Source organism: Thermosynechococcus sp. HY596, assembly GCF_030518715.1.
In the GTDB taxonomy this organism is placed as follows: domain Bacteria; phylum Cyanobacteriota; class Cyanobacteriia; order Thermosynechococcales; family Thermosynechococcaceae; genus Thermosynechococcus.
On record NZ_CP130346.1, the window covers coordinates 2,450,312 to 2,507,982 of the forward strand.

A 57,671-nucleotide genomic window follows, 5' to 3' on the forward strand; every position below is an offset into this window, starting at 1 on the left:
AAGGGGAGAAACGCAAAATCCCCGGCCATGCTACAGATGTGAGCCTGCGAGAGGATGGGTGTCTGGCGGATATTGCGCCAACAATTCTGGAAATTTTGGGGCTGCCTCAACCCCCTGAGATGACGGGGCGATCGCTGATTGCCAGTGCCCCCTATGAAACGCGCCTCAATCGCACCCCAGTCTCTGTGAAGGTCTAAGGGCATTCTCAACCCAAGAGCGACGGCAGAAAATTTTAAGAAATCTTAAAATAGGAACAGTGCTTGTCCTGTTTTTATGGCCACGTTTCGCTCCATTCTGGGTTACTACCGCGCCTATCGGGGGATGGCGATCGCCAGTATTACCGCAGCTAGTCTCTGCGAACTGGTGGATTTGCTCGTGCCCTATGCCATTGGTCAAATTCTCAACCTGCTCTCGCAACAACCCCTCGATCCGCCAGTAGTGGCAATCGCCCATACGCTGCAAACATGGACGGGCTGGAACAATGCCTTTGGCGTCAATCTCACCGTTCTCGGCAGTATTGTCTTTTTGGCCACTGTGGTGCGTGCCCCAATTCAACCGTGGCTGGGAGTATGGTTCCACTGGTGGATTGCCTTGGCTGCCCGCCGTGATCACAGTCGCAAGGCCATCGAGAAAATCCTGACGCTGCCCCTAGAATTCTTTGAGGAAAACAACCCGGGTCGCATTGCCAATCGTGTTAGCAAAGGGATTTCCAACCATACGTGGAGCTATCCCGAAATTGCCGGTCAACTGATTCCCAAACTGGTACGGGTGCTGGGGATTGGTGTGATTGTCTGGTGGTTAGATTGGCCGATCGCCCTTGGGTTGTTGACCTCCTTTACAGTGATCTTGGTGCTGACCCTGCGCACCCTGCGACGGATCATTCAAAAGGAAGAAATTCTCGACAGCCACATCGAAAGCACAGAAAGCCGCACCTCAGAAATCATTACCAATATCAAAACCGTCAAGGCCTTTGCCACCGAGGCTCGGGAATTGGCTCGCCAAAGGCAGCGCCTTGATCGCGAGTTCAAGATGGTGATTGACCGCATCCATCGCGGCTACATGCACCTCATCACTTGGCAGGCCACGGTGGTGCAGTTCTGTCTTTTTAGTTTGTTGGGGTTTTCCCTAGCGGCCACGATCGCCGGCCGGGTCTCCATTGGTCACTTTATTACGATTTACACCCTTGCCAGTATGGCCTATGCCGAAATTACTCCCCTCTCGCAGGTGTCGGAGGTGTTTGCGCGCCGCTATGCCTCCATTTTGCGCTTCCATGAATTTATGGAATTGCCCCCCGGTCGCGATGCCATTGATCTGGAGCAACAGGAGATTCCTAGCCTGAAGTTTTCGGGCAAAGTGGATTTTCAGCACGTTTGGTTTAGCTACACGCCGGGGCGTCCCATTCTGCGGGATATTAACTTACTCATTGAACCCTGCCAAACGGTGGCCTTGGTGGGGCGATCGGGTTCCGGGAAATCCACCCTGATCAAGCTGCTCTTTCGCTACTTCCAGCCGGATCAGGGGCAGATTCTCATTGATGGCCAAGATATTCAAACCCTCGATGTCCGCGCCTATCGCCGTCGTTTGGCCATTGTCCACCAAGAGGTGGATGTCTTTAATGGCACCCTCTGGGATAACCTCACCTATGCCAACCCCGAGGTCAGTGCCGACGCTGTCTATGAGGCCTGTGCCATTGCGCGGGTGGATGAATTTGTGCAGCAGTTGCCTTTGGGCTATCGCACCATTGTCGGTGAACGGGGGTTGCGGCTTTCGGGGGGACAGCGGCAGCGCCTAGGGATTGCCCGTGCCCTCTTAGCAGATCCCGATGTCCTGATTTTTGATGAGGCCACCTCAAGTCTCGACTATGAATCGGAGCGGGAAATTCAACTGGCCCTGCGCTCCATTACGGGTACTCGCACAATGATTGTGATTGCCCACCGCCTCAGTACGGTTCGGGATGCCAATCAAATTGTGGTCTTGGATCAAGGGACAATCCGTGAGCAGGGAGACCATGAGACACTCCTCGCCCAAGGGGGATTGTATGCCCATCTCTACTCGATTCAGCGCGATCGCGCCCCTCGTGCCTAACTGAGATCCACACCAAGGAAGCGATCCAAGAGTCGATAGCGCCAAAAGCTGCGCAGGAAAATCACCCATAGCAAAACAATCAGTACAATCAATGCCCACAGCGACCACGAAAGGGGTTCCAACTCAGCCACTGCCCGTAGGGTCGGCGAAAAACTAATTGTCAAGAAGGCAGCCAGCAGGGCTAAAACCACAGCAACATAACGCCAGTTGCCCACTAAAGGCGCACCGCCAACCCATGTGGGATGGGGAGGTTTGAGAAACAGGACTAAACAAAGGGAGGCCAGCATCAGGGTCGTCACCAAGGCCGTGCGGGCGATCGCCACACTCTGCCCTAGTTCTAAGAGCACCTCGCGGCCATTCAACAGCGTTGGATCAAAGCGTCCTTGGAGCAATGCCACAAGGGGCGTCAGTTCCCGTGCCAACACCCCCAAGTACATGAAAATGGCCAACAGTGCGAGGCTTAGGGTGGCGGGGATGACAAAGTGCAGCAATGAACGAATCAGCGATCGATGGGGACGCGGCCCCGGCACTGCCCAAAAAGCCACCGCCAAGGTCGGCAGACCCACTCCCCACAGGGTTAGCAGGCTATTGTGCTTAATCAGCAGCGGAAAGGCGCGCCCTGCCATAACGGTGACTAGACAAAGCAAACTAAAGCTAAACACCCGCACCAAAAAAAGCTTCGTGACATCTTGAATGCCGTTGTAGATGCGCTGTCCCTCACGAAAGGCTGCTGGTAAGGCGGCAAAGGAATCCGCAAGCAATACAATATCAGCCACATTTCGGGTAATGGCACTGCCACTTTCCATGGCGATGCCCACATTGGCCTGCTTCAGGGACAGCACATCATTGACACCATCGCCAATCATGGCCACCTGATGCCCGAGGGCACGCAGTCGAGTCACGAGTTTCGCCTTTTGCTCGGGGGTAATGCGACCAAAAACCGTGGCTTTCTCGGCCATTTGATCAAAGCTAGGATCATCCATGGCGGCGAGTTCTGTGCCGGAGATGGCGATCGCCCCCGCATCGAGGCCGACTTGTTTACCGAGGGCAACCACCGTTTCCGCATGGTCACCGGAAATAATTTTGATTTGAATTCCAGCCTGTTGAAAGCGTTGCAAAACATCGCGGGATTGGGGTCGCAGGCGATCGCCCACCCAAATCACTGCTAAGGGTTCAAGATCTGGGGGCAAGAGGGGAGTCTCCTGCCGCTCATCCCATTGAGGATCACTGCAACTACGGGCAAAGAGAAGCACCCGCAATCCCTGCTGCCGTCCCCGCTGGAGTAATTCAGTCACCTCAGGGGAGAGGTCTTCAGCCTTGAAGAGGACATCCGGTGCCCCCAAAATAAATGCTTCTGAGTCATGCCACGCTGCGGCACTCCACTTATAGACCGAGGAAAAGGGAATTTCGAGGCGTAGGGGCTGGGGCCTGCCGTCAAAGGCCTCCGTGAGGGCAACAATGGTGCGGTTCGGAGCACTAACACTGGCGGTAAACGTGGCGAGAGCCGCTTTTGTCTTTTCCTCTGTATCAGTGAGGGCGTACCAGCTATGGAGTTCAAGGGCATTGGCCGTCAGTGTGCCCGTTTTATCAAGGCAGAGAATATCGACGCCACTGAGGGATTCAATGGCATTTACCTGCTGCACCAAGACATTGGCACGGGAGATACGCAGTGCCCCCAAGGCATAGGTGAGCGTAATTGTCAGATACAAGCCCACGGGGACAAGACCCGCCACCACTGCCGCCGTTTGCACACTCATTTGTAGGGTGGTCAGGCGTACCAATAGCGAGAGCAGCACCAATAGCCATAGGAAAACCGCCAGCGCCAGAATGACGCGGATAATCAGGTTAATTTCCCGTTGCAGGGGGGTCAGTTTGTGGTGGTGGGTTTTGGCGGCAGCAGTCAGTTGATGGGCGGTACTGGCTTCCCCCACCTGTTCGGCGACATAGGCAGCGGCACCGCGCACACAAAAGCTCCCGGAGTACAGGCGATCGCCCGCTTGCTTGGAGATGAGATCCGACTCCCCTGTGAGCAAGGACTCATCCACTTGGATCTGTCCATCACCAACGACAGTGCCATCGGCAACGATTTGATCCCCCGGCTCCAAAAGCAGAATATCCCCTTCTACGACTTCTGCAGGATCAATAATGGCCTCTTGGCGATCGCGCAGCACCTTGACACGGGGACGGGTGAGGAGGCTAATTTCATCCAACTGCCGTTTGGCGCGAATTTCCTGCAGGATGCTAATGATGGCATTGAGAAACACCACCACGATGATGGCGGCCACATCCCCCGGACGACCTAAAAAGAGCAAAATGACGCTAATAAAAGCAAAAACCCCATTGATAAACGTGAAGAGGTTTTCCCGCAAAATGTCGCCATAGGTGCGATTGCTTTCACTCGCTTGACGGTTAATGCGACCTCTGGCTTGCCGCTCCGCCACTTCCGCCGCTGTCAGACCCGTCAATGGTGCTGTCATACCCTAAGTTTCCGCTGACTTAACCACAAACACCGAACAGGGGGCATCCGCCACAACGGCGCCACTTACTGAGCCTTGCACAACCCGCTCAACCCCCGTGAGGCCGCGACTCCCCAGCACAATTAGGTCTGCCCCATAGATATTGGCCAAGCGTAAAATTTCCTCGACGGGGTCACCGGTAACAATTTCAATTTCCGAGTCACAGGGGAGGTGGCTTTGGAACTGTTGTAAATGCTGCTCAATACTACGGTAGGTGCCCATTTGCGGATGCAACGAGGGGCGATCGGCACTGACGCCAAAACCCGCCTCTGTCGGTGAGATCACATGACTGAGAATCACTTGGGCATCCGGGTCAAGATTTAACTGTGCCACCGCCGCCATCACCCGTGCCGATAGCTCACTGGTATCGAGGGCCACTAAAATTGTTTTGAACATGCCTGTGACTCTGTACTTGCAATCTCTTAGTCTGCCATAAGGGTGCTGGGATTGATGGCTCCTAAGGTCACTCAAGGCAGGGACAAAGAACAAACATAGTGTCAACATTTGTTACAACCCTCCCTGGGGATCATAAGACTTGTGGAGAATTCCCACAAAACGCTGACATTTGCGCCCATTTCCGAGGGGATCGCAGTAGCGTGAGGATCAGTACAGGACAGCAGGTGAATGTGTTGTGACGGTGTCGGGCGGTTATAAAAATGCCCGGATGAGTACACCAAGGAATTGTTCTGTCAAGACTACAAACCCTATCCAAGAGTGCCTATGAAAGTTGGGGTCGTTAAGGAACGCGAAGTGGGTGAACAACGGGTTGCCCTGATTCCCGAAGTCGTTGCCAAGCTGGTGCAGCAGGGGTATCACCTTTGTGTGGAGTCCGGTGCAGGAGATATGGCTCACTTCAGCGATGATGACTACCGTGCAGCGGGTGCGGAAATTGGTTACTCCATTGAAGAGGTCTGGGGCAATGTGGATGTGGTGCTCAAGGTGGCGCCGCTGCGCGATCGCGAGGTGGAGTGGATTCGACCCGGCACCACCTTAATTAGTTTTCTCAATCCCTTGGGCAATCCATGGCAGATGCAACACTTGGCAGAGCGGCATATTACTGCCTTTGCCCTCGAGTGCATTCCCCGCACCAGTCGTGCCCAGAGTATGGATGCCCTGTCTTCCCAAGCAGCGGTGGCAGGCTATGCGGCGGTGTTATTGGCCGCTGCTAATTTACCGCGCTTTTTCCCGATGTTGACGACGGCAGCGGGTACGATTCCCCCCGCTAAGGTGTTTGTGATTGGGGCAGGGGTGGCGGGCTTGCAGGCGATCGCCACCGCGCGGCGTTTGGGAGCTGTGGTTGAAGCCTTTGATATTCGCCCAGCGGTCAAGGAGGAAGTACAAAGCCTCGGTGCCAAATTTGTCGAAGTCAACCTTGAGGAGGAGACCGTTGCTGCCGGCGGCTATGCCAAAGAGGTTTCTGAGGCGGCGAAGCACAAAACCCAAGAGGCGATCGCTGCCCATGTCCACAGTGCCGATGTGGTCATTACCACTGCTCAAATTCCCGGCAAGCCTGCCCCTCTTTTGGTGACAGAACGGATGGTGGCCAGCATGAAACCGGGTTCGGTGATTGTGGATTTAGCCGCTGAGCAGGGGGGCAACTGTGCCTGCACAGAACCGGGGCGCTCTATTTGTCATCAGCGGGTCACTATTATTGGCCCGATTAATCTGCCCTCGACAATGGCTATTCATGCCAGTCAAATGTATGCCAAAAACATTTCAACGCTCCTGAAGTACCTTGCTCCCAAGGGGGAATTAGTGTTGAACTTTGGCGATGACATTGTTGATGCCGCCTGTATCACCCATGCAGGGCGGGTTCGCAACCCACGGGTACTGCAACTTTTACATCCTGACCAAACCTTGGCAACAACGGCTTAGAAATTTCCCTAGAGGGTTGGTTCTATGACAGATCCTATTCTTGTCGGTTTGATAATTTTTGTGCTGGCCAGTTTCATTGGCTTTGAGGTGATTAACAAAGTCCCGCCCACGCTGCATACTCCCCTCATGTCTGGTGCCAATGCCATTTCGGGGATTGCCGTAATTGGTGCCCTACTGATGGCGGGGAGTGGGCACACCACTTTAACGGTGGTCTTGGGATTCATTGCGACAGTGCTCGCCACGATTAATGTGGTGGGCGGTTTTTTGGTCACGGATCGCATGTTGCAGATGTTTAAGCGGTAGGAACCATGGATTGGCTAACACGCATTGAAGAATTGAGCTATCTGGGCGCTGCGGCGCTCTTTATCCTCGGTTTGAAAAAATTGGGGTCTCCGGCCACGGCCCGTCAAGGAAATCGCCTTGCCGCCTTGGGGATGTTGATTGCGATTGTGGTCACGCTCCTCGATCGCCAGATTATCAGCTACACGGGCATCCTAGCGGCCATGGGTCTCGGCAGTGTCATTGGCGCGATCGCTGCCTACAAAGTGGCAATGACGGCCATGCCCCAGATGGTGGGGTTACTCAATGGCTTAGGAGGGGCGGCCTCTGCCTTGGTGGGCATTGGTGAATTTTGCCGCATTGTGGCCGTGGGTGAACCGCTGACCCCCAGTACGCTGATCACGATTATTTTGGGGGTGCTGATTGGTGGCGTCACCCTTACTGGTAGCCTTGTTGCTTTTGGTAAACTTCAGGGATTGATTTCGGGAACCCCGATCATTTTCCCGATGCAGCAGGCGATTAACCTCGGCTTGCTGGTGGCTTTCTTGGTGGCCAGTGGCTGGGTGTGGTTGGATCCAAGTCAGATGCCGATTTTCTGGGGCTTGGTGGCGATCGCCAGCATTTTGGGGGTGCTCTTTGTTCTGCCCATTGGCGGTGCCGATATGCCGGTCGTGATTTCCCTTTTGAACTCCCTTTCGGGCTTGGCTGCCAGTGCTGCCGGTTTTATTGTGGGCAACAGTATGCTGATTATTGCTGGTGCCTTAGTGGGGGCTTCGGGGCTGATCCTGACGCAAATCATGTGCAAGGCCATGAATCGCTCCTTGGCCAATGTGCTCTTTAGTGGCTTTGGTAGCTCGACCACAGGCAGTGCTGAGGGTAGTGTTCATGCCACCGCGAAGTCAGTGCGCACCATTGACCCCGAAGAAAGTGCGATGATGCTAGGTTATGCCAAGTCGGTGGTCATTGTCCCCGGTTATGGAATGGCGGTGGCTCAAGCACAGCACAGTGTCAAAGAACTAGCGGATCAACTGGAGCGGCTGGGTGTCGATGTCAAATACGCGATCCACCCGGTGGCAGGTCGCATGCCCGGTCACATGAATGTGCTGCTTGCCGAAGCCAATGTCCCCTACCCCCAACTCAAGGACATGGAGGACATTAATCCAGAGTTTGAGCATGTGGATGTGGCACTGGTCATTGGTGCCAATGATGTCGTGAATCCAGCCGCTCGCACCAACCCCGGTAGCCCCGTCTATGGGATGCCCATTCTCGATGTGGATCGGGCACGACACACGATTGTGATCAAGCGCAGCCTCAATCCGGGCTTTGCCGGTATTGACAATGAGTTGTTCTACAAGGACAGAACTCTAATGCTGTTTGGCAATGCCAAGGAAGTGCTCAATCAACTCATTGCTGAGGTGAAACACCTCTAGGAGGGGGTGGCGGCCACGCTGCGATCAAACACCGGGGCAATTTCCTCAAGGTCAAACTGATCAAGGCGATCGAGCACCCAATGGCAGCGACGCTGGAGCATGTGGAAGGGATAGGTGTGCGCGACCCCCAAGACTTTGACACCGGCCTCGCGGGCGGATTGCACCCCCACCAAGGTGTCCTCGATCGCCAGACAATCAGCGGCTGTGAGATCGCCCCCTAGGGCTTGCAAGGCTGCAATGGCACGGAGATAGGGGTCGGGATAGGGTTTGCCGCGTTCCACACTTTCGGCACTGATAATGCAGTCCACAATGCCAGTCAAGTTTCCCCGCTCAAGAGCCAAGTCCACATCGGATTGCAGGGCACCGGTGACAATGGCAATTTTCAACTGCGCAGCATGGAGTTTCTCCAGCAGGGCGATCGCCCCCGCAAAGAAGGGAAAAGGCTCCATATTGGCCAAGCGTGCGCGGTAGGCGACTGCCTTTTGTGCCACCAGTTTATCCAGATAGGCGGGGGTCACTGCCCGGCCGCGGCGGCTGAGGAGATTATCCAAACAGGCGCGATCGCTGCGGCCTAGGCAAAATAGGTCGTACTCGCCCCGCTGGGGTCGCAGATTTTCTTGCAGCAGAATCTCCTCAATGAGGGCAGCATGGATCGCCTCATCGTCGAGGATGACACCATTGAAATCAAACAAAACTGCCTTCAGGGGCATACCTAGCGTGCTAACTCTGGGAATAACTGCTGAATCCGTGCTTGGAGTTGCTCCGCCTCGCTGCAGTGTGCCATCTCTACTGGGGGTCGCATGAGGGATTCTCCGACTAAAATGGCCTGGGCACCGGCTTGTGTCACCCGCTCAACATCGGCACGCTGATGAATGCCCGATTCACTGACCACAAGGATGTGGCGATCGCGCAGTTGCGCCCCATAGGTGGCCAAAAGCTGTTCAGTGGTGGCTAGATCAACACTAAAGTCCGTCAAGTTGCGATTGTTGATGCCCACCAACTGTACGTCCTCCAGCTCAAGTACCCGTTCCATCTCCTCGGCGGTGTGCACCTCCACTAATGCGGTTAGCCCCAAGCCATGGGCAATGCGCAGGAAATAACGCAGATCGCGATCCGAGAGAATGGCAGCGATTAAGAGAACCGCATCAGCGCCCCGCAACCGCGCCAAGAACATTTGGTAGGGGTAAATGATAAAGTCCTTGCACAGCAGTGGCACGTCCACCACTTGGCGAATTTGGGCGAGGTACTCAAAACTGCCTTGGAAAAACTCCCTGTCCGTCAGGACGGAAAGGCAAGTCGCGCCAGCGGCAACATAGGCTTGGGCGATCGCCACCGGATTAAAGTTGGGGCGAATAATGCCCTTACTGGGAGAGGCCTTCTTGACCTCAGCAATCAGTGCTGGCTGGGTGACGGGTTTTTGCAGTGCCCCTAAAAAGGAGCGCACCGGGGGTGCATCGAGCACCTGACGTTGCAAGTCCGGCAGGGGCAACACTTCCCGCAGTTGCTCCACCTCCTGTTCCTTGTGCCACACGATTTTCTCAAGGATATTGCGGGGAGCCTCATCGGCCACCGGTACTTGGTAGTGGAGGTTGCGAACGGTTACAGCAGGATTAGGGGGACGCCGGCGAATTTGCATGATGAGTGTCGTATGGAGTTGCAACAGTTGAACACTAAGATAAATCACATTGGTTGTACTAAACCATTCTCCTTTAGTCCTTATTCACAATATTCACAATCTGAGTTCAGATGGCCATTGGCGTTTGGGTTTTAGGCGATCAACTGTGGCAAGGGCAATCAGCCCTGCAAAGCTGTCCAACCCCTGTGCCCGTCATCCTCATTGAGTCCCGCCAATGGGTGAAACAACGCCGCTACCATGCTCAAAAACTCGTGCTGGTCTGGTCGGCCATGCGGCATTTTGCCCAAGAACTGGAAGCAGCCGGTTGGCCGGTGACCTATGCGATCGCCCCCAACTTTGCTACCCCACTGCGACAGTGGATTGCAGCCCACCATATCCACGAACTGCGGATCATGCAACCCAGCGATCGCCCCTTTCGGGATCTGATCGCTACCCTCGATCTCCCCTGTACCATTAAGTTCTTGCCCAACAATCACTTTCTCTGGTCAGAAGCAGAATTTCAGGACTGGGCGAAAGGTCGCAAAACGCTGGTCTTGGAGTATTTCTACCGCGCCGGTCGCCAACGGTTTCAAATTCTCATGGACGGTAAATCCCCCGTGGGTGGCAAGTGGAACTACGATGCCGAAAATCGCCAACCGCCGCCTACTCGCCTCAAACCGCCACCACCGCTGCGCTTTTCTCCCGATCAGATCAGCCAAGAAGTCATTGAGACAGTGCGCCAAGGGAACTTTGACACCTACGGCCACATCGAACCCTTTGACTGGGGAGTCACCCGCGCCCAAGCGCTGCAGGTCTTGGAAAACTTTATTGCATACCGCTTGCCCCAGTTTGGCCCCTACCAAGATGCCATGGTGGCAGGAGAAGAGAGCCTGTGGCACAGTTTGCTGTCCCCCTATTTGAACCTAGGGCTATTGCACCCCCAAGAAGTAATCGATGCTGTCTTAGCCGCCTACAGGGAACGGCCGCTGCCCCTCAACAGTGTGGAGGGCTTTATTCGCCAAATTCTCGGCTGGCGCGAGTATATGTATGGTCTCTATCACTACCTTGGTGCTGACTACTGCCAGCATAATTTCTTTCAGCACACTCATCCCTTACCGACGTTCTTTTGGCAGAGCGATCGCACCACTATGAACTGTCTGCGCTAGGTTCTGCAGCAAATTGAGCGCACAGGCTATGCCCACCACATTCAACGGCTGATGATCCTCGCCAACTTTGCCCTGATTACTGGCTTGTCTCCCCAACAAGTGGAAAACTGGTTCCACAGCGTGTTTATTGATGCCTACGACTGGGTGATGCAAACCAATGTCCTCGGCATGGGCTTATTTGCCGACGGCGGACGCTTGGCCTCCAAGCTCTATGCGGCGTCTGCTAACTACATTCAACGCATGAGTAATTATTGCCAAGGGTGCGCCTACGATCCCAAGCAACGGGTGGGCGATCGCGCCTGTCCCTTTAACTTTTTTTATTGGCACTTTCTAGCCCGACACCGCAAAATCTTGAGTCGCCAAGGACGCATGAGCGTGATTCTGAAAAATCTCGATAAATTTAGTCCCGCAGAAACAGCCGCAATTCAACAGCAGGTAGAACAGTGGTATGCCGAAAATTCATAAAATTCATCGATTAAGAAAATAAAAACTGTATCCCAGATTACTAGGATTTCTTAAATCTTAAAAGCTGGTAACTCTATACATTCCTTGGAAATTTCAAACCTTTTAGACCCTAGTGCGAATAAAACTTAACCAAAAGATAACCAAAAAATAAATTCCTCCTACTCTCAAGTCGAGATAATTTAACTGAGGTAAAGCAAAAGTACAGTTTTCACCCTAAAAAATTCAATACTCATTCCGGGGGACAATCAAATGAATGAGACAGTCAATATCCAACTGTCCGCAGCCGCTACGTTGGCTGACTTACCCTATTTTTCCTATCAGGTTTCCCCTGAAACCATCTCTGAAGAAGTGGCTGACGAATTTCAACGTTACCCTGAGCTACCGGGGGTCCTAGTGGTGGCAGGCAATCGCGTCATCGGCATGATCTCCAAGGTCAAGTTTTTTGAGCGCATGAGTAAGCAGTTTGGTCGCGATCTCTACTTGCCGCGCCCGATTAAATTGCTGCCAGAAATTGCCGCCCCCCAAGTACCGCCCCTTGTCTTGATGGCACGCACTCCCGTCGAAGAAGCCGTGGAACAGGCCTTGAGTCGCCCCCCCGCCTTTGTCTACGAACCCGTGGTCGTGCGTAAGGGCAAGCAACTGGTGTTGGTGGATATGCGGGTGATCCTGATTGCCCAAGCGCAAGTGCTGAGCAAGAAAAATCTCTTCATTCAGCAGCAGCACCTCCACACCCAGCAACTCCTTGAGAAGTTAAAGGTGGAAAAAGAGCGGAACCAAGACTATGCCAAGCGCCTTGAAAGCGAGCTAACCCGCACCCAACAAATGAACGAAGCCCTAGAGCAGCAGGAGCGCTCTGTGCGTGAGCAAGCGGAGCGGATTGCCCAACTCAATCAACGGTTCGTCTCCATTAGCCAAGTTCTTTCCCAGCGGGGGCGCAAAGCCTTTCAGCAAACATTCACCGGGGTTAACCAAATTAGCCGTCACACAGCGGAGGTTTATCGCCTCAGCGAACGGCTGAAACAGGACGTGGAAATTATCGACCAAGCCACCCATCAAATTGCTGAGATTACCCGTCAGGTGAAACACCTTGCGGTGCAGGCGGGGCTGATTGCCAGTCGCAGTGGCCAGCAGATGGCTGGTTTCGATTTTATCAGTGAGGCAATTAACAAATTGGCCAACCAAGTGGTCTTTGCCAACCAACAAGTAGAGGAAATGGCCAATCATTTTCGCCATCACATTCGCGAGGTTGTAGAGTCCACTGCCTCTGGGGAAAAAATCGCGCGATCGCTCCTCAGTCAAGTGGAAGATACGCAGCAAGCCATCCAAGAACTGCAAGCGCTCCTGAATGCTGAGGAAGTCTCTACGGACTATGAGGAGATGCCGACAGCTGCGGTTGCTTAGGGCAGTGGATTTCGGCGATCGCCACAGGGTATTTTGGAGCTAGAACACCCTATAATTTCTAGGATTGAGGATGCCCCAACCCACTGTTATTCTCCATGGCGGCGCCGGCAGCTCGCTCCAAGACAAAGGCGGTCTCATTCCCGTCCGCCAATCCCTGCATACCATTGTCAGCCAAGTGGTTCAGGCCCTAAAAGAAGGGGCAACGGCGATTGAGGCAGTGGTTTTGGGGTGTCGGCTCCTAGAGGATGAACCGCGCTTTAATGCAGGCACGGGGTCTGTGCTGCAATCGGACGGTCAAATTCGCATGAGTGCCTCGCTCATGGATGGGCAGCGGCAGAGCCTCAGCGGTGTCATTAATGTCTCACGGGTGAAAAATCCCATTGATCTTGCCCACTGGCTGCAACAGTGCCCTGACCGTATTCTGTCCGATGTGGGAGCAGCAGAACTGGCTCGTGAGCTAGGGATTCCTGTGTATCAACCCCTCACGGATCAGCGACTCTACGAGTGGCTCGAGGAACGCAAAGGCAATTTCCAAAAATCGATGGCCGGAGTCGTGGCCGAGGAGGCAAGGCGGGGCACGATTGGTGTTGTGGTTTTAGATCAGCAGGGACACTTGGCCGTGGGGACTTCCACTGGCGGCAAGGGCTTTGAGCGCATTGGGCGGGTGAGTGACTCCGCAACCCCAGCCGGCAACTATGCCAACAGCTTAGCAGCAGTCAGTTGTACTGGCATTGGTGAGGATATTCTTGATGAGGCGCTGGCCACGCGGATTGTGGTGCGGGTAACCGATGGCTTGTCCCTAGAGGCGGCCTTTGAAAAATCCTTCCGCGAAGCCGCTAGTCGGCAACGGGATTTTGGCGCCATTGGCCTCGACCATCAAGGGGCGATCGCTTGGGGCAAAACCTGTGATGTCCTGCTGGCGGCCTACTGGGATGGAACGACCATTGGCGATACCTTGGAATTACCACCGGGGCTACAGGTGGGCAGTCAAAAATAATTTATCCTTGGTGTCAAGTTTTTTTATTGCTCACTACATCGGATTGGGTGCATCTGTTGGGTCAAACGCCTATAATCTTAAGTGTTTTTACATTTGGCCGATGTCCCTTGAGGGAACCCTATGACCAATACGACCTCGCCTGCCATTCTCAATCCGATTGCTCGTCCTGAAGTTCCCCAAGAACTTGCTGAAAATATTATTTTGACTTCCCTCAATGATGTCTATGACTGGGCGCGGCTATCGAGCCTTTGGCCACTCATGTATGGCACTGCCTGCTGCTTCATTGAGTTTGCGGCCATGATTGGCTCGCGCTTCGATTTCGATCGCTTTGGCTTGGTGCCCCGCAATAGCCCCCGTCAGGCGGATTTGATCATCACCTCTGGCACCATCACGATGAAAATGGCACCCGCCTTGGTGCGCCTCTACGATCAAATGCCCAATCCCAAGTACGTGATTGCCATGGGCGCCTGCACGATCACAGGGGGAATGTTTAGCTCTGATTCTTATTCCGCCGTGCGTGGTGTGGACAAGCTGATTCCCGTGGATGTTTATTTGCCCGGCTGTCCGCCCCGTCCAGAGGCGATCATGGATGCGATCGTCAAGCTGCGTAAGAAAATTGCCAATGAGCATATCAACGAGCGTGGCAACCTTGCCCAAACCCATCGCCTCTTTACCGCCAAGCACAAGATGAAGCCGGTGCCCCCTATTTTGACAGGGCAATATCTCAATGCTCCCAGTCGCCAAGCTCCGCCCCCAGCCCTTGCGCAAGCCATGGGAATGGCCGTTCCTGCCCTTGGGGAAGCGGTGAGGGAAACCCGCACCGTTGCAGAATAGTTTGGTCATCGTTGGTGAAGAGGTAGCAATTATGGCAGTTTCAACAGAGCTTTTGGTACTCGGTGTCTATGGCGCCTTGGCAGGGCTATATCTGCTGGTGGTGCCGGCGATCGTCTATGCCTATTTGAATGCTCGCTGGTATGTGGCTGGCTCCTTTGAGCGGGCATTTATGTACTTTCTGGTGACGTTCTTCTTTCCGGGATTACTCCTGCTGGCACCCTTTATTAACTTTCGTCCCCAACCGCGCTCTCTCGATTCCTAGGTGCTATGCGCCGCATTGATGTTCTAGGGATTGGCATTGGTGTTTTCTTTACGGGCGGCTTGGTTTATCTCCTGTTGCGCATTGCGGGGATTGAGCCGCTTCAAGCCGGGATTTGGAGTCAAGCCATTTTTGTCTTGGTGGTTCTGGGTTGGCTCTCGACATATTTCCTGCGGGTCTTTACAGGACGGATGACCTACCATCAGCAACTCAAAGACTATGAAGAGGCCGTGATGAGCGATCGCCTTGCGCGGATGTCGCCAGAGGAGCTAGCCGCCCTTGAAGCAGAAATGCTAGCGGAATCCAGCGAGATTGCCGATCCAGAATTGGGCGATAATTAGCTCAAGTTTCCCCGTGGCTTAAATAATGCACTTTCCCCGCTCCTGTGGTTTACTGCTTCATCCCACGTCCCTGCCTGGTGGTCATGGCATTGGTGACTTGGGTGCGGCAGCTCGTGAGTTCCTTGAATTTTTGGTTGCCAGTGATCAGCAGTACTGGCAGGTCTTGCCCCTAGGGCCAACGGGCTTTGGCAATTCCCCCTATATGTGCTACTCCGCCATGGCCGGCAACCCACTGCTGATCAGCTTGGATGAACTGGTCAAGGAGGGCTGGTTAACGGAAGCAGATTTGGCAGGACTCACGCTTGAGAATAGCGATCGCGTCGATTTCGAGGCTGTCATTAGCCAAAAACTCCCCCTGCTCCGCCTTGCTGCTCAACGCTTTCAGAATCAAGCCACCCCAGAAGACTGGCAGGCCTTTCGCGACTTTCAAGCCCTTGCCCACTACTGGCTGCCCACCTATGCCCTCTTTATGGCGCTGAAGGATCACCACGAGGGACAGCCGTGGTATGAATGGCCCGCCCCTTTGCGCGATCGCGAACCCACTGCCCTTACTGCTCTGCAAGCCCTTCTCAAAGAGCGCATCTTTGAATACGAATTTCAGCAATTTCTCTTTTATCGGCAGTGGCAGGCTCTCAAGGAAGCCGCCAATCAACAGGGCATCCAGATTATCGGTGATATTCCCATCTACGTTGCCCACGACAGTGCCGATGTCTGGGCCTTTCCCCAATTTTTTGAACTCAATCCAGAAACGGGTGGGGCTGCCCTCATGGCCGGTGTGCCCCCAGATTACTTCAGTACCACAGGACAGCTCTGGGGCAACCCCATTTACAACTGGCAAGCCTTGGCTGCCGATGGCTACTCTTGGTGGATTGAGCGCTTCCGTGCCCTGCTCTCCTACATGGACATTATCCGTGTGGATCACTTTCGCGGCTTTCAGGGCTACTGGCAAGTGCCCGAAGGGGAGGAAACAGCGGTCAATGGCGAGTGGCAACCGGGTCCCGGTGCTGCCTTCTTTGAAACCTTGCAAGCTGCCTTGGGACGACTGCCTATTCTCGCCGAGGATTTAGGGGATATTACCCCCGATGTCATTGCCCTACGGGATCAGTTTCAGTTTCCGGGAATGAAAATTCTCCAATTTGCCTTCGGCGGTGGTTCAGATAATCCTTTTTTGCCCTTTAATCAAGAGCGCAACTGTGTGGTGTACACCGGCACCCATGACAATGACACAACTGTCGGCTGGTACCGCAACCTAAGTGACTGGGAACGGCAGCGCCTCATTGACTATTTGGGCTATACCCCCAGCGAACCCCACTGGGCTTTGATTCGCATGGCCCTAGGAACCGTTGCCAACCAAGCCATTCTTCCCGTTCAAGATTTGCTCGGCCTCGATAGTCATGCCCGCATGAATTTCCCCGGTACTGGCGAAGGCAACTGGGCGTGGCGGCTAACTGCGGGCCAACTCACCCTTGAACTTGCCGCTCATTTGAAGCACTTGGTGCACCTCTTTGGCCGTCAAGCGCCACCGAGACCCCAGTCTGTTGAAACCGAGACAGAATCCTTTGAAACTGAGGAGTAGCCCTAGGCTCGCCGCCGGCCGTCGGGCATAATTGTGCCCCGCAAATCCACTTCACTGAGGTTGGCACCACTCATATCCGCAGCGGTCAGGTTCACCCGCGTCAAATCCGCCCGCGACAGGTTAGAGCCGGAAAGGTTGGCATCCCCTAAATCTGCCCCACTCAAGTTAACACCGCTGAGATCGACGGTTCCCAGTAAGCTACCGCTAAACGTTGCCCGGCTGAGGGTGGCTCCACTGAGGGTGGCGCGGCTGAGATTCGCTTCTGAGAGGGTAGCACGACTCAGGTTGGCTCCCACCAAGCGGGCACGGCTGAGATTCGCTTCTACCAAGTCAGCACGGCTAAAGTTGGCTTCCGTTAACTCCACGTCGCGGAGATTGGCACCACTGAGATTGGCACCCCGCAGCTTCACGCCATTAAAGACGAGGCCACTGAGGTTGGCACTGCGTAGATCCGTTTGACTCAAATCCGCATTGTCCAGCAATGCCCCCTGCAAGTTTGCCCCTTGGAGATTCGCCCCCCGCAGATTGGTGCCCACCAGTTTGGCATGGCTGAGGTTGGCGCCCCGTAAATTCGCCCCACTGAGATCCGCACGACTAAGGTTGGTATGACTCAGATTCGCGCCACTGAGATTGGCACCACTCAAGTTAACCTCAGAGAGTTCTAGGGACGAGAGGTCTGCCTTTGCCAGTTCAGCTCCCACCAGATTGGCCTTGGCAAGGTTGGCTTCACTGAGCTTGACTTCTGTGAGATCAACGCGGCTGAGATTGGCTCCCGTGAGATTCGCCGCCGTTAAATTAGCACCACTCAGGTTCGCACCGCTGAGGTTCGCGCCACTGAGATTGGCATTGCTGACATCCGCCTGAATTAAATCTACACGGGTCAGATTCGCCTGCTTTAGATTTGTGCCATGCAAATTCGCGCCCTGTAAATTTGCCCCCGAAAGGTTAACGCCGTCGAGTGTCAGTCCCCGTAGATCCGCATTCGCCAAATCCACACGGGAGAGATTGGCTCCCTGAAGCACCGTTCCCCGTAGTGTGGTTTCACTAAGTTCAGCGCGGCTGAGATTGGCTCGCGTCAGGTTTGCCCAACTGAGATCACTGCGGCTCAAGTTTGCCCCAGCGAGGTTGGCATCCACCAGTTCTGCTTTGATGAGCATGGCATTGACGATTTCTGCGCCACAGAGCACCGCACCACTGAGATTGGCTCCGCTCAGGTTGACCCACTCCATGTCGGCACGGGAGAGAATAATCCCCCGTAGATCGGCGTTGATAAACTCGCCATTTGTCAAACTGGCACGATTGAAGTCCCGTTCACCGCTGGCATAGCGTTTTAACAACTCTTGGGGATTCATCAAAAAAAACGGGTCTGGAACCCCGCCCTTGAGAGCGGCTCTACACTCTAAGCCTAGCTTAATTCGCTAAAACCACACTACGCTCGTGAGAGGATGATAATTAAGGACTTGCGCTCGATGCTCTCATGGATACCATCCCTATTCTTGATCTCAAAACCCAATATCAATCCCTGCAAGCAGACATCGATCGCGCAGTTGCCCGCGTACTGGCATCGGGTCAGTTTATTCTAGGACCAGAGGTACAAGCCTTTGAGGAAGAGGTGGCCGCCTATTTAGGGGTGCGCCATGCGGTGGCAGTCAATTCAGGGACAGATGCACTGGTGATTTCCCTGCGCAGTTTGGGAATAGGTGCTGGGGATGAGGTGATTACCACCCCCTTTTCGTTTTTTGCGACGGCAGAAGCAATTAGTTTAGTGGGGGCTCACCCGGTGTTTGTGGATGTGGAACTGGACTCCTTTAACCTTGATCCCAGTAAAGTTGCCGCAGCGATTACCCCCCGCACCAAGGCGATTTTGCCCGTGCATTTATTTGGGCGACCGGCAGCCATGGGAGCAATTGTGGAACTTGCTCAGGCTCATGGGTTAGCAATTCTTGAGGATTGTGCCCAGTCCTTTGGTGCCCGCTATTGCCCACCCTGTGAAAATTGTCAATGTACAGAGGTGACTCAAAAGACTTTAGCCCATCAATTCACGGGGGCGATCGGCAGCATGGGTGCCTTTTCTTTTTTCCCAACCAAGAACTTGGGTGCCTATGGTGATGGGGGGCTGATTACCACCAATGATGATGATTTAGCCGAGCGATCGCGCATGCTGCGGGTTCACGGCTCCCGTCAACGCTACCACCACGAAATGATTGGCTACAATTCTCGCTTGGACAGCCTACAGGCGGCAATTCTGCGGGTGAAGCTACCCCATATCGATCGCTGGAATCAAGAGCGACGGCGAGTCGCCCAAACCTATAACCAAGCCTTGGCGGGTCTTGAGACGGTGGTCACCCCAACAGTATCTCCGGGACATGTATTTCATCAATATACGATTCGGGTACTCAATGGCCAGCGGGACGCCCTTGCGGCTTACCTGAAGGCGGCTGGCATTAGTTCAATGATTTACTACCCGATTCCCCAAGATCACTGTCCAATGTATAAGGGGCAATCTCCACCCAATCCTGTGAGCGATCGCCTTGCTCGCGAGGTACTGAGCTTACCCATTTGGCCTGAGTTGAGCGATGCCACCATTGAGCATATTGCCGCAACCATTCGCCAGTTTTTTCAGAACCCTTAGGTACATCGCCTAACGATTTGTCCTCATTTAACACAACCTTAAGATCTCACTCGCTAAGCTAGCAACAGCCCTTTTCTCAAACCTGTAATGTCGCTAGGGCAGGAGTGCAATGCCATGAAGGTTGCCGTTTTCAGTGCCAAATCCTACGATCGCCAGTTTTTGAATGCCGCCAATGCAGCGCAGGGGCACCCCCATCTCCTGACCTATTACGATGTGCTGCTGCGCCCTCAAACAGCCTCCTTGGCCGAGGGGCACAATGCCGTCTGTGGGTTTGTCAACGATGATTTGGGAGTGGAGACCCTAAAACGGCTGGCAGAGTTGGGAGTGCGTCTGGTGACACTGCGCTGTACGGGCTTCAACAATGTGGATTTGGCAACGGCGGCCAGCTTGGGCATCACAGTTACCCGCGTGAGTACTTATTCCCCCTATTCAGTGGCGGAGCATACGGTGGGGCTGATCCTGATGTTGAACCGCAAACTCCACCGTGCCTACAACCGTGTGCGCGATGACAATTTTTCCTTGGAGGGGCTGATGGGCTTTGACCTCCATGGTTGTACGGTCGGAATTATTGGCACGGGTAAAATTGGCCGTATTGTTGCTCAGATTATGGCTGGTTTTGGCTGCCACCTCTACGGCTATGATCCCTACCCTAGTGAAGCCTTTAGGGAGATTGGTACCTACACAACCCTAGAGACGCTGCTGGCGGCATCCGATATTGTGACGCTCCATTGCCCCTTGGTGCCCGAAAATGAACATCTGATCAATGCCACCACGATCGCCCAAATGAAGCGAGGGGTGATGTTAATCAATACCAGTCGCGGCAAACTGGTGGACACCAAAGCAGTGATTGAGGGCATTAAAAGCGGCCAAATCGGCTATCTGGGCATTGATGTCTATGAAGAGGAAGACTCCCTCTTTTTCCAAGATCTTTCGGACACGATTATCCAAGACGACACCTTTCAACTCCTGCAATCCTTCCCCAATGTGGTGATTACTGCTCACCAAGCCTTCTTTACCCGCAATGCCCTCACGGATATTGCCCGTACGACAATTGAAAATCTGACCTGTTTTGAGCAAGGCCTGCCCCTAGCAAACGAAGTGGAACAGATGTAAGGCTCGGCGAAACGGTTATCCCCATAACGTTTCCGGCAAACAGATCCGCTATAGTAGCGATCGCGTTTATTTCAGGAAAAAAGTCATGGGGCGTGCAGAAAAAGTCATTTTGGCCTATTCGGGGGGAGTGGATACCTCTGTGTGTATTCCCTATCTCAAGCACGAGTGGGGCGTGAAGGAAGTCATTACCCTCGCCGCTGATTTAGGACAGGGGGATGAACTGGAACCCATTCGCCAAAAAGCCCTTGATGCTGGTGCCAGTGCCTCGCTGGTGGCCGATGCCAAAGCTGAATTCATCCGCAACTATGCCTTTCCAGCCATTCAGGCCAACGCCCTCTACGAAAATCGCTATCCCCTCTCGACGGCCCTTGCTCGCCCCCTGATTGCCAAGCTCTTGGTGGATGCGGCTGCTGAGTATGGTGCCGATGCCGTTGCCCACGGCTGTACAGGGAAAGGCAATGATCAAGTCCGCTTTGATGTGGCGATCGCCGCCCTGAATCCCAACCTCAAGGTCTTGGCACCCGCTCGCGAATGGGGCATGAGCCGTGAAGAAACCATTGCCTACGGCGAACGCTTTGGCATTCCCGCCCCTGTGAAAAAATCTTCTCCCTACAGCATTGACCGCAATCTTTTGGGACGCAGTATTGAAGCAGGCCCCCTTGAGGATCCGTGGATTGAACCCCTTGAGGAAATCTATTTGATGACCCAAGCCATTGAAAATACCCCCAACTCCCCGGAGTATGTGGATATTGGTTTTGAGGCCGGAATTCCCGTCAGCCTCGATGGCCGCTCCCTCGATCCCGTAACGCTAGTGAGTGAACTCAATGAGCGGGTGGGGCGCCACGGCTTTGGTCGCATTGACATGATTGAAAATCGCCTTGTCGGCATTAAATCCCGCGAAATTTACGAAGCCCCTGCCCTCTTGGTGCTCATTGACGCCCACCGCGATTTGGAAAGTTTGACCCTGACCGCCGATGTGACGCAGTACAAACGGGGGATTGAAGAGACCTACAGCCGCCTAGTCTATAACGGCCTCTGGTACAGCCCCCTCAAGGAAGCCTTGGATGCTTTTATTCAACAGACCCAGCAGCGGGTGACGGGTACCGTGCGCGTCAAACTCTTTAAGGGAACCGCACGGGTGGTGGGGCGGCAATCTCCCTACTCCCTCTACACGCCCGACTTGGCTACCTATGGTGCCGAGGATCAATTTGATCACAGGGCAGCCGAGGGCTTTATCTATGTGTGGGGGCTACCCACCCGCGTCTGGGCAGAAAAACTGCGCCAAGGCTAATCGGGGGCTTCGACAATACACCACTCATGGAGTTCGTACTGCACACACTGGTGTTGGACGAGGGGATCGCGGGCAACAATTTCCTCAGCCGCCTTGCGGGAATCGGCCTGAAACAACAACATGCCACCCCCTCGCTCAGCCCAGTATCCCGTGCGGGCTTGATGCCCTGCGGCAATGAGGGCGCGCACATAGGCGCGATGGGCACCAACGTGGCGATCAAAGGTGGCCTTGTCCACAATACCGCGTTCAATTTTGACAAACCATGGCATCGGTCAGTGGCTCCTCTGGATTTCAATCAAGACCTAGAATAGCTATAAGCAGTGTGCCTGAGTGACTCTGTTGTGCCCTGATTGCGAGCGGCTATGAGCAAAGCCATGACCCTTGAAACCTTGTTAAGCGAATTTGCCCGTGGGGTGCGAAATTTCCGTGGTGTGAATTTGGCGGGCAGTGTGTTTCCGTTGGTGCAACTCAGCCATATTGATTTGGCGGGAGCCAATCTGCAGGGTATCAACTGGAGCGGGGCAGATTTGATCAAAGCGAACCTTGCCAATGCCAATCTGCGAGGCGCCAATCTGATTGGTGCGGATCTGAGTGGTGCTAATCTGACCGATGCCAACTTGCAGGAAGCCATGCTCAGTGGCGCCATCCTAGTGGGTGCCTACCTCTCGCGCGCCAATTTGCAGCGGGCAGTGCTCAGTGGAGCAATCCTCAAGGGGGCGGTGCTCCATGACAGTAACCTCAAGGATACAAATGTGGTGGGGGCAGATCTCTCAGAGGCGGATCTGACCGGGGCGATCGCCCGCCGTCAAGACTTAGAGGAAGCCAAGCTCTCAGGAACTATACTGCCCAATGGCGAAGTGGTCTTTGATGAAGGGGACATTGAAGAGGTACCGTTGCCCACTCCAACGCCAATGGCTAAGCCAATGGCAACCGCTAACGAAACCACTGTGATTGAGTGGACCAATGAGCAGGTGATCCAAATGCTGATCCTGCAACAACACCCCCTGCCCAGTACCTACCAAAGTGCTGATTTGAAGGTGGCTAGCCTCGGCAACCACTGTTATCAATTGCGCACGGTTACGGAAACGGTGGTGGCGGTGGTAGAAGGTGAGAGTGTGGCCAATGAGAAAGTAACCCTTTTTGCCGAGGCGCCCTTTGCCGATGTGGTGGCCAGTGTCCTCCAAGCCCATTCCTTCTTGCCCACACAATACATCAGTGACCCCGTGCCTGCATGGCAGTACGAGCAAGTACCCATTCCCCGCGGCAGTGAAGTCCGTTTGGGAACGGCACGGCAGCTCTGGAAAACGTGGTGGTTACTCTTGAAGTCCACGGCTACAGGGCAGGAGCCAGCACAGCTACAACTGTTGGTGGGCAAGGAGTGGCAGCCCATTTGCGATATTGCCTTTTCACCGTCGGCGGGCGGTGGTCTGATTATCAAAACGGCTACGGGCGATCGCCACTATCCTGCCGATGCGTCGCTGATTTGGCTAGAAAGTGTCCAGTCTGGCTCACCCACAACCACTGCCCCAGCGCCCACCCCCACAGCACCTCTCTGGAATGGTGTCCTGAAATTTGAAAATAACTGCTTAACGATTCAAACGGCGGCGGGATCCGTCTGTGTGCGGGGGGAAAATTTGACGGTCACCATCGGTGGTCAGGCGATCGATCTAACCCAGCTCTAATGATCGTTGTTCAGCCCTTTGATTTTAGTCGCTGGCCGATCGCCGTCAGTGATTTACCTGCCGATACCTACCTCGTGGGTGGAGCGGTGCGGGATGCGCTCCTCGGTCGGACAACGTTGTACCCCGACTTGGATTTTATTGTGCCGGCGGATGCCATTGCCCTGACCAAAAAACTAGCGGATAAGTACAAGGCTGGCTTAGTGGTTTTGGATCGGCAGCGGCAGATTGCCCGCTTAGTTTTTGCCAACACCAGCGTGGATATTGCCCAGCGGCATGGTGAGACGCTCTTAACGGATTTGAGCGATCGCGATTTTCGCCTCAATGCCATTGCCTACGACATTCACCACCACCACATTGTCGATCCCCTCGGTGGCCTTTTGGATTTGCAACGCCGCCAAATTCACTATGTCGCACCAGAAAATCTCGCTGCTGATCCACTGCGACTCCTACGCGCCTATCGCCAAGCCGCCCAACTGCAATTTACGATTACGCCCGAAACGCGGCAGGTGATCCAAATCCTTGCCCCCCAACTGCGACGAGTCGCCCCAGAACGGGTGCGGGTGGAACTCAGCTATCTCCTCAGTGCCGTTGAGGGTGCGGCCCAAGTGACCCTCGCCTTTCGGGATGGGGTGTTGGCGGTGTGGCTGCCGTCGGTCACCGAGGAGCGGATTACCCACTACCATGCCCTTGAATCCACCCTAGCGAATTTTCCCTTCCCAGCCCTTTGGCCGGCGCTAACGACATCGATTGCCGCAACAACTGCCCCCGGCGAACCCCAACGGCGAACCCTAGCGGCTTTGGCCAAGCTCACCTGCCTCGTGAATGCCAGCGATCGCCAAGCGGCCGAGGAACTAACTGCCCTCACCTACACCACCGATGAAATTCGCATTGTCCAAGTTCTGTGCCGACTGCTCAACCACTGGCTAGTCCCCCTCGAACAGCCCCTGAACCGCGAGCAAGCCTTCTATCTATTTCGCGCGGCGGGTAGCTATTTTCCAGCCTTTGTTGCCCTTGCCCTTAGTCGTGGCATCCCCAAAGCGCATCTAGTGCCCTTGGTCAAAGGGTGGTTAGACCCCAAGGATGCCATTGCCCATCCCCCCCAATTGGTGCGGGGTGCCGATCTGGTAGAAGTGTTTCAGGTCTCGCCGGGGCCGCGTGTGGGTGAATTGTTGCGAGCTGTGGAAGCAGCCCAAGCGCGGGGAGAAATTAGCGATCGCCCCCAAGCCCTCGCCTATGTGGCACAACTCCTCAAGAGTGCAACTGAACCAAGACACCGTTAGGAATTGGTCAGAAAAATCTCTTGCCAAAGGGTGTCATAGGTCTTTTGGGTCGCGGCATCAAGGGGTAGCAATACCTCACTCTTGGTAAAGGCGGTGGGGTCAGCGAGGGGGATATAGCGCTGAAAGAGGGTGCCCGTTAGATTACTCACGCGGGGCGAGAGCGCATCACTAAATTGACTGAGTTGCTCAGCCACCTCTGGCTGCCACCAGTAGTTCAACCAATCCAAGGTGGGGCGATCGGGGGCTTGGCCACAGACCCACAAATCCAGCCAAAGCGCCGTGCCACTGGCGGGGAAGACTGCTCCATAGGTCTGCGGATCGCGCTTCAGCAGCGGCAGTAGATCCGTTGACCAACCCACTGCCAAGTGCGTACTCCCCAGCATCAGCGGTTGCAGGTAGGCATCGGAACTAAAGAAACGGCAACCTTGGCGCAGGCGAGACAATCGCTCCCGTAACTGCGGGTGGGTGGGTGGGGCATTGTAGGACCGCCCCAAGGCTTTCAGGGTTAAGCCAATCACTTCGCGGGGGGTATTCAAGAGGCTGTAGTGCCCCTGCACTGCGGGGTGCCATAGAGCATCCCAATCTTTGGGTTCCCAACCCAAGTCAGCAAAGAAATCGCGGCGATAAATGAGGGCGGTAGCTCCCCAGCGATAGGGAAGACCCCAGAGGGCATCCTCTTTGCTGATCAACTTCACAAAAGGTTGCAATGGTTCAGCCCAATCAAATCCATTTTGAATGAGTTGTTTGGGAATGGGAGCAATCTGCCCTTTTGCCACCGCCTCTGGTAACCAAGCATCCCCGAGACTAAGGACGGCTGAGCCTAGATTGCCTGCTGCAAGGGTATGGGCTAAGGCTTGGGGGGTTTCCTGAAGGCGCAGATGAACGCCCACACCCGCCTGTTGACGAAATCGCTGAATCAGTTGAGGCGGTAGGGATTTGCGCAGCAGATGAACGGTTAGCCCCCCCTTGGCACTTGCTTGACAACCACTGAGGGCGATCGCCCCCAAGGCAAACAACCCCTGACAAAATTGCCGCCGCTGCATTAGTGTTGCCACCGAAACTGCAATTGACTTGGCTGCGCTGGATCCCCCAGTTGCTCGATGCCGCGATCGTTGGCCACAAGGTGCCGTAGGATCAGGTAAATCCGCTCCAGTTGATCCGGCGCATTCACAGCGTCGGCGATCGCCCCCAAGTCAAGGGGTTCATCACTTTGTTCTAAGACTTTAACAATCTGCCGTTGCAACGCCAAATTCGCTGCTGCTGCTTTCTTGCCCGCTTCCACCCCCGGCTGATGGTAGGCATTGATATTCACCAAGAAGCCATAGAGACCCACTGCTCGCTCATAAAGGGCAATCAGAGCACCCACCGTTTTGGGCGTCACCTCTGGAATCGTCACCGTCAGGGAAGGGCGATCCTTTTCATAGAGGGCTTGGCGCGTGCCGAGCAGCAAGCCACTGAGGTAGTCCCCTGATGTAATTCCCGGCTCTACTTCAATGCCGGGTTCTTGACCATCCCGCAGCACTTCAATAAAGGTGACAAAGAAGTTGGGCAGGCCATCCCGCAACTGCTGCACATAGGCGTGCTGATCCGTGGTTCCCTTGTTGCCATAGACCGCAATCCCTTGGTGGACAATGTTGCCGTCGAGGTCTTTTTCCTTGCCGAGGGACTCCATTACCAACTGCTGCAAGTAGCGGCTAAACAGGAGCAGACTATCTTTGTAGGGCAGGACAACCATATCTTTTTCACCCCGACCCTTGCCCGCATGGTGCCAGGCCAAGGCGAGTAGGGCAGCGGGATTTTGGCGAATCTTCGGCACGCGGGTTGCCTGATCCATCAATTTTGCTCCCGCGAGGAGGGCATCAATGTCAATCCCTTGCAGGGCAGCGGGCAATAGACCCACCGTTGACAGTTCCGAGGTACGCCCCCCCACCCAGTCAAACATCGGGAAAATGGCCAGCCAACCGTTGGACTCCGCCACTTGGGCAAGGCCACTGCCCGGCAGGGTGACGGCGACGGCGTAATCGGCAAAGGCCAGACCGGCACGTTGGAAGCGGGCTTGGGCTTCTAGCATGCCATTGCGGGTTTCCGGTGTCCCCCCCGATTTGGAAATGACAATCACCAATGTCGTCCGCAGGCGATCGCCTAGTTCCGCAAAAACCCGCTCAAACCCGGCAGGGTCGGTGTTGTCCAAAAAGTGAATGTTCAGGGGGGGATTCACAGGGGCAAGGGCAGCCGCCACAAACTGCGGACCCAGGGCAGACCCCCCAATGCCAACAGAGAGAATATCCGTAAAACGACCCCCTTGGGGTGGGGCAATGGCGCCACTGTGGACTTGCTGGCTAAACTGCTTCACTTGGGCAATGGCATCGCGAATTTCGGCACGCAGTTCTGGAGTTGGTGCCAAATCGGCATCCCGCAGCCAGTAGTGCCCCACCATGCGGCCCTCATCGGGGTTGGCGATCGCCCCTGCTTCCAATTCCTTCATTTGCTGAAACGCGCGCTCAAAAGCTGGCTCTAGGCGACGTACCACTTCTGGGGTCAGCCCCATACGACTGACATCCACATAGAACTCCAACTCAGGGTGGTAGTACAACCAGTCTTGGTAATGCTGCCAAAGAGCCAAAGCATCCATAAGACAATATTTTCGCGCTACGATCTCAGCGTACCTCAACAACTGTCCCTTACTGGGAACATCAGCTTTCCCTTAATAAACACCCTAGGCAGATTGTGCCTTCAGAAAAGCAGCAAATTCCTCTAACGCTATCCGCAGGCGATCGGCCGCCACCTCAACAAAATCATTGTGATCGGCACCCTCGACCCAGAGGGAAAATTTTGGCTCACGGGCAATGGCAAAAAGGTATTGGCCATGACGAAAGGGCACGATGCTATCGGCAGTACCGTGGAGAATCAACAGCGGCACCTTGACTTGCGGCAGTTTATCTCGGTTGATAAAGCGATCAAAGGGAAACAACGGGAAAGGCACCACCACCCGAAAGATGGAAGTAAAGGTACTTTCTAAGACCAACCCCGCAATTGCAACCTGTGTTGCCAGTTCCGTCGCCACCCCACCGCCAAGGGAACGGCCATAGAGAATCACCCGCTCTGGGGGGACTCGCAGTTCCTCTGTGAGATAGGTATAGGCTGCCAAAGCATCTGCGTAGGCATGACGCTCACTAGGGCGACCCGAACTCAAGCCGTAGCCACGATAGTCGTAGGCGAGGACGGAAAACCCCCACTGCCGCAGCGTCTGTAGAAAGGGTTCCACCATGCCGAGGTCTTCCCCATTGCCGTGACTAAACAGCAGCGTAAAGTGAGCGTCTGGGTTGGCGACATACCGCACCGCAAGGCGATCGCCCTGCCCCACTGGAATCAGCCGGATCTCCTCAGAAAGGGAGTAGGTAGGACGGGGTGGATGGAAGATCAGGGCATCGGCGCCAAAGTAGAGATAGACCGCAATGATCAGATAAATCAGGAGTGCCGATCGCCCCAAGCGCAACCAACTCCACTCCCCCAGTACCCAGTCTCGCAGCCAACTCATTTAGAGGGAGAGTTCAGGCTCGGTGCCACCAGTGTCCCTAAGGGTTGATCCACCTGCTGAGCCAGTGTCGGTACCACTTCCCGCGCTCGCGCAATCACCTGCCCCGTGGTGGCATCGTAAATTTGCGTCAATAGCTTGGGATAGAGGCCAATGCCAATAATTGGTACCAAAAGACAGGCAATGATAAACACCTCGCGGGGTTCAGCATCCACAAGGGCTTCATGCTCCACCAATTCCTTGTTTTCAGGGCCGTAGAAAATTTCCCGCAGCATCGACAGCAGGTAAATTGGTGTCAAGATCACCCCCACTGCGGCCAAAAAGACCACAATCACGCGGAAGGGCAAAGAATAGGCATCACTGGTGGCAAAGCCAATAAAGACCATGAGTTCAGCCACAAAGCCACTCATCCCCGGCAGAGCAAGGGAGGCCAAGGAGCAGGCCGTAAACATGGCAAAGATTTTCTTCATTTTCTGGCCAACACCGCCCATTTCCTCAAGGATCAGCGTGTGGGTACGGTCATAGGTGGCTCCCACCAAAAAGAAGAGACTCGCCCCAATCAAGCCGTGGGAGACCATTTGTAGCACCGCCCCACTCATGCCCAAATTGGTAAAGGAGGCAATCCCAATCAGCACAAAGCCCATGTGGGAAATCGAGGAGTAGGCAATTTTGCGCTTGAGATTGCGCTGCGCATAGGAAGTCAGCGCCGCATAGATGATGTTGACCACCCCCAAAATCACCAAAACGGGGGCAAACTTGGCATGGGCTGCCGGCAGCATATCGACATTCATGCGAATCAGGGCATAGCCACCCATCTTCAGGAGAATCCCCGCCAGCAGCATGTGCACCGGCGCTGTTGCTTCACCGTGGGCATCCGGCAACCACGTGTGCAGGGGGACAATCGGCAGCTTGACGCCGTAGGCCACCAAAAAGCCGGCATAAACTAGCAGTTGAAACCCAATGGCATAGTCCTTGGCCGCCAAGGTCTGCATATCAAAGCTAATCGTGTCGCCATAGAAGGCCATGGCCAAGCCCGCCACCAAAATAAAGAGGGAGCTACCAGCCGTGTAGAGAATGAACTTTGTTGCCGCGTATTGACGCTTGTGCCCCCCCCAAATTGCCAAGAGCAGGTACACCGGAATCAGCTCCAGTTCCCACGCAAGGAAAAAGACCAGCATATCCTGCACGGCAAAAACGGCAATCTGGCCACCATACATCGCCAGCATTAAGAAATAAAACAGTCGCGGCTTCAGGGTCACTGGCCAAGCCGCCAAAATCGCCAGCGTGGTAATAAAGCCCGTGAGTAAAATCAGCGGCATGGAGAGGCCATCTGCCCCCACTGACCAGCGCAGGCCAATTTCGGGAATCCAGTCATAGCTTTCCCACAGTTGCATGCCGGGGGTGTTCAGGTCATAGAAATTCGTGAAGGCATAGACAATCAAGGCAAAGTCAATCAACCCCACCGTCAGGGCATACCAGCGGATTGGGCGTCCTTTGCCTGTGGGATCTGGAATGAAGGGAATCGCCAAGGAAGCCACAATTGGGAACAGGATAATCGTTGTCAGCCAAGGAAACGTACTCATGGCAGTCGTGTTTACTCCTCCAGCAGTTGGGAAAGAACCATGACCGGGGTTAGGCTTGCACCGAGAAGATGACAAATCCCAACACCGCCAGCAGCACAATGAGGGCGTAGAATTGGGCACGGCCATTTTGGAAGTATTTCAGCCCTTCACCGGTGACCATCGTGACAAAGCCCGTGAGGTTGACCACGCCATCCACCACGTTGTAATCCACTTCCAAGACCTGACGCGCCAAGCGACGACAGCCTTTAATGAAGACCGCCTCATAGAGTTCATCGAAGTACCACTTATGCAGTGAGAACTGGTACAGCGGTTGAATGGCTTTGGCGATCGCCTGCGGACTGGGAGTGCCCTTGAGATACATCAGGGAGGCCAAGGTAATGCCAATCAGGCCAATGCCCACAGAGCTACCGCCAAGGATGAGAAACTCCGTCAAATCCACCGCGTGATCTGCCACCATCTCCTCACCGGGAGCATGGATAAAGGCCGCAAAGAGATTGTTGAAGGGGGTACCCACAAAACCAATCAACGTCGAGGGAATTGCTAGCACCACCAAGGGTAGGGTCATTGTCCAAGGGGATTCATGGGGTTCAGCAGTCTGCTGATCGTGGTGGGCATTGTGATCATAGTGTTCCTGTAACTCTGGGGGCACATTACGGAACTTGCCCTCAAAGGTCATGAAGTACATGCGGAACATGTAAAAGGCGGTTAAGCCCGCCGTGAGCCACGTCAGCAGCCACATTGCCGGGTTGGCATGAAAAACGGCGCCTAAAATTTCATCCTTTGACCAAAAGCCAGCAAAGGGCGGCACGCCAGAAATGGCCAAGCACCCCACTAGAAATGTTGCCCCTGTAATGGGCATATACTTGCGCAGCCCCCCCATGTAGCGCATATCTTGAGCCAAGTCTGGGTTGTGGCCAACCACCCCTTCCATGCCATGGATGACTGACCCCGATCCAAGAAAGAGCATCGCTTTGAAGTAGGCATGGGTCATCAGGTGAAAAAGGCCGGCACTGTAGGCACCCACGCCCATCCCCATGACCATGTAGCCCAGTTGGGAAATGGTTGAATAGGCCAAGCTCTTTTTGATGTCGTTTTGGGTGATGGCAATAGTTGCCCCCATAAATGCCGTAAAGGCCCCCGTCCAAGCAATGATGGTCATCACTTGGGGCAATTGCTCAAACACAGGGAACATCCGCGCAATCAGGAAGACTCCGGCTGCCACCATGGTTGCCGCGTGAATCAGAGCAGAAATGGGGGTCGGACCTTCCATCGCATCCGGCAGCCACACATGCAGGGGAAACTGGGCAGATTTGGCCACAGGGCCGAGAAAGACCAAGATGGCAAGAATGGCGGCAAGACTAGGGGAAAGTAGCCCGGTATTGACCAGTTCCGTCAGGCGATCGCCCATGCCACCAAAGTCAAAGCTACCCGTCGCCCAAAATAGCCCCACCATGCCCAACAAAAGGCCAAAATCACCGACACGGTTGGTAACAAATGCCTTCTGTGCTGCTTCCGCCGCGCTTTTGCGGTCATACCAGAAGCCAATCAGCAGGTAGGAGCACATCCCCACCAATTCCCAAAAGATATAGACCTGCACCAAGTTGGGACTGACGACCAACCCCAGCATCGAGGAGCCAAACAGGCTGAGATAGGCAAAAAAGCGAACATAGCCCGCATCATGAGCCATGTAGCCATCGCTGTAGAGCATGACTAAAAAGGCCACCGTTGTGACGATGACCAACATCAATGCCGCTAAGGGGTCAATCACGTATCCCATGGCAATGTGGAGATTGCCCGCCGCTGCCCATTCAATCATTTGCGTATAGGGGGCGTGGCCTTGGACTTGACTCCAGAAGAGGCTCAGAGAATGCACCATGGCGATCGCCATCAACGCCATGATGAAAATGGCACTGGGTCGCCGCAGTTTCGAGGTGGTCTCTGAAAAGGCAATCAAGCCAAAGCCAACAATCAGCGCTCCCAAGAGGGGTAAAACGGGAATCAGCCAAGCGTATTGATACAGGGGTTCCATGCGTGCCACCTAACTTTCCATGAGAGCTGCCTGCCTAGAAAACCAAATAGGTATGAATCGCTAGTGTAGGCAAAACCCTCTACATTCTGCCATATCCCTTTTAGCAAGGGACGAGGGCTACCAGTGACAGAAAATTAAAAAACGGATTTTCTTTAGCTTTGCCGCCATTAAGAAGGCATGATTGGTGATGGAACAAGCCAGAAAGGTTCACCCGTCTAACGATATATTGATGCACTGATGAGGGAGATGGCGATGGAATTGCGTTTTGTAATGGGACGCTTATACCGAGTGGGGTCTGTCATGGGGGGGGCGATCGCCCTGATGTTCATCCCCCACACCACCCTTGCCCAAAATGCCCCTGATTCGCGCATGGTGCAGCGGGTCGAGAACGCCACATTTGTCCTTGGCGAGTTTACATTTAACAACAACAACCGCATTCCACCGAGGATTGTCCAGCGCGCTCAAGGGATTGCCATTATTCCCAATGTCGTTCAAGCGGGGTTTCTCTTTGGGGGCCGCCGTGGCGCCGGTATTCTGCTTGTGCGCAATGAAAATAACGAATGGAGTAAGCCCGCCTTTATCACAATGACCGGCGGGAGCTTTGGCCTGCAAATTGGTGCCCAATCCACGGATGTGGTGCTGGCCTTCATGGATAAATCCGTCGTCATGCGCAGCTTGGCGCAGTCCTTTCGTCTAGGGGGCAATGTCTCCGTTGCGGCAGGCCCTGTGGGTGGCGAAGTTGTCAGTCCTACGGATCCGAGTCCCCAAGTCTTTTCCTACACGCGCAGTGCAGGTCTGTTTGCCGGCGTTGCCCTTGAGGGCGCCAATATTAGTTTTGACCGTAGTGCTAGTACCCGCTTCTATGGCCGGCCTAACCTGACGCCAATGCAAATTTTCGAGAACTCGCCCCCCCTCCCTTCCCCTCCCGTCCTCAATGGTCTCTACAATGCCCTTGCCCGTGCAGCGCGCTAATCCCTTCTCAAGACAGTGATAAGATAGCAGTCAATAGTCCGCACTGTATAGAAGGAACACTATGGCACAGGGACAGGGTTTTGGCTTCGGTCTTGGCAAAATGAAGGAGCTGGCCGCAGCCATCCAGAAAGCACAACAAGTTCAAGAAGGCGCCAAGAAGCTGCAGGAAGACCTCGAAAAAATGGACATTGAGGGTCAAGCAGCAGGGGGTGCCGTCAAAGTGGTTATGAGTGGTACCCAAGAACCCCGCCGCGTCGAAATCAGCCCAGATCTCCTGAGTGAAGGGGCTGAAGTGCTCTCTGATTTGGTGACCGCCGCCATGCGCGATGCCTACCAAAAATCCACCGCCACTATGCGGGAACGGATGGAAGAGTTGACAGGTGGTTTGAACGTTCCGGGTCTCGGTTAATGCACTGCCCCGCCCACCATGGCACCCAAGCTACGGCTCCTGATTGTGGAAGATGATCCGATGATGCAACTGGGGCTAGGACAAGCTCTAGGGGAGCAGTTTGCTGTGGTGGGTTATGCCGAAGATGGCTATGGTGCCATTGATATGACACGGCAGTTGCAGCCGCAAGTGGTCATTATGGACATTGGCCTACCAAGGCTAGACGGGATTGCAGTAACCCAACGGCTGAAGCGAGAATTTCCTGACATTCATGTGGTGATGCTCACCTCCCACCAATCGGCTCTTGAGGCCGTTGCCGCCCTTTCTAGTGGTGCTGATGCCTACTGTATCAAGGGAGAAACCGTTGAGCGATTACTGATGGCGATCGCTGCTGCCCAAGAGGGAGCCACCTATCTTGATCCCCAGATTGCCCGCCATGTGATCCAGCACCTGCATCCGCCCCAACCGACAATGGACTATCACCTTTCGCAGCGGGAACTGGATGTCCTGAAGCTGATGGTGGAAGGCTATAGTAACCCTGAAATTGCCAGTAAGCTGTTTCTCAGTCCAAATACTATCAAGACCCATGTGCGGGGTATTTTGAACAAGTTGGCGGTGGATGACCGTGTGCAGGCGGCGGTTGTTGCACTTCGTAACGGTTTAGTCTAGGCCTTCCCCAAGACTCAAGAACACTTGTTATCGTGAAGGGGAACCGTCGGTGTGTTGAGCCTGTGTCCCATGGCATCCTATAGCAATGAGGCAACGGTTTTAGCCTCGGATCAAGAATCATCCTGGATGCTGAAGCGGGAAAAAGCCATTGGTCAAGCGGAAGGCATTATTGACCGGCTCTACGGCATTTATGGTGAGATCTTTGACGTGAATGTGGCGGGGCACTGGCTGATCATTAGCTTGTTTATTGCCCTCATGTTTGCCATGATTGTCGGCATTCAGATCTATTTCGACACCCTCCACTAGGGGCGTAACTGGTGAATTCTCTGATCCCACTAGGACAAACCCAACTTCAAGAGTACGTCACCGCCTTGGCGTGGGGCGATCGCCATCTGTTGGCCGCTTCCGCCGCAGGAGAGGTCTATCACATTGATCCAGAGGTGGGTGAGCAACTCATCTTGCAAACGGCGACCGATCAAAGCTTAACGATCCTCGCGGTGGCGAGCGATCGCCAGTGGTGGGCAGCGGCGGGAGAGCAGGGACGGGTACTCATTGGTTCCTTAGCTCACCCTGAGAATCTTCAGGTGCTCCACTACGGTTCCCACTGGATTGATCAACTGGCTTGGCATCCCACATTGCCTTGGGTTGCCTTTAGTCTTGGTCACTACGTCCAGATTTGGGATGCGGCTCAAGCCGATGTCATTGCCACCCTTGATTTTGCAGCCTCGTCAGTTTTGGCTTTGGCTTGGCAACCTACGGGTGATGCTTTGGCCGTTGCCGGTTATGGCGGTGTACGGGTGTGGTCGGCTAAAGATTGGGATGCCGATCCCCAAGAATTGGGGTTTATGTCTGCGACAGTGGGCGTAGCCTGGTCCGCCACAGGGGAATATTTCGCGGCCAGCAACATGGATCACACCCTTTTTGTCTGGCGTTGGGGCGATCAGTATCCGTGGCAAATGCAGGGCTTTCCCGGTAAAGTGCGGCATCTTCACTGGTTGGAAACCGCCAACCAAGCCCCCCAGCTCCTGAGTAGTTCCCAAGAGGGGATTATCCTCTGGCGCCTCAGCGAGGACGAAAGCGGCTGGCAACCCCAAGTGCTGGATCTGCACCGTGGCACTGTGCGCGCCCTCTCTATTCATCCCCAAGGTCAAGGCTTCGTGTCCAGTGGCGATGAGGGATGGCTGTGTTATTGGCAGCAAACTCAACCGCAGGAGTTACTGCAAGGTGCCCAAGAATACTTCACAACTCTTGCTTGGCACCCCAAGGGATCGTATTTAGCCGCTGGGGGCACCCAAGGGGAACTCTGGGTTTGGCAAGCCGGTTAGGGAGAACCCGTGTGGTAGGATGTTGCTGCGGGTTTAAGCTAGAGTGCCGATGAAACTCATTGATCGCTATGGCCGTCTTTTTGGCAAGCTGAGTCTTCTAGACCTTGGGGCAGGGCTTGTTCTCCTGTGCGTTTTGGCGGGCTTGTTCCTCCTGCCGGGGCGATCGGGCACCTCGTTGGCACAAATGACCGCTGCCCAACCCATTGAAGTAGATGTTCTCGTTCTGGGTCTGAGTACTCCCACTCCCCAAGACCTGATTCCCAAGGGCAGTACCGCCAACTTTATTATTCGCAACCAGCCCTACGGCCAAATCACTGTGAAAAATGTCCAGGTTCTGCCGCGCACAGTTACTGTTTCTCAGCCCGATGGATCGGTTAAAGCGCTGCCAGATCCCCGCCCAGAGATGGCCTATAGTAGCAACCTGCTCTTGACCCTCGAAGGCCGAGGCCAAATCACTAACAAGGGGCCTGTGCTGGGGAATACTGGCATCAAAGTAGGGACGCCCGTAGAATTAGAGGGCAAAGAGTATAATTTCCGTGCCTCGGTGATTGCCGTTAGGCCGTTGTAGGACAGTAGGCAATGCAGTCAATTTCAACTTTGACTCCCTTCGGCAGGCGCGATACTTCCACACAGGCACGGGCAGGTGCTGTCTCGGCATCCATGTACTGAGCATAGATTTCATTCATGGCGGCGAAGTCATTGAGGTCTGCAAGATACACGGTTGTTTTCACCACCTGTGACCAATCGCTACCGGCGGCCTTGAGGACAGCACTGAGATTATCCATCACTTGGCGGGTCTGCTCCTTGACATCTTCGCCACCAACAATCTCACCCGTTTTTGGATCAAGGGCAATTTGCCCTGCGAGAAAGACCCATTCCCCATGGCGCACGGCTTGGCTATAGGGGCCGACCGGCCTAGGCGCATCAGTGGTACAAATAATCACTTTTGTCATAAAACTTAAAACAATTTACATATCGGGGGCGATCGCCCCAAAAGCCGATTCTACAGGGAATTGAGCCACGGCCACCTGTATTAAATCAATGGATATGATAGCGCATATATTATGCATTTATACCCCCACAATCATGTCAAGAATTCAAGCATCTTAAATAATGTTAATTATCGGCAAAGTCTGTACTCCCCTTCTATAATGCTGAATTGAGCATTCGCCTCCTGAACGGGCTTTATCGTTCCATTCTGGGTCTTTAGATTCACGATTCTTCACAATCATTGATCTAAAGATCTTTCTATATTGCCGAGGTGAATGCCCTCGTTCCTTCCTTGCCTAAGAGAGAGGAGAGACTCGATGACCATCAGTCCACCGGAGCGAGAGCCAAAGGTCAGAGTCGTGGTTGATAATGACCCGGTGCCCACCTCCTTTGAAAAATGGGCAAAACCCGGGCATTTTGACCGCACCTTGGCCAGAGGCCCCCAAACCACCACATGGATTTGGAACCTCCACGCTCTTGCCCACGATTTCGATACACACACGAGCGACCTTGAAGATATTTCCCGCAAGATCTTCAGTGCACACTTCGGCCATCTGGCTGTGGTGTTCATCTGGCTGAGTGGGATGTACTTCCACGGTGCAAAATTCTCAAACTATGAGGCTTGGCTGGCCGATCCCACCGGTATCAAGCCCAGTGCTCAAGTGGTCTGGCCCATTGTGGGTCAAGGCATTCTCAATGGTGATGTCGGCGGTGGTTTCCACGGCATCCAAATCACCTCGGGGCTATTCCAACTGTGGCGTGCCTCTGGGATCACCAATGAGTTCCAGCTTTACTGCACCGCAATCGGTGGCTTGGTCATGGCTGGCTTAATGCTCTTTGCAGGCTGGTTCCACTATCACAAGCGCGCTCCTAAGCTGGAATGGTTCCAAAGCGTGGAATCCATGCTCAACCACCACCTCGCCGGCTTGCTTGGCTTGGGGTCTTTGGCTTGGGCAGGTCACCAGATCCACGTCTCGCTACCCATCAACAAACTCTTGGATGCAGGGGTTGCTGCTAAGGATATTCCCTTGCCCCACGAGTTTATCCTTAACCCCAGCTTGATGGCCGACCTATATCCCAAAGTGGATTGGGGTTTCTTGAGTGGCGTCATTCCCTTCTTCACCTTTAATTGGGCTGCCTACTCGGATTTCCTGACCTTTAACGGCGGCTTGAACCCTGTTACCGGTGGCCTGTGGCTGTCGGATACGGCTCACCATCACGTGGCGATCGCCGTCCTCTTCATCGTTGCCGGTCACATGTACCGCACCAACTGGGGAATCGGCCACAGCCTCAAAGAGATTCTTGAAGCCCACAAAGGCCCCTTCACCGGTGCCGGCCACAAAGGTCTGTACGAAGTGCTGACCACCTCTTGGCATGCCCAACTGGCGATCAACCTAGCCATGATGGGTTCGCTGAGCATTATTGTGGCGCAGCACATGTATGCAATGCCCCCCTATCCTTACTTGGCTACCGACTATCCCACCCAACTGTCGCTGTTTACCCACCACATGTGGATTGGCGGTTTCCTGATTGTGGGTGGTGCTGCCCACGGTGCCATCTTCATGGTGCGTGATTACGATCCGGCCATGAATCAAAACAACGTTCTGGATCGGGTACTGCGCCATCGCGATGCCATCATTTCTCACCTGAACTGGGTGTGCATCTTCTTGGGCTTCCACAGCTTCGGCCTGTACGTCCACAACGACACGATGCGCGCCTTTGGTCGTCCCCAAGATATGTTCTCGGATACGGGGATTCAACTTCAGCCCGTGTTTGCCCAATGGGTACAACACCTGCACACCCTAGCCCCCGGTGGCACTGCTCCCAATGCAGCAGCGACCGCTAGTGTTGCCTTTGGTGGTGATGTGGTTGCAGTCGGTGGCAAAGTCGCCATGATGCCCATTGTTCTGGGAACGGCCGACTTCATGGTGCACCATATTCACGCTTTCACGATCCACGTGACAGTGCTGATTCTGCTGAAGGGCGTCCTCTTTGCCCGCAGCTCTCGCCTCATTCCCGATAAAGCCAACTTGGGCTTCCGCTTCCCCTGCGATGGTCCCGGTCGTGGCGGTACCTGCCAAGTCTCCGGTTGGGATCACGTCTTCTTGGGTCTGTTCTGGATGTACAACTGCATCTCTGTTGTAATTTTCCACTTCAGTTGGAAGATGCAGTCGGATGTCTGGGGTACTGTTGCTCCCGATGGCACGGTATCTCACATCACGGGCGGTAACTTTGCCCAAAGTGCCATCACCATCAATGGCTGGCTACGGGACTTCCTGTGGGCACAAGCTTCTCAGGTGATTGGCTCCTATGGTTCAGCCCTATCCGCCTATGGTTTGTTGTTCTTGGGTGCTCACTTCATTTGGGCCTTCAGCCTCATGTTCCTCTTCAGTGGTCGTGGCTACTGGCAAGAGCTGATTGAGTCCATTGTTTGGGCCCACAACAAGCTGAAAGTTGCACCGGCCATTCAGCCCCGTGCCCTGAGCATTATTCAAGGCCGTGCCGTCGGTGTAGCCCATTACCTCCTAGGGGGGATTGCCACTACTTGGGCATTCTTCCTAGCTCGGATTATTTCTGTAGGATAGGGGCGAGGAGGAGATAACCAACTATGGCAACTAAATTTCCGAAGTTTAGCCAAGACCTCGCACAGGATCCGACCACACGCCGGATTTGGTATGCCATCGCCATGGCTCACGACTTTGAAAGCCACGATGGCATGACCGAGGAAAATCTTTACCAGAAGATTTTTGCCTCCCACTTTGGGCATCTGGCCATCATCTTCCTGTGGGTGTCTGGTAGCCTATTCCACGTTGCGTGGCAGGGGAACTTTGAACAATGGATTCAAGACCCTGTCAACACCCGTCCCATCGCCCATGCGATCTGGGATCCTCAATTTGGCAAAGCCGCAGTGGATGCCTTTACCCAAGCGGGGGCTTCTAACCCTGTGGACATTGCCTACTCCGGTGTCTATCACTGGTGGTACACCATCGGTATGCGCACCAACGGTGACCTCTACCAAGGTGCCATCTTCCTGCTGATTCTGGCTTCGCTGGCTCTCTTTGCCGGCTGGCTGCACCTACAACCCAAATTCCGTCCTAGCCTCTCTTGGTTCAAAAATGCCGAATCGCGGTTGAACCACCACTTGGCGGGTCTGTTTGGGGTTAGCTCCTTGGCTTGGGCGGGTCACCTGATTCACGTGGCCATTCCCGAGTCCCGTGGTCAGCACGTGGGCTGGGATAATTTCCTGAGTACCATGCCCCACCCCGCTGGTTTGGCGCCTTTCTTTACGGGCAACTGGGGTGTCTATGCCCAAAACCCTGACACGGCTAGCCACGTCTTTGGCACGGCAGAGGGGGCGGGAACGGCGATTCTCACCTTCTTGGGTGGCTTCCATCCCCAAACGGAGTCCCTGTGGCTCACGGATATGGCGCACCACCACCTTGCCATTGCGGTGCTCTTTATTGTGGCGGGTCACATGTACCGCACCCAGTTTGGGATTGGCCACAGCATTAAAGAGATGATGGATGCCAAGGACTTCTTTGGCACGAAGGTGGAAGGTCCCTTCAACATGCCTCACCAAGGCATCTATGAAACCTACAACAACTCGCTGCACTTCCAGTTGGGTTGGCACTTGGCCTGCTTGGGCGTGATCACCTCCTTGGTGGCACAGCACATGTACTCGCTGCCACCCTATGCCTTCATTGCCCAAGACCACACCACGATGGCTGCCCTCTATACGCATCACCAGTACATTGCTGGCTTCTTGATGGTGGGTGCCTTTGCCCATGGTGCCATCTTCTTGGTGCGGGACTATGATCCAGCCCAAAACAAAGGCAACGTGTTGGATCGGGTGCTGCAACATAAAGAGGCGATTATTTCCCACCTAAGCTGGGTGTCCCTCTTCTTGGGCTTCCACACCTTGGGTCTCTATGTCCACAACGATGTCGTGGTGGCCTTTGGTACCCCCGAAAAGCAAATCCTGATTGAGCCGGTGTTTGCTCAGTTCATTCAAGCGGCCCATGGCAAACTGCTTTACGGTTTTGATACGCTGCTGTCGAACCCCGATAGCATTGCCAGCACTGCTTGGCCGAACTACGGTAACGTCTGGCTCCCTGGTTGGCTCGATGCCATCAACAGTGGTACCAACTCCTTGTTCTTGACGATTGGCCCTGGGGACTTTTTGGTGCACCACGCCATTGCCCTAGGTCTGCACACCACCACCTTGATTTTGGTCAAAGGTGCGTTGGATGCCCGTGGTTCCAAACTGATGCCAGATAAAAAAGACTTTGGCTATGCTTTCCCCTGTGATGGCCCTGGCCGTGGCGGTACCTGCGATATTTCTGCATGGGATGCCTTCTATCTAGCGATGTTCTGGATGCTGAACACCATTGGCTGGGTTACCTTCTACTGGCACTGGAAACACCTTGGTGTCTGGGAAGGCAATGTGGCTCAGTTCAACGAAAACTCTACCTACCTCATGGGTTGGCTGCGGGATTACCTCTGGTTGAACTCGTCGCAGCTCATCAATGGCTACAACCCCTTTGGCACCAATAACCTGTCGGTATGGGCATGGATGTTCCTGTTTGGTCACCTTGTGTGGGCTACAGGCTTCATGTTCCTGATTAGCTGGCGCGGTTACTGGCAAGAGCTGATTGAAACCTTGGTGTGGGCACACGAACGCACTCCCTTGGCCAACTTGGTGCGTTGGAAAGACAAGCCGGTGGCGCTGTCCATTGTGCAAGCCCGTTTGGTGGGTTTGGCTCACTTCAGTGTTGGCTATGTCTTGACCTACGCGGCCTTCTTGATTGCTTCAACCGCTGCCAAGTTCGGTTGATCGAGTTGAGATAACTTTCGTTCAGTCCCCTGCCCTCGTGGTGGGGGATTTTTGTTTTTGATAAGTTTGATAAAAAGTTGTAGCTGCTTGTTTCAAGTCGGCAGCAAACTAGTTCCTTGCCAACGACTAAAGTTAGGGATTTGTAACGTATCTCAATATACTAGTCCCCTAAAAACGTTTTCAATGACATCACGCTACTTTTTAGATATCCTAGGACTGAATTTTGCCATTGATGAGATTGGGTTTTAACTGAGGACGGTTGTAATGCGTGATACATTTAACCTAGCTATTTTGAGGTTTTCATCTAAGAGCCCTATTGAAGGCTTGTTGGCTCAAATTAGTACTGAAGAAACTTCCCAAATTGTCGGTGAAAATTCAGTGAATCCAGCTTTTGACCTTAACAATTTGGGGAGCCTTTTAGCGCAAGTCATTATTGCAGTTGCTTTGTTGCTCATTGGCTGGATTGTTGCCACTATTCTGGCAAAGATAACACGCTCGGTTTTGAAACGACTGCGCGTTGATGAACGATTGACCCAGTTCTTTGGTGGCAGTGAGTCGCTTCAGAGCATATCAGTGACTGCTATTCTGGCAGCAGTGGTTTTTTGGGTCATCTTTTTGCTGGCGGTGGTGGCCTTTTTGGATGCCCTGCGGCTAACAACGGTTTCCCAGCCCCTCAATGCGTTTCTCAATCAAGTTTTTAGTTTCCTGCCCAAGCTGGGGGCAGCCATCTTGCTGGCGGATGTGGCTTGGGTAGTGGCGACCATATCAAAAATGGTGGTTACTCAGTCCGCCCGTTCTTTGAATTTGGATCGCCAACTCCCCCTAGAATCTGAGGGGAATGGTTCCTCAGAGGGGCCGGCCACCATGTCTGTGGCTGAGATGTTGGGAAATACCCTCTATTGGTTTGTTTTTCTTTTCTTCCTGCCCTTAATTTTGGGGGTGCTTGATCTGCAAGGCTCATTGCAGCCTGTACAAAATCTCTTGAATGATATTCTAGGGGCACTGCCTTTTGTCTTTAAGGCGGTGATTATCGCGGTTGTTGGTTGGTTTATTGCCCGCATTGTCCGCAGCTTAGTCGTTAACTTAATGACGGGCATGGGGATTCAGCGCATTGGTCAGCGCCTCGGTCTAGGGCAAACCAGTTTAGGGGAATCCCTAGCAACGGTCATCGGTACGATTGTCTATGTCTTAGTCTTGATTCCCACGGCGATCGCCAGCCTTGACGCGTTGCAAATTGTGGCCATTACGGAACCGGCAACGGCAATGCTCAACCAAGTGCTGACGGCATTGCCGAAAATTTTTACTGCAGCCATTATTCTGCTGCTGGCCTATGTAATTGGCCGCTTTGTGGCGGAGACGCTTACCAATTTCCTACAAACCATCGGCTTTGATCAAGTGTTTGTCTGGCTAGGTCTAGAGCGTCCGACGGTGGATTCTCAGGAGTCTCAGCCTGCGGAGGCACCCGAGCAGCGCTGGCGACAGCCCTCAGAAGTGATGGGCATCGTTGCCCTTGTTGGCGTTTTGTTATTTGGGGCGATCGCTGCCGTTGATGTACTGGATATTCCTGCTCTCAGTGCTTTTGTCACTGCCCTAGTAGTGGTGATTGGTCGGGTGTTGGTCGGAACGCTGATCTTTGCGGTAGGATTGTATTTTGCCAATTTAGTGTTTCGGCTTCTTGCCAGTTCTGGCACCTCCCAAGGGCGTTTTCTCGCTCAGGCGGCGCGGCTAGCAACGATGACATTTGTGGGGGCAATGGCTTTGCAACAGATGGGCATCGCAACAAGTATTGTCAATTTAGCCTTTGGCTTGCTCTTTGGTTCTATTGCGGTGGCGATCGCCCTCGCCTTTGGGTTGGGATGCCGTCAAATTGCCGCGTCTCAAGTTGAAGAATGGCTGAATCTGCTTAAGGGCAGGAATTCCGAAAATTCTTGAGCAAGGTAGTGGAGTAAGTTAACGCAGGAACGCTGTTTTAGCCACCAGAGGGGGAGAAATATTTCCTCTCCCCCTTGTCTGCTAATCAGGCTAGCGGAAGGAGGGTTGGTGGCGGATCAGATCTAGGAACTCTTGGCGGGTGCGGGCATCTTCAGCAAACACCCCTTGCATTGAACTGGTGACCGTCCAAGAGCCCGGTTTTTGTACACCTCGCATCACCATACACATATGGGTGGCCTCAACAACCACAGCCACCCCTTGCGGTTTCAGGAGTCCTTGCAAAGCATCTGCAATTTGTTGGGTTAGGCGCTCCTGCACCTGTAGCCGCCGCGCATACATCTCGCAAATGCGGGCAATTTTTGACAGGCCAATGACCCTGCCATTGGGAATGTAGGCGACATGGGCACGACCAATGATTGGCAGAATATGGTGCTCACAACAACTAAAGAGATCGATGTCGCGCACTAAGACCATCTCATTGGTGTCTTCGTAAAAAACGGCGTCATTCAGTAGGTCATCCAAGGATTGGCGGTAGCCACTGGTTAAAAACTTCAAGGCTTGCACAACCCGTTTGGGGGTATCCCGCAGGCCTTCGCGATCGGGATTTTCCCCTAGCCCGATGAGGAGTGTGCGAACCGCCTGCTCCATCTCAGCATCCGACACCTGGGTCGAGACGCAGGTGGGTATACTTTCAAGGCTGCTTTGCACGGTTAACAACTGGTTACGGGATTGCTGGGACATAGGGTACCTAAAATAATAACGATTATCATTCTATTTACTGGTGGAAATGGTGTCAATGAAACTGACATGAAAGTCGGTTTAGTTGAGCATAGAATTTACAGGGGAAAGGCAGTCAAAATAAAATCCCCTCGTCCGCACTGGGAGAGGGGTTAGGGTGATTGAATCTACTAATTTAGGTTATCTAAAGCTGCGGTACAAAGCGCTCTTTATCGGGAACAACGGTGTATTCAGCAACAATTTGCCGGAACTCTTCACCATCAATGGTTTCTTTTTCTACTAGGAGATCGACGAGGCGGTCAATGACCACGCGATTGTCCCGGATAATCTTGATGGCGAGTTCGTAGCTGTGCTGCACCAACTCCCGCACTTGGGCATCAATGCGCGCCGCAATTTCTTCGGAGTATTCTGTTCGAGACACCAAGTCCCGCCCCAAGAACACTTCACCGTTTTGGGTTTCCAAGGAGAGAGGTCCTAGATCTGACATACCAAAGCGGGTCACCATTTGCCGTGCCATTGCTGTCACTTGCTGCAGGTCATTGCCAGCACCAGTCGTGACCTCAGCATCGCCAAAGACGACGTATTCAGCCGCTCGGCCCCCAAGGGCACCGGCCATCCGCGCCATGAGTTGCGATCGCGAGATCAGACCAGAATCCTCTGAGGGCATGAACCAAGTGAGACCACGGGCTTGACCGCGGGGCACCAACGTCACTTTTTGGACAGGATCGTGCTCTTTAAGCAGTGTCCCGACAATGGCATGACCCACTTCGTGGTAGGCGATGAGGCGCTTGCTCTTGCCGTCAATCAGCGGTGTGCCCTCCATACCAGCGACAACCCGATCCACGGCATCGTCAATTTCCAGCATGGTGATGGCGGGTTTCCGCCGACGGGCCGTGAGAATCGCTGCTTCATTGAGGAGGTTGGCCAAATCGGCTCCCGTAAAGCCGGGGGTACGGCGAGCGATCGCCTCAAGGGAAACTTCAGGCGCCAATTTCTTGTTGCGGGCATGCACCTTGAGAATCGCCAAGCGACCCTTAATATCCGGCGCATCCACCACCACCTGTCGGTCAAAACGACCCGGACGCAGGAGAGCCGCATCCAAGACATCCGGGCGGTTGGTTGCCGCAATCACAATGATGCCGGTATTCCCCTCAAAGCCATCCATTTCGGTCAGCAGTTGGTTGAGGGTTTGCTCCCGCTCATCGTTACCGCCGCCAATGCCAGCCCCGCGTTGGCGACCCACAGCATCAATTTCATCAATAAAGATGAGACAGGGAGCGTTTTCTTTGGCTTTGCGGAACAGATCCCGGACGCGGGAGGCACCAACACCAACAAACATCTCGACAAATTCTGAACCCGAGATGGAGAAGAAGGGTACCCCTGCCTCACCGGCGATTGCCTTGGCCAGCATCGTTTTCCCTGTGCCGGGTGGCCCTACTAGTAGCACCCCTTTGGGAATGCGAGCACCCACCGCTGTAAATTTCTCGGGCTTCTTCAGGAAGGTGACCACCTCTTGTAGTTCTTCCTTGGCTTCATCGACACCAGCAACATCGTCAAACATGACACCCGTTTTGGCCTCCATTTGGAAGCGGGCGCGAGACTTACCAAAGTTCATCGCCTGACCTGGGCCTCCGGGCACGTTGCTGGAGCGGCGGAAGAGGAAAAAGAGTCCTCCCAAGAGCAAGACGGGGAAGAGTAAATTACCCAAGAGTCCCCACAGGGCACCATCATTGCGAGCCGGATGAACATCAATTTCTACGTGCTGCTCCCGCAGTTTACTAATGACTTCTGGAGCCGTCCCCGGCATATCTACCCGTACCCGCAGGGGGCGACCGTTAATCAGTTCCGGATCAGAGACATCCACAATGGCGGTGCGACCATTATCGAAAATGTCCACTTTACTAATGCGACCCGCATCTAAATAGTTGAGGAATCGCCCATAGCTCATGCGCGTACTGGCGGTATTCAGAGGAGGCTGACTTTGATTGAGCATAAAGTTGCTCGCCCCCTGCCAGAGGAGAACCCCCATGAGCAGTAGGGGGATTGACCAAAGGAGAACAGTTTTCCAAGAGACTTTCATTGGCGGCGCTTTTTATCAGGTTCTTAACTAAATTTAACATATCCCTCCCAAAGGGGGGGTATTAGTTCATCATGCCCTCAAGCAGGCGATCGCGCCGCTGCTGGAGAACTGCCTGCAGCAGAGGATAGCCCCGTAACTCAGGATCCTGGGCGATCAGTTCACTGGCCGCCGATCGCGCCGCCTCTAGGCAATCTTGATCCTCAACGAGGCTAGCGAGGGCAAAGTCCGGTAATCCCGATTGCCGCGTCCCCAACACCTCCCCCGGACCGCGCAGCCGCAGATCCATCTCTGCAATAAAGAAGCCATCCTGAGACTGTGCCAGCACATTCAGCCGTTGCTTGGCAACATCATTGCGAGAACTATTGAGCAGCAGACAATAGGACTGTTGGGCACCCCGCCCCACCCGCCCCCGCAGTTGATGGAGTTGGGATAGGCCAAAGCGTTCGGCATGTTCAATGAGCATCACCGTGGCATTGGGGACATCCACCCCCACCTCAACCACCGTGGTAGCCACCAGAATATCCAATTCCCCCTTGGCAAAGGCTTGAATTGTCGCATCCTTTTCACTCGATACCATGCGACCGTGGAGCAGCCCGACCCGAAAATTGGGAAAAATCTCCGTTTGTAATCGCTCGTGCTCGGCAATGGCGGATTTCAGATCCAGTTTTTCCGATTCCTCAACCAAAGGCAGGACAATATACGCTTGCCGCCCTTGGGCTACTTCCCGACGGATTAAATCGTAGGCGCAGGAGCGATCGCCCCGTCCCAAGACGGTTGTTTGAATCGGCTGCCGACCGGGGGGCAATTCATCAATTTGACTCACATCCAAATCCCCATGGAGGGTCAAGGCAAGCGTGCGGGGAATCGGTGTCGCCGTCATGGTCAACACATGGGGCAGGAGTCCTTTAGCTTGCAGCTTTGCCCGTTGCGCCACCCCAAAGCGGTGCTGTTCATCAATAACCACGAGACCGAGGCGCTGAAACGTCACCCCCTCTTGGATCAGAGCGTGGGTGCCCACCAGCACCGGCAATTCCCCTGTTGCCAATTGATCCAGAATCTGGCGGCGCTTGGCTGTACGTATCGATCCTGTGAGCAGTTCCACCGGCACATGGAGGGGGGTGAGCCATTCCAAGAGCTTGCGATAGTGCTGCTCTGCCAGAACCTCCGTGGGTGCCATTAGTGCCCCTTGATAGCCGGACTGCACTGCCGCCAATAGGGCAATCACTGCAACAACCGTTTTCCCTGACCCCACATCCCCTTGGACAAGGCGATTCATGGGAATCGGGCGCTCTAAATCCGCCAAAATTTCCGCCACCACCCGCTGCTGCGCCCCTGTGAGTTGAAAGGGCAGCCCTTGGTAAAACTGCTCAATCAGTTCCCCTTGGGGGTTGAGGGGGGCACTGGCCTGCTGTTGCTGCTGGCGCCGCCGTTGCAGTAAGCCCAGTTGCAGGTAAAAAAATTCATCAAAAATCAGCCGCCGCCGTGCCAGACTCAGTTGCGTTCGATCCGGCGGAAAGTGAATGTGCCGTAGCGCCATGTCTAAGGGCAGGAGTTGGTGACGTTGGCGTAGCCCCTGCGGTAGGGGATCAGGATAGCCCTGCACCAAGGGCAGAACGCGATCGATCGCACGGCGAATCACATCGGGAGATACCCCCTCCGTTAAGGGATAGACCGGCACAATACGGCCAATCGTGAGGGAGTCTATTTCTGCCCCAGCATGATCCAGCACTTCCAACTGCGGATCTTCAAGGGTAAGGCCATACTTTGTCAGTTTCACGAGGCCAGAGGCAGCCACAATGGTCTGTGGGGCATAGAGGCGTTTTTGCTGCTCTTGCCACCCCCGTTGGGCATAGCGGGCACCCGCATAGAAGCGACTCAGGCGAATTTGCCCGGTGCGATCTTGAAGAACAATTTCTAAGATCGTCAGCTTGGCATTGCGGGGACTGGTAAAACAGTTGCAACGGCGGACTTTACCCACAAGGGTGACGGTCTCCCCAGCTTGCAGTTGCCGAATCGGGACTTGGCGGGCATAGTCAATGTGATCGCGGGGGAAGTAGTAAATGAGATCCGCAACCCTATAAAGCCCGAGTTTTTCCAGTTTCGCCGCAGTGCGCTCACCAATCCCATTCACTGTTTTGAGCGCTTGATCGAGGGGACAGGGGCGCGGGGGTGGACTTGTGAGTTGTTTGTGGACATCGTGGAGCAGTTGGCGCGTTTTCACCACGAGGTGTTGTCGTTGGCTGGGGGAGAGATCGTTGTAGTGGGCATAGGCTGCCGCCGTTTCCTGCCAGCGATCGCGCATCTGAAGGGGGAGTTGTTGCAGAGGGGCTTGCATTAACGCTGCGTGTAAATACTCATTAAACCGATAGGTATTGCCCTGAAGGTTGCAAAAACCCCGCGCCGTTTCAATGGCAAGGGCGCGTTGTAGGCGTGGCCAGTCAAGGGACACAGCAGGCCTCCTTCCCTATTGCTCACCATCCATTGCTTCGGGGACACTGGCGGTCGCGTCTGCGGCTTCATTGGCTTTCCACGTTTGCCACCATACCCGACTGGCCTTGAGAACCAGATATTGCCGCTGTTTTTTATGCAGTTGCTTCTGGAGGGTGGCCAGACGTGCTTCCAGTTGGCGAATTTGACTGCGCTGATTGCCGAGGGGGGGATGCTGAAACTCCAGTTCCTCAAGTTGCAGGTAAATGGCTGCCATGGGGTGATGACTGGAAGATTCCCTTGGGGACTCACTGGTGTCTCGCTCCTCTTCGCCCTCCTCTTGTAGTTTCTGCTCATCTAGCATCATCGTCAACAAATGGGGAATCCGCCCAAGGGGACGATTTTCTGCCTTACTGGCAATCTCTAAAATGACCGCGATTGGGGCAGGCGGTAAGATAGCCGCCCGTTGTAGTAGATGGTTAATCTTGAGCGAACTTTGATAAAGAACTTGGCTCAATTGCTCTGATAGGGAGGGGGGTTCCTGTTCCTTGGTTGCGTCTTCTTCCCCATTCGTTGCCTCTTGCCTTGCAGTTGAGTCTTCTTGGCGACGGGTCTGTAGGCTTAAAATCGTGGTTTCCAAGGCGATCGCCAGTTCAACAATCTGACGCTGAAGGTCCTGTCGCTCTGGGTCTGCAAGGGTCAAAAATTGCTCTGGAAAGACTTGGGTGCACACCTGATAACTAACCGTGATCAACTGCTGGCGGGCAATGGGGGCGAGCATTTCTAGATAGACATCATAAAGCTGACGCATTTCCGCCAAGGCGGCCAATAGCATCCCCTGTAACCCTAAAATTTCCCGCTCAACGGCTTCTAAGTTACCCGACATACACGCCTAACCGGCAAAACAGTGCTGCTGCGTTTAAGAAGACTGTTTCTACAATCTATTACAAAATCTTGGCGAGGATAGCCTGTTCACCGACTCATGGCAAGATGGTGGGGTTGCAAAGGTGAGACAGAAACGTGGATATTATTCTCTGGCTGCAAGCAGTCATCCTCGGCTTCGTGCAAGGTATTACAGAGTTCTTGCCCATTAGCAGTACCGCTCACTTGATTCTCTTTAGTGACCTCTTGGGGTGGAAAAGTGTCTGGCATAAAACTGCCCTAGATGCGATGCAATTTGGTAGCGTGATCGCGGTTTTTGGCTATTTCTGGCAGGATATTCGCCAAATTGTCCAAGGGGCTTGGCAGGCATGGCAACAGCGGGATTGGCAGCGGGAAGAATGGAAACTGTTGGTTGGGATCACGGTGGGCACGATTCCCGCACTAGCGGCAGGACTTCTTCTGAAATGGGCCAAAGTCGAGTTGGATCGGCCTCAGATCATTGCCACGATGGCGATCGCCATGGCGATTCTTTTGGGACTCGCAGAAAAATGGGGTTCCCGCAAACGCACCTATCAAGACATTGGCATTTTAGATGGCTTTCTAGTGGGTTGTGGCCAGATGATTGCCCTGCTGCCGGGGGCTTCGCGTTCAGGATCGACGCTAACGACAGCTTTATTTTTAGGGCTGGAGCGGCAAACAGCGGCGCGCTTTTCTTTTCTGTTGGGCATTCCCACACTGACGATCGCCACCCTTGTCCAAGCCAAAGATGTTTTTGATGAGGGGACGCTGTTTATTCCTCTTGTGATTGCCACACTCTCGAGCATGGTTTTTTCCTATTTGGCAATCGCTTGGCTGCTGCGATTCCTGCAACGCCATTCCACTTGGGTTTTTATCTGGTATCGCATTGGCTTGGGAACTGCATTGTGGGGCGCGATCGCCCTCGGTAGTCTGCGAACCTAAGGAACAACATTTAGCAAAATTTAACCTAACCTGTGGTCGAGATCACAGGGAAACTACAGAGGCTTTGCCATACTGAGTATGAAATAGTGAAAGTAGGGAAAATTGTACAGGGACGCGATCGCTCTACAATGACGTGAGCAAGTAGCGCCCTAGCCGCTTACTTTGGAAACGGTAGGGAAACCAAACCATGGGTGTCTATGTCCAATAGGGCACTGAGTACTGATCATACTGACCTAAAGGGTTCTACCTTGTCTCTGTTGCAGGCATACCAAGACAACCCTGCACGCGAATTGCGGAATCGCCTTGTCGAGTTGAACATGGGACTGGTACGCAAGGAAGCCCATCGCTGGGTACAGTGCACCCAAGAAAGCTTTGACGACCTGATGCAAGTGGGCACCCTTGGCCTCATTCACGCCATTGAACGCTTTGATCAAAGTAAGGGAGTGGCCTTTAGTTCCTTTGCCATTCCCTACATTCGCGGTGAGATTCAACACTACCTGCGGGATAAAAGTCCGCAAATTCGCGTCCCCCGTCGTTGGCAAACCCTCCAAAGCCAAGCAAAGCGAGTCATTCAGGAGTTACGCCAACAACTGCAGCGTCCCCCCAGCGATAGTGAAATTGCCCAAGCCCTCGATGTCCCCCTTGAAGAATGGCAAGCGGCAAAATTTGCCAACTACCACACCACCCCGGTCAGCCTAGATGCCCCCACCTTTGAGGGTGAGGAAGATGCTGTTTCCCTCGGTGACATCGTGCCCGATCAACGGTACCAAAGTTTTCAACTCGCCCAAGAAGATCGCATTCGTTTGCAGCAGTGTCTGCAAAAACTAGAAGCCCGCACCTGTCAGATTCTGGAATTTGTCTTTTTGTACGATTTGAGTCAAAAAGAAACCGCTGAACGCTTGGGTCTAAGTGCGGTCACAGTCTCTCGCCAGATTAAAAAAGGCCTCCAAGCCCTACAACGGATGATGAGTCACGACGAGGCTGAATCCTGAAAACGCATAAAATATATTTATGGTTGATTTTGCTGCCCCCCTAGCGGCTTTAGCGGCACATCGTTGGTTCAAACTCATTAACGGTGCCAGTTTCCAAGATGTTGCCCAAATCTATAACCTGACCTTGGCCTATGCACTGGCAGGGGCTGATTGTATTGATGTGGCCGCCGACCCTGCCGTGATTTACGCGGCTAATGACGCTTTGACGGTTGCGGCAAGCCTTGGGGCCACTCGCCCCCTGCTGATGGTGAGCATCAACGATGGTGCTGACCCCCATTTTCGTAAGGCCACGTTTGATCCGAGTCGCTGTCCGCCAGGGTGCGATCGCCCCTGTGAACGCATTTGCCCTGCCACTGCCATTCGCTTTGATGAACAGGTGCAGGGGGTGGTGCGCGATCGCTGTTATGGTTGTGGCCGCTGTTTACCCCTCTGCCCCTTGGGCTTGATTCGCACCGATGAGCAACCCGCAGTCTTTGAGCAAATCACGCCCCTGATCCAGGCGGGCACGATCCAAGCCCTCGAAATTCATACTCAACCCCAACGCTACAGCGCCTTTCACGAGCTTTGGCAGCGAGTTCGTCCTTGGGTGCGCTATTTACAGGTGCTGGCCATCAGTTGTCCCCAAGGAGAGGGAGTAATTGACTATTTGCGCTGGATCAATGGGCAGATTCAACCGTTGGAATGTGCCCTCATTTGGCAGGCGGATGGTCGTCCCATGAGTGGCGATATTGGTGATGGCGCAACGCGAGCCACCATTCAATTGGGTCAAGCCATTTTAGGGGCAAATTTACCCGGATTTGTGCAGTTGGCGGGCGGCACAAATGGCCATACGGTTGCTAAACTCAGGGCAATGGGATTGCTAGATCCACAGGGAATTGCTGGTGTTGCCTATGGTAGTTATGCTCGCAAACGCCTTGCCCCTTTCCACGCGATCGCCGACCAACCTTGGCAAACTGTTCCTGCCGTCCTTGCAGCGGCTGTTGCTGAAGCAGCTACCCTTGTGTCTCCTTTGAAATCTGTCCCGTCACCCTCTGTACCCTATGGCTGAATTGACTGCTGGACAACGCCAAGTCACTGACGATCTCGATCAATTATTGGCGATCCTACCGCCGCCCCTTGGACAGTCCCTCACCGATCATCCGCAGCGGGAAGAACTCTTAGAAATCGTTCTCGATTTGGGGCGATTGCCGGAAGCACGGTTTATCCACAGCACCCAATACCTTGCCGAGACGCCCGTCAGCCGTGAGATGTTGCAATATGCCGTGGATCGGGTGGGCGAGTTTAGTGGTGACAATCGCGCTGGGATTGAGCGTACGCTGCACCGCATTAGTGCCCTGCGCAATCGCCAAGGAACGATTATTGGCTTGACCTGCCGGGTGGGGCGAGCCGTCTTTGGCACGATTGGTATGATTCGCGACTTGGTCGAAAGTGGCCAGTCTATTTTGCTTTTAGGTCGCCCCGGTGTTGGTAAAACAACGGCACTACGGGAAATTGCCCGCGTCTTGGCCGATGAGTTGCACAAACGGGTAGTGATTATTGACACCTCTAATGAAATTGCGGGCGACGGTGATATTCCCCATCCAGCGATTGGCAAGGCACGACGAATGCAGGTGGCTCGCCCGGAACTTCAGCATCAGGTGATGATTGAGGCGGTGGAAAACCACATGCCCCAAGTGATTGTCATTGATGAGATTGGCACCGAACTAGAGGCACTAGCAGCACGCACCATTGCGGAGCGAGGCGTACAACTGATTGGTACTGCCCACGGCAACCAAATTGAGAACCTGATGAAAAACCCGACCCTCGCGGATTTGGTGGGGGGCATTCAATCGGTCACCCTTGGGGATGAAGAAGCGCGGCGGCGCGGCACCCAAAAAAGTGTGCTCGAACGGAAGGCTCCCCCCACGTTTCAAATGGCAGTGGAAATGCTGGAGCGCGATCGCTGGGCTATACATCTCGACGTGGCTGCTAGTGTGGATCTGCTGCTGCGGGGTCGCCAACCGTCACCTGAAATTCGCAGTGTTGCCGCCGATGGCTCAGTGGTGATTAGTCGTTCTGAGCCGACTCCCCAGCGATTGGAGGTCAAACCCCTGTCCCAGCGTCCCTCTTGGCGCAATAGTGGCCAGATGCTACCCATCCCTGAGGGCACTAAAGAACCCCTACGAGCCAATTTTGCCCAACTACTGGAGGCAACCCTAGAGGCGCCCACGGTCGGCCCCAATGGTGAGGAACTGCCCCTGCATGTCTTTCCCTACGCCGTCAGCCGCCACCATTTGGAGCAAGCCATTCGCACCTTGCAGCTGCCCATTATTGTCACCAAGGACATTGATCAAGCAGATGTTATTTTGACGCTGCGCTCCCACCTCAAGGGAGAAAGCAAGCTGCGGCACCTTGCCCATATTCATCACCTGCCGGTGCATGCCATTAAAACCAACAGCATGGCTCAAATTGTGCGGGGACTGCGACAGCTGCTTGGCATGGAAGACCCCAGCCCAGCGGAATCAGCGGATCTTTCCCTTTTTAGTCCGACAGGGAGCGATGATGAGCTAGAGGCCCTTGAAGAGGCACGCTTAGCCGTTGAAGAAATTGTAATTCCCAAGGGTCAAGTGGTGGAGTTGTTACCGCGATCGGCCAACATTCGGCGAATGCAACACGAGTTGATTGAGCACTACCAGTTGACCTCCTGTAGCTTTGGGGAAGAGCCGAATCGGCGGCTGCGGATTTACCCGAATCTGTCACGCTAATTAGGGATTTACCGGCGCCTGCAAAAAGGCACCTCTGCGCTCAATGGGCAAAATATGCTGCAACCGCCAAGGGCAATGGCCTGCTTGGGGAGGCCAAAAATGACACTGGTGGCCTCATCTTGGGCGCAGTAAGTATAGTTTGGGCATGAATGCAGGTTCCTGTTTGTCAGCGGCTGAGGTTTAGAAATTGTGCGAGTAGTTGATCATTCATGGGTTCTATTCCCTAGGCTATGATCGTATAGAAAATATCGGAATTTGTCGGCAATCATCAATCAAGTCAATGACACAAGCATACACCCCTGAAGATGTTTGGCGATTATTAGGCGAGCTATTAGAAGCCCAAAAGGAAACTGAGCGGCGTTTTCAGGAAACTGAGCGGCGTTTTCAAGAGACTGAGCGGCGTTTTCAAGAGACTGAGCGTTTACTACGGGAAGAAGCACAACAGCTCAACCAACAGATTGGTAAATTGGGTAACCGTCTTGGGGAATTTGTGGAATGGCAAGTACGTCCAGCCGTGCTGCGCTTATTTCAGAGTCGGGGGATTGCCGTCTCTCAACTCTACAGCGATGTGATTCTCCAAGATGGGAACGAGAGCCTAGAGATTGATCTGTTGGTCGTTAACACCGATGAAGCCGTTCTCGTTGAGGTGAAAACCAAGCTCAGCCAAAGTGATGTGGATGAACACCTAGAGCGGATTGCCAAATTTCGCCGTTTGGCTCATCAGTATCGGGGTACAAAACTCTTGGGAGCCGTGGCGGGGATGATTGTGCCCCCTGAGGTGGCTCGCTATGCCTATCGGCAGGGTCTATTTGTGTTGGCACAGTCGGGAGATGGCGTGGCAATTCTCAACGACCCGCAGTTTCAGCCCCGCGCGTGGTAAAGCATAGTGGCAGTGCCCTTGCGCAGTTTATGATGGAAATTCTCTGAGTGCCTCCTAGGCTATGATGAGAGGGTTAGCTGTAGCCTAGAAAACCCGACCAAGATCATGACACAAGCATACACCCCTGAAGATGTTTGGCGGTTATTGGGGGAGTTACTGGAAGCTCAAAAGGAAACAGAACGCCGATTTCAAGAAACTGAGCGGCGTTTTCAAGAGACTGAACGGTTACTGCGAGAAGAAGCTCGCCAACTTAACCAACAAATTGGCAAACTGGGTAACCGTCTTGGGGAATTTGTGGAATGGCAAGTACGTCCAGCCGTGCTGCGCTTATTTCAGAGTCGGGGGATTGCTGTCTCCCAACTCTACAGCGATGTGATCCTCCAAGATGGGAACGAGAGCCTAGAGATTGATCTGTTGGTCGTTAACACCGATGAAGCCGTTCTCGTTGAGGTGAAAACTAGGCTCAGCCAAAGTGATGTGGATGAACACCTAGAGCGGATTGCCAAATTTCGCCGTTTGGCTCATCAGTATCGGGGCACAAAACTCTTGGGAGCCGTGGCGGGGATGATTGTGCCCCCTGAGGTGGCTCGCTATGCCTATCGGCAGGGTCTATTTGTGTTGGCACAGTCGGGGGATGGGGTGGCAATTCTCAACGACCCGCAGTTTCAGCCCCACGCGTGGTAAAGCAAGGGAATTCTCCTCTGAGGTGTGGGAGCGATCGCCCCCTAGGGTATGATTATAGGGTTAAACTCTGTGAATCGTAGGCAACCCCTGAGTGCAATGGGTCTTGCTGAGCAACGTTTCCAGAGCGGTTGAAAACGATTGGAATTACACATTTTAGGATGACCACCCCTTTACTCCTACGTGCTGCCCGTGGTGAAAGCGTTGAGCGTCCCCCCATTTGGTTGATGCGGCAAGCTGGACGCTACATGAAGGTCTATCGTGACCTGCGCGATCGCTATCCCTCGTTTCGTCAGCGATCGGAAATCCCTGAACTGGCTATTGAAATTTCACTCCAACCCTTTCGTGCCTTTGCCCCAGACGGTGTGATTCTCTTTTCGGATATTCTCACGCCCTTGCCGGGGATTGGTATTCCCTTTGACATTGTCGAGAGTAAAGGGCCGATCATTGATCCACCCATCCGTACCCTTGAGCAGGTGCAACAACTCCATCCCTTGGAACCGGAAGCGGCCTGTCCTTTTATTCGCCCGATTCTCTCAACCCTGCGCCAAGAGGTGGGCGATCGCGCCACGGTGCTGGGGTTTGCCGGTGCCCCTTGGACACTTGCCGCCTATGCCATTGAGGGCAAAAGCTCCAAGGACTACATTGAAATCAAAACCATGGCCTACCGTGAGCCAGAGTTGCTCCACAAGTTCTTAAACCATTTGGCCACTGCCATTGCCGACTACCTGTGCTATCAAATTGACTGTGGTGCTCAGGTGGTGCAATTGTTTGATTCGTGGGCGGGTCAACTCAGCCGTCAGGACTACGATAGCTTTGCCTTCCCCTACCAAAAGCAGGTGGTTCAGCAAGTTAAAGCCGTCTATCCCGATGTGCCCATCATCCTCTATATCAATGGCAGTGCCGCAGTGGTCGATCGCATGGCAGCAACCGGGGCAGATATTGTCAGCCTTGACTGGACCGTGGACATCGGCACGATTCGCCAGCAGTTTCCTGCCAGTGTCGGTCTGCAGGGGAATTTAGACCCCGTCACGCTCTTTGCCCCCCAGCCAGTGCTCAAGGAACGAGCGCTAGCCATTATCGAAGCGGGTCGCAAGGGCAAATATATCTTTAACCTTGGCCACGGCGTTCTCCAAGGAACCCCTGAGGAGAATGTGGGTTTTCTCTTTGATCTGGTGAAGTCCCTCGGCTAATGCGCATCTTAATCACGGGTGCCAGTGGTTGCATTGGCCAGTACATCGCTGAGGCGCTGATCCAAGAGACGGATCATGAGCTCTTTTTGCTGGTGCGGGATCCAGCCCGGTTGCAAGTTGATCCTGACCAGCGCCCCGGAGTGAACGTCATTCAGGGGGATCTGATGGATCTGACGCCCTTAGCACCGCTGCTGCCCACCCTCGATATTGCGATCCTAACGGCAACCGCTTGGGGGGGAAAGAAAGTCTTTGCCATCAACTACGAGCAAACTTGCCATCTCCTCAAGCAACTGGAGCCGCAACGCTGCCAGCGGGTCTTTTATTTTTCAACGGCAAGTATCCTCAATCATCAAATGGAACCGCTGCCGGAAGCAGGCACCTTGGGAACGGATTATATTCGCTCCAAGTATGAGTGTCTCCATGCCATTGAGCAGTTACCCGTGGGCGATCGCGTGATTGAACTGTTTCCGACAATGGTGTTTGGCGGCGGGTCTGATGGTAAGCGTCCCTCGTTCATCACTGAGGGCATGCGCGAAGTTCTCAAGTGGCTGTGGTTGGCTCGCTTTTTCCGCGCTGATGCCAGTTTTCACTTTGTCCATGCCCGCGATATTGCCCAAGTGGTTCTCTACCTGTTGCAGCATCCTGAGTATCCCGTACCGCGTCGGGTGGCTCTGGGTAATCCGCCAATTACTGTCAATGAGATGTTGGCGCAGTTGTGCGCTGCGGCAAAGCTGCCCATCTATTTGCAAGTCCCCTTGACACTGCCAGTGATCAACTTCTTTGTGCGGGTATTTCGAGTGCAGATGTCGCCGTGGGATTATTTTTGCTTGAACTATCGTAACTTCACCTATGACACCGTGCTCAATCCCCAAACCTTGGGGCTAACTCCCTACTGTGCAACCGTTGAGGATTTGCTACGCTGTAGCTTGGGCACAGCAGACCTCTAAACCCACAGTTAAAGAGTCTTTCATGGCAGGGATTTGGTTACTGAAGTCGGAGC

Annotated in this window: 50 protein-coding genes and 1 pseudogene (2 of these 51 running past the window's edge); 35 read left to right on the plus strand and 16 right to left on the minus strand. The window is 54.0% G+C overall.

Features of this window, described 5'->3' with window-relative positions:
- Both gpmI and QYC28_RS12075 read left to right on the plus strand, forming a co-directional pair.
- Positions 1–197, plus strand: partial view of a 2,3-bisphosphoglycerate-independent phosphoglycerate mutase gene (gene gpmI / locus QYC28_RS12070; RefSeq protein ID WP_149821155.1) — the final stretch only. It extends 1,399 nt beyond the left edge of the window; only the last 197 of its 1,596 coding nucleotides appear in the window; its start codon lies beyond the left edge, outside the window; it ends in the stop codon at positions 195–197.
- Positions 198–273: 76 nt separating this feature from the next.
- Complete coding sequence (locus QYC28_RS12075; protein WP_302679549.1) at positions 274–2,085, plus strand: ABC transporter ATP-binding protein; 1,812 nt, start codon at positions 274–276, stop codon at positions 2,083–2,085.
- On the opposite strand, the gene QYC28_RS12080 is transcribed toward QYC28_RS12075, so the two are convergent.
- Positions 2,082–4,562, minus strand: coding sequence for an HAD-IC family P-type ATPase (locus tag QYC28_RS12080; protein ID WP_302679550.1), 2,481 nt, complete (start codon positions 4,560–4,562; stop codon positions 2,082–2,084). The genes QYC28_RS12075 and QYC28_RS12080 overlap by 4 nt on opposite strands.
- A gap of 3 nt (positions 4,563–4,565) precedes the next feature.
- Positions 4,566–4,997 carry a universal stress protein gene (locus QYC28_RS12085; protein WP_149821161.1) on the minus strand — a complete coding sequence of 144 codons (432 nt, stop codon included), beginning with the start codon at positions 4,995–4,997 and terminating at the stop codon, positions 4,566–4,568.
- Positions 4,998–5,321: 324 nt separating this feature from the next.
- Here QYC28_RS12085 and QYC28_RS12090 point away from each other — a divergent pair, with 324 nt between their 5' ends.
- Genes QYC28_RS12090 through QYC28_RS12100 form a run of 3 tightly spaced genes read left to right on the plus strand, consistent with a single transcriptional unit; the run spans position 5,322 to position 8,185 of the window.
- Positions 5,322–6,476: a Re/Si-specific NAD(P)(+) transhydrogenase subunit alpha gene (locus QYC28_RS12090; RefSeq protein WP_302679551.1), complete on the plus strand. Its 1,155-nt coding sequence runs from the start codon at positions 5,322–5,324 to the stop codon at positions 6,474–6,476.
- A gap of 24 nt (positions 6,477–6,500) precedes the next feature.
- Positions 6,501–6,779, plus strand: coding sequence for an NAD(P) transhydrogenase subunit alpha (locus tag QYC28_RS12095; protein WP_286625863.1), 279 nt, complete (start codon positions 6,501–6,503; stop codon positions 6,777–6,779).
- A 5-nt stretch (positions 6,780–6,784) separates the two neighbouring features.
- Positions 6,785–8,185, plus strand: coding sequence for an NAD(P)(+) transhydrogenase (Re/Si-specific) subunit beta (locus tag QYC28_RS12100; protein WP_286625864.1), 1,401 nt, complete (start codon positions 6,785–6,787; stop codon positions 8,183–8,185).
- Here the strand turns inward: QYC28_RS12100 and QYC28_RS12105 are convergent.
- Positions 8,182–8,895, minus strand: a complete 714-nt coding sequence (locus QYC28_RS12105) for an HAD family phosphatase (RefSeq protein WP_286649689.1) — start codon at positions 8,893–8,895, stop codon at positions 8,182–8,184. The two genes, QYC28_RS12100 and QYC28_RS12105, sit on opposite strands and share 4 nt — an antisense overlap.
- 2 nt (positions 8,896–8,897) lie before the next feature.
- Positions 8,898–9,821 (minus strand): indole-3-glycerol phosphate synthase TrpC, encoded by a 924-nt coding sequence (gene trpC, locus QYC28_RS12110; RefSeq protein ID WP_286650002.1) that lies wholly within the window; start codon positions 9,819–9,821, stop codon positions 8,898–8,900.
- Positions 9,822–9,931: 110 nt separating this feature from the next.
- On the opposite strand from trpC, the pseudogene QYC28_RS12115 reads away from it, so the two are divergent.
- From QYC28_RS12115 to malQ, 7 genes and pseudogenes are all read left to right on the plus strand, one after another.
- Positions 9,932–11,431 (plus strand): annotated as a pseudogene (locus QYC28_RS12115) (cryptochrome/photolyase family protein).
- Positions 11,432–11,680: 249 nt separating this feature from the next.
- Entirely contained in the window at positions 11,681–12,832 is a 1,152-nt protein-coding gene (locus tag QYC28_RS12125; protein ID WP_286649691.1) for a methyl-accepting chemotaxis protein, read from the plus strand.
- 70 nt (positions 12,833–12,902) lie between these two features.
- A complete protein-coding gene (locus QYC28_RS12130; protein ID WP_302679554.1) occupies positions 12,903–13,829 on the plus strand; it encodes an isoaspartyl peptidase/L-asparaginase in 927 nt (308 codons plus the stop codon).
- 120 nt (positions 13,830–13,949) lie between these two features.
- A complete protein-coding gene (ndhK, locus tag QYC28_RS12135; protein WP_302679555.1) occupies positions 13,950–14,663 on the plus strand; it encodes a photosynthetic/respiratory NAD(P)H-quinone oxidoreductase subunit K in 714 nt (237 codons plus the stop codon).
- 31 nt (positions 14,664–14,694) lie between these two features.
- Positions 14,695–14,925 carry a photosynthetic/respiratory NAD(P)H-quinone oxidoreductase subunit L gene (gene ndhL / locus QYC28_RS12140; RefSeq protein ID WP_181495109.1) on the plus strand — a complete coding sequence of 77 codons (231 nt, stop codon included), beginning with the start codon at positions 14,695–14,697 and terminating at the stop codon, positions 14,923–14,925.
- Positions 14,926–14,930: 5 nt separating this feature from the next.
- Entirely contained in the window at positions 14,931–15,263 is a 333-nt protein-coding gene (locus QYC28_RS12145) for a DUF3007 family protein (RefSeq protein ID WP_302679556.1), read from the plus strand.
- A gap of 25 nt (positions 15,264–15,288) precedes the next feature.
- Positions 15,289–16,839, plus strand: a complete 1,551-nt coding sequence (gene malQ, locus QYC28_RS12150; RefSeq protein WP_302679557.1) for a 4-alpha-glucanotransferase — start codon at positions 15,289–15,291, stop codon at positions 16,837–16,839.
- 2 nt (positions 16,840–16,841) lie between these two features.
- Here malQ and QYC28_RS12155 read toward each other — a convergent pair whose 3' ends face one another.
- Positions 16,842–18,191: a pentapeptide repeat-containing protein gene (locus QYC28_RS12155; RefSeq protein ID WP_149821185.1), complete on the minus strand. Its 1,350-nt coding sequence runs from the start codon at positions 18,189–18,191 to the stop codon at positions 16,842–16,844.
- A 125-nt stretch (positions 18,192–18,316) separates the two neighbouring features.
- On the opposite strand from QYC28_RS12155, the gene QYC28_RS12160 reads away from it, so the two are divergent.
- The 3 genes from QYC28_RS12160 (at position 18,317) to QYC28_RS12170 (ending at position 21,875) form a co-directional block, all read left to right on the plus strand.
- On the plus strand, positions 18,317–19,471 hold the full coding sequence (locus QYC28_RS12160; RefSeq protein ID WP_302679558.1) for a DegT/DnrJ/EryC1/StrS aminotransferase family protein: 1,155 nt from the start codon (positions 18,317–18,319) through the stop codon (positions 19,469–19,471).
- Between the two features lie 114 nt (positions 19,472–19,585).
- Positions 19,586–20,584, plus strand: coding sequence for a 2-hydroxyacid dehydrogenase (locus QYC28_RS12165; RefSeq protein ID WP_149821189.1), 999 nt, complete (start codon positions 19,586–19,588; stop codon positions 20,582–20,584).
- Between the two features lie 85 nt (positions 20,585–20,669).
- Complete coding sequence (locus QYC28_RS12170) at positions 20,670–21,875, plus strand: argininosuccinate synthase (protein WP_286625876.1); 1,206 nt, start codon at positions 20,670–20,672, stop codon at positions 21,873–21,875.
- Here QYC28_RS12170 and QYC28_RS12175 read toward each other — a convergent pair.
- Entirely contained in the window at positions 21,872–22,144 is a 273-nt protein-coding gene (locus QYC28_RS12175; protein ID WP_149821193.1) for a YciI family protein, read from the minus strand. The two genes, QYC28_RS12170 and QYC28_RS12175, sit on opposite strands and share 4 nt — an antisense overlap.
- A gap of 105 nt (positions 22,145–22,249) precedes the next feature.
- Here QYC28_RS12175 and QYC28_RS12180 point away from each other — a divergent pair, with 105 nt between their 5' ends.
- The gene (locus tag QYC28_RS12180; protein WP_190278099.1) at positions 22,250–23,557 is read left to right on the plus strand and encodes a pentapeptide repeat-containing protein; all 1,308 of its coding nucleotides are present in this window, start codon (positions 22,250–22,252) and stop codon (positions 23,555–23,557) included.
- Positions 23,557–24,837, plus strand: coding sequence for a CCA tRNA nucleotidyltransferase (locus tag QYC28_RS12185; RefSeq protein ID WP_149821197.1), 1,281 nt, complete (start codon positions 23,557–23,559; stop codon positions 24,835–24,837). Before QYC28_RS12180 ends, QYC28_RS12185 begins: the two co-directional genes overlap by 1 nt.
- Here QYC28_RS12185 and QYC28_RS12190 read toward each other — a convergent pair.
- From QYC28_RS12190 to QYC28_RS12210, 5 genes are all read right to left on the minus strand, one after another.
- On the minus strand, positions 24,834–25,892 hold the full coding sequence (locus QYC28_RS12190) for an extracellular solute-binding protein (protein WP_149821199.1): 1,059 nt from the start codon (positions 25,890–25,892) through the stop codon (positions 24,834–24,836). The genes QYC28_RS12185 and QYC28_RS12190 overlap by 4 nt on opposite strands.
- Positions 25,880–27,469 (minus strand): glucose-6-phosphate isomerase, encoded by a 1,590-nt coding sequence (locus QYC28_RS12195; protein WP_302679559.1) that lies wholly within the window; start codon positions 27,467–27,469, stop codon positions 25,880–25,882. Before QYC28_RS12195 ends, QYC28_RS12190 begins: the two co-directional genes overlap by 13 nt.
- 84 nt (positions 27,470–27,553) lie before the next feature.
- The gene (locus tag QYC28_RS12200; RefSeq protein ID WP_149821203.1) at positions 27,554–28,375 is read right to left on the minus strand and encodes an alpha/beta hydrolase; all 822 of its coding nucleotides are present in this window, start codon (positions 28,373–28,375) and stop codon (positions 27,554–27,556) included.
- On the minus strand, positions 28,372–29,955 hold the full coding sequence (ndhD1, locus tag QYC28_RS12205; protein ID WP_149821205.1) for a photosynthetic/respiratory NAD(P)H-quinone oxidoreductase subunit D1: 1,584 nt from the start codon (positions 29,953–29,955) through the stop codon (positions 28,372–28,374). The genes QYC28_RS12200 and ndhD1 overlap by 4 nt, the downstream gene beginning before the upstream one ends.
- A 49-nt stretch (positions 29,956–30,004) precedes the next feature.
- Positions 30,005–31,984 (minus strand): NAD(P)H-quinone oxidoreductase subunit 5, encoded by a 1,980-nt coding sequence (locus tag QYC28_RS12210; RefSeq protein ID WP_149821207.1) that lies wholly within the window; start codon positions 31,982–31,984, stop codon positions 30,005–30,007.
- 270 nt (positions 31,985–32,254) lie between these two features.
- On the opposite strand from QYC28_RS12210, the gene QYC28_RS12215 reads away from it, so the two are divergent.
- The 6 genes from QYC28_RS12215 (at position 32,255) to QYC28_RS12240 (ending at position 35,906) form a co-directional block, all read left to right on the plus strand.
- Positions 32,255–32,956: a lipid-binding SYLF domain-containing protein gene (locus tag QYC28_RS12215; protein ID WP_286625884.1), complete on the plus strand. Its 702-nt coding sequence runs from the start codon at positions 32,255–32,257 to the stop codon at positions 32,954–32,956.
- Positions 32,957–33,017: 61 nt separating this feature from the next.
- The gene (locus QYC28_RS12220) at positions 33,018–33,365 is read left to right on the plus strand and encodes a YbaB/EbfC family nucleoid-associated protein (RefSeq protein ID WP_149821211.1); all 348 of its coding nucleotides are present in this window, start codon (positions 33,018–33,020) and stop codon (positions 33,363–33,365) included.
- 18 nt (positions 33,366–33,383) lie between these two features.
- Complete coding sequence (locus QYC28_RS12225; protein ID WP_149821213.1) at positions 33,384–34,013, plus strand: response regulator transcription factor; 630 nt, start codon at positions 33,384–33,386, stop codon at positions 34,011–34,013.
- Between the two features lie 69 nt (positions 34,014–34,082).
- A complete protein-coding gene (locus QYC28_RS12230) occupies positions 34,083–34,319 on the plus strand; it encodes a hypothetical protein (protein ID WP_149821215.1) in 237 nt (78 codons plus the stop codon).
- Between the two features lie 11 nt (positions 34,320–34,330).
- The gene (locus QYC28_RS12235) at positions 34,331–35,338 is read left to right on the plus strand and encodes a WD40 repeat domain-containing protein (RefSeq protein WP_286625888.1); all 1,008 of its coding nucleotides are present in this window, start codon (positions 34,331–34,333) and stop codon (positions 35,336–35,338) included.
- Positions 35,339–35,387: 49 nt separating this feature from the next.
- Positions 35,388–35,906 carry a DUF4330 domain-containing protein gene (locus tag QYC28_RS12240; RefSeq protein WP_190278101.1) on the plus strand — a complete coding sequence of 173 codons (519 nt, stop codon included), beginning with the start codon at positions 35,388–35,390 and terminating at the stop codon, positions 35,904–35,906.
- Here the strand turns inward: QYC28_RS12240 and QYC28_RS12245 are convergent.
- Positions 35,893–36,291, minus strand: coding sequence for a RidA family protein (locus QYC28_RS12245; RefSeq protein WP_149821221.1), 399 nt, complete (start codon positions 36,289–36,291; stop codon positions 35,893–35,895). The two genes, QYC28_RS12240 and QYC28_RS12245, sit on opposite strands and share 14 nt — an antisense overlap.
- Positions 36,292–36,705: 414 nt before the next feature.
- Here QYC28_RS12245 and psaA point away from each other — a divergent pair, with 414 nt between their 5' ends.
- The 3 genes from psaA (at position 36,706) to QYC28_RS12260 (ending at position 43,094) form a co-directional block, all read left to right on the plus strand.
- Entirely contained in the window at positions 36,706–38,913 is a 2,208-nt protein-coding gene (gene psaA, locus QYC28_RS12250; RefSeq protein ID WP_399363257.1) for a photosystem I core protein PsaA, read from the plus strand.
- A 23-nt stretch (positions 38,914–38,936) separates the two neighbouring features.
- Complete coding sequence (gene psaB, locus QYC28_RS12255) at positions 38,937–41,162, plus strand: photosystem I core protein PsaB (protein WP_149821225.1); 2,226 nt, start codon at positions 38,937–38,939, stop codon at positions 41,160–41,162.
- A gap of 327 nt (positions 41,163–41,489) precedes the next feature.
- The gene (locus QYC28_RS12260) at positions 41,490–43,094 is read left to right on the plus strand and encodes a mechanosensitive ion channel (protein WP_302679560.1); all 1,605 of its coding nucleotides are present in this window, start codon (positions 41,490–41,492) and stop codon (positions 43,092–43,094) included.
- A gap of 90 nt (positions 43,095–43,184) precedes the next feature.
- Here QYC28_RS12260 and folE read toward each other — a convergent pair whose 3' ends face one another.
- The 4 genes from folE to QYC28_RS12280 all read right to left on the minus strand — a co-directional run bounded on the left by folE (position 43,185) and on the right by QYC28_RS12280 (position 49,225).
- Entirely contained in the window at positions 43,185–43,835 is a 651-nt protein-coding gene (gene folE / locus QYC28_RS12265) for a GTP cyclohydrolase I FolE (RefSeq protein WP_149821229.1), read from the minus strand.
- A 181-nt stretch (positions 43,836–44,016) separates the two neighbouring features.
- Positions 44,017–45,912 (minus strand): ATP-dependent zinc metalloprotease FtsH2, encoded by a 1,896-nt coding sequence (ftsH2, locus tag QYC28_RS12270; protein ID WP_149821231.1) that lies wholly within the window; start codon positions 45,910–45,912, stop codon positions 44,017–44,019.
- Positions 45,913–45,973: 61 nt separating this feature from the next.
- On the minus strand, positions 45,974–48,361 hold the full coding sequence (gene recG / locus QYC28_RS12275) for an ATP-dependent DNA helicase RecG (protein WP_302679561.1): 2,388 nt from the start codon (positions 48,359–48,361) through the stop codon (positions 45,974–45,976).
- Positions 48,362–48,376: 15 nt separating this feature from the next.
- Positions 48,377–49,225, minus strand: coding sequence for a hypothetical protein (locus QYC28_RS12280; RefSeq protein ID WP_149821235.1), 849 nt, complete (start codon positions 49,223–49,225; stop codon positions 48,377–48,379).
- A gap of 134 nt (positions 49,226–49,359) precedes the next feature.
- Between QYC28_RS12280 and QYC28_RS12285 the strand changes: the two genes are divergently transcribed.
- The 9 genes from QYC28_RS12285 to QYC28_RS12325 all read left to right on the plus strand — a co-directional run.
- A complete protein-coding gene (locus QYC28_RS12285; protein ID WP_149821237.1) occupies positions 49,360–50,181 on the plus strand; it encodes an undecaprenyl-diphosphate phosphatase in 822 nt (273 codons plus the stop codon).
- A gap of 197 nt (positions 50,182–50,378) precedes the next feature.
- Complete coding sequence (locus QYC28_RS12290; RefSeq protein WP_149821239.1) at positions 50,379–51,173, plus strand: RNA polymerase sigma factor SigF; 795 nt, start codon at positions 50,379–50,381, stop codon at positions 51,171–51,173.
- A 19-nt stretch (positions 51,174–51,192) separates the two neighbouring features.
- Complete coding sequence (ldpA, locus tag QYC28_RS12295; RefSeq protein WP_286625896.1) at positions 51,193–52,221, plus strand: circadian clock protein LdpA; 1,029 nt, start codon at positions 51,193–51,195, stop codon at positions 52,219–52,221.
- On the plus strand, positions 52,214–53,917 hold the full coding sequence (locus QYC28_RS12300; RefSeq protein WP_149821243.1) for a R3H domain-containing nucleic acid-binding protein: 1,704 nt from the start codon (positions 52,214–52,216) through the stop codon (positions 53,915–53,917). Before ldpA ends, QYC28_RS12300 begins: the two co-directional genes overlap by 8 nt.
- 280 nt (positions 53,918–54,197) lie before the next feature.
- Positions 54,198–54,797 carry a hypothetical protein gene (locus QYC28_RS12305; protein ID WP_149821245.1) on the plus strand — a complete coding sequence of 200 codons (600 nt, stop codon included), beginning with the start codon at positions 54,198–54,200 and terminating at the stop codon, positions 54,795–54,797.
- Between the two features lie 105 nt (positions 54,798–54,902).
- Positions 54,903–55,481, plus strand: coding sequence for a hypothetical protein (locus QYC28_RS12310; protein ID WP_302679562.1), 579 nt, complete (start codon positions 54,903–54,905; stop codon positions 55,479–55,481).
- Between the two features lie 158 nt (positions 55,482–55,639).
- A complete protein-coding gene (hemE, locus tag QYC28_RS12315) occupies positions 55,640–56,671 on the plus strand; it encodes a uroporphyrinogen decarboxylase (RefSeq protein WP_149821249.1) in 1,032 nt (343 codons plus the stop codon).
- Positions 56,671–57,618, plus strand: a complete 948-nt coding sequence (locus QYC28_RS12320) for an NAD(P)-dependent oxidoreductase (protein WP_286668758.1) — start codon at positions 56,671–56,673, stop codon at positions 57,616–57,618. Before hemE ends, QYC28_RS12320 begins: the two co-directional genes overlap by 1 nt.
- Positions 57,619–57,640: 22 nt before the next feature.
- On the plus strand, positions 57,641–57,671 hold the beginning of the coding sequence (locus QYC28_RS12325; RefSeq protein ID WP_302677061.1) for an EVE domain-containing protein. Its footprint extends 437 nt past the window's final position; the window shows 31 of its 468 coding nt (coding positions 1–31); it begins with the start codon at positions 57,641–57,643; the stop codon falls past the right edge of the window.

Bases quoted from the DNA above. Each gene is read 5' to 3' on its own strand.
- QYC28_RS12185 (WP_149821197.1), top strand. From the start codon at position 23,557: ATGATCGTTGTTCAGCCCTTTGATTTTAGTCGCTGGCCGATCGCCGTC.
- QYC28_RS12210 (WP_149821207.1), bottom strand. From the start codon at position 31,984: ATGGAACCCCTGTATCAATACGCTTGGCTGATTCCCGTTTTACCCCTC.
- ftsH2 (WP_149821231.1), bottom strand. From the start codon at position 45,912: ATGAAAGTCTCTTGGAAAACTGTTCTCCTTTGGTCAATCCCCCTACTG.
- QYC28_RS12130 (WP_302679554.1), top strand. From the start codon at position 12,903: ATGCCCCAACCCACTGTTATTCTCCATGGCGGCGCCGGCAGCTCGCTC.
- QYC28_RS12100 (WP_286625864.1), top strand. From the start codon at position 6,785: ATGGATTGGCTAACACGCATTGAAGAATTGAGCTATCTGGGCGCTGCG.
- QYC28_RS12090 (WP_302679551.1), top strand. From the start codon at position 5,322: ATGAAAGTTGGGGTCGTTAAGGAACGCGAAGTGGGTGAACAACGGGTT.
- QYC28_RS12195 (WP_302679559.1), bottom strand. From the start codon at position 27,469: ATGGATGCTTTGGCTCTTTGGCAGCATTACCAAGACTGGTTGTACTAC.
- QYC28_RS12300 (WP_149821243.1), top strand. From the start codon at position 52,214: ATGGCTGAATTGACTGCTGGACAACGCCAAGTCACTGACGATCTCGAT.
- QYC28_RS12155 (WP_149821185.1), bottom strand. From the start codon at position 18,191: ATGAATCCCCAAGAGTTGTTAAAACGCTATGCCAGCGGTGAACGGGAC.
- QYC28_RS12075 (WP_302679549.1), top strand. From the start codon at position 274: ATGGCCACGTTTCGCTCCATTCTGGGTTACTACCGCGCCTATCGGGGG.
- QYC28_RS12165 (WP_149821189.1), top strand. From the start codon at position 19,586: ATGAAGGTTGCCGTTTTCAGTGCCAAATCCTACGATCGCCAGTTTTTG.
- QYC28_RS12095 (WP_286625863.1), top strand. From the start codon at position 6,501: ATGACAGATCCTATTCTTGTCGGTTTGATAATTTTTGTGCTGGCCAGT.
- psaB (WP_149821225.1), top strand. From the start codon at position 38,937: ATGGCAACTAAATTTCCGAAGTTTAGCCAAGACCTCGCACAGGATCCG.
- QYC28_RS12125 (WP_286649691.1), top strand. From the start codon at position 11,681: ATGAATGAGACAGTCAATATCCAACTGTCCGCAGCCGCTACGTTGGCT.
- QYC28_RS12200 (WP_149821203.1), bottom strand. From the start codon at position 28,375: ATGAGTTGGCTGCGAGACTGGGTACTGGGGGAGTGGAGTTGGTTGCGC.
- QYC28_RS12225 (WP_149821213.1), top strand. From the start codon at position 33,384: ATGGCACCCAAGCTACGGCTCCTGATTGTGGAAGATGATCCGATGATG.
- ndhK (WP_302679555.1), top strand. From the start codon at position 13,950: ATGACCAATACGACCTCGCCTGCCATTCTCAATCCGATTGCTCGTCCT.
- ldpA (WP_286625896.1), top strand. From the start codon at position 51,193: ATGGTTGATTTTGCTGCCCCCCTAGCGGCTTTAGCGGCACATCGTTGG.
- QYC28_RS12180 (WP_190278099.1), top strand. From the start codon at position 22,250: ATGACCCTTGAAACCTTGTTAAGCGAATTTGCCCGTGGGGTGCGAAAT.
- QYC28_RS12160 (WP_302679558.1), top strand. From the start codon at position 18,317: ATGGATACCATCCCTATTCTTGATCTCAAAACCCAATATCAATCCCTG.
- QYC28_RS12320 (WP_286668758.1), top strand. From the start codon at position 56,671: ATGCGCATCTTAATCACGGGTGCCAGTGGTTGCATTGGCCAGTACATC.
- QYC28_RS12310 (WP_302679562.1), top strand. From the start codon at position 54,903: ATGACACAAGCATACACCCCTGAAGATGTTTGGCGGTTATTGGGGGAG.
- hemE (WP_149821249.1), top strand. From the start codon at position 55,640: ATGACCACCCCTTTACTCCTACGTGCTGCCCGTGGTGAAAGCGTTGAG.
- QYC28_RS12280 (WP_149821235.1), bottom strand. From the start codon at position 49,225: ATGTCGGGTAACTTAGAAGCCGTTGAGCGGGAAATTTTAGGGTTACAG.
- QYC28_RS12215 (WP_286625884.1), top strand. From the start codon at position 32,255: ATGGGACGCTTATACCGAGTGGGGTCTGTCATGGGGGGGGCGATCGCC.
- trpC (WP_286650002.1), bottom strand. From the start codon at position 9,821: ATGCAAATTCGCCGGCGTCCCCCTAATCCTGCTGTAACCGTTCGCAAC.
- QYC28_RS12170 (WP_286625876.1), top strand. From the start codon at position 20,670: ATGGGGCGTGCAGAAAAAGTCATTTTGGCCTATTCGGGGGGAGTGGAT.
- QYC28_RS12105 (WP_286649689.1), bottom strand. From the start codon at position 8,895: ATGCCCCTGAAGGCAGTTTTGTTTGATTTCAATGGTGTCATCCTCGAC.
- ndhD1 (WP_149821205.1), bottom strand. From the start codon at position 29,955: ATGAGTACGTTTCCTTGGCTGACAACGATTATCCTGTTCCCAATTGTG.
- malQ (WP_302679557.1), top strand. From the start codon at position 15,289: ATGCACTTTCCCCGCTCCTGTGGTTTACTGCTTCATCCCACGTCCCTG.
- QYC28_RS12290 (WP_149821239.1), top strand. From the start codon at position 50,379: ATGTCCAATAGGGCACTGAGTACTGATCATACTGACCTAAAGGGTTCT.
- QYC28_RS12145 (WP_302679556.1), top strand. From the start codon at position 14,931: ATGCGCCGCATTGATGTTCTAGGGATTGGCATTGGTGTTTTCTTTACG.
- folE (WP_149821229.1), bottom strand. From the start codon at position 43,835: ATGTCCCAGCAATCCCGTAACCAGTTGTTAACCGTGCAAAGCAGCCTT.
- QYC28_RS12230 (WP_149821215.1), top strand. From the start codon at position 34,083: ATGGCATCCTATAGCAATGAGGCAACGGTTTTAGCCTCGGATCAAGAA.
- QYC28_RS12080 (WP_302679550.1), bottom strand. From the start codon at position 4,562: ATGACAGCACCATTGACGGGTCTGACAGCGGCGGAAGTGGCGGAGCGG.
- QYC28_RS12240 (WP_190278101.1), top strand. From the start codon at position 35,388: ATGAAACTCATTGATCGCTATGGCCGTCTTTTTGGCAAGCTGAGTCTT.
- QYC28_RS12085 (WP_149821161.1), bottom strand. From the start codon at position 4,997: ATGTTCAAAACAATTTTAGTGGCCCTCGATACCAGTGAGCTATCGGCA.
- QYC28_RS12245 (WP_149821221.1), bottom strand. From the start codon at position 36,291: ATGACAAAAGTGATTATTTGTACCACTGATGCGCCTAGGCCGGTCGGC.
- ndhL (WP_181495109.1), top strand. From the start codon at position 14,695: ATGGCAGTTTCAACAGAGCTTTTGGTACTCGGTGTCTATGGCGCCTTG.
- QYC28_RS12175 (WP_149821193.1), bottom strand. From the start codon at position 22,144: ATGCCATGGTTTGTCAAAATTGAACGCGGTATTGTGGACAAGGCCACC.
- QYC28_RS12305 (WP_149821245.1), top strand. From the start codon at position 54,198: ATGACACAAGCATACACCCCTGAAGATGTTTGGCGATTATTAGGCGAG.
- QYC28_RS12220 (WP_149821211.1), top strand. From the start codon at position 33,018: ATGGCACAGGGACAGGGTTTTGGCTTCGGTCTTGGCAAAATGAAGGAG.